We start from the raw sequence: 56370 nt of genomic DNA, 5'->3' as shown, positions 1-56370 counted from the left end.
CGCCTCCGGCAGCCTCGGTGCGCAGGTCGCCGATGGGCGTCTGGATATCGGTTTGAGCCGGCTGCTGCCGCAAAACGACGAGGTGCAAGCCTTGTCGCTGGGTGAGGAGCAACTGGTGGCGGCCGTGTCCAGCGACAGCCCGCTGGCCTGTCAGGCGCAGGTCAGCCTGGCGCAGTTGGGCGCCTATCCGTTGATCCTGTTTCCGGCTGATTATGGTTCGGGGCTGAACCAGTCCATCGAGCAGCTGTACCGCCGACACGGCGTACCCTTGCGCGCGGGGCCGACCGGTCGACAGATCACCTCGATCATCGCACTGGTGGCGGCCGGGCAAGGCGTGGCGCTGGTGCCGGCGTGCACCCGTAGCCTGATGAACAAAGGCGTCACGTACCGGCCCTTGGTGGAAGTAGATGCGTGCGCGCAGTTGTTAGTGCTGACCCCGGCGCAAAGGCGCAGTGTGCTGGTTGACGCTTTTCTCGCCGTTATTGGCGACGCACTACACACTCGCTAACGTATTCGCAAAACCTCGCAATACCTCTTCCGGGCAGCGTTCCTGCGCAGTCATACACTCCATTTACCGTCTACCGAAACACCGGTCATCGACCGTCGGTAGGTAGAGTGTTGATAATTTAATTTCAGTAGTTATAGTCTCCACCAACACACACCACAAGGAGGTGATGTGGATAGCCGATATCTGATTGGTCATATCGTCGCGGACGGCTGGTACCTGGCCCGCATCAGGGGCAGCCACCACCATTTCAAGCACCCGACAAAACCGGGGCTGGTGACGATTCCCCATCCCAAGAAGGACCTGTTGGACAAGACCGCCAAGAGCATTCTGAAACAGGCTCTGCTGAGTTAACCGTCCGTGGAGGACAACGAACATGCTGTACCCCATCGCAATTTCAACCGGCGACGAAAACCATGCCTGGGGCGTGGAAGTCCCGGATATTCCTGGCTGCTACTCGGCGGGTGACGACCTGGATGACGCCATGGCCATGGCCCGTGAGGCCATCGAAGGGCACTTCGAGATTCTCGCGGAAGACGGCGCGCCGATTCCCAGCGCGCAGAAAGTCACCGTGCATGCAGCCAACCCACAGTACGCCGGCTGCACGTGGGCGGTAGTCGACATCGATGTGACCAAATACCTGGGCAAGGCGCAGAAACTCAACATCACTTTGCCGGGCTATCTGCTCAATCGTATTGATGAATATGTGCTGCACCATCCCGAGGAAAAAAGCCGCTCGGGTTTCCTCGCGTCGGCAGCGCTGAAGGTGCTGCAAAAAGAGCATTGATCATCTCGAATTCAACCGCAAGAAACGAAGTTTTCAGTGGTGCGGGCTGCCGTAGAGTGCAACAACACCCGCCCATCCAGGAGCCCGCTCATGCCCTACGAATACACACTCATGCCCTCCCCGGTCGGTGTGCTCACCCTGGTGGCGCGCAATGGCAAGCTTGGCGCCATTCTGTGGGAAACCGAACGGGCCAACCGTGTGCGCCTGGGTGAGTTGATCGAGAGCAACCACAGCCCGGTGCTGCTGGAAACCGAACGCCAGTTGCGCGAGTACTTCGACGGCACGCGCAAACAGTTCGAACTGGAACTGGACTTCGCCGGCACCGACTTCCAGAAGCGGGTCTGGCAGGCACTCCTCACCATCCCCTTTGGCGAAACCCGCAGTTACAGCCAGATCGCCCACCAGATCGACAACCCCAAAGCCGTGCGGGCGGTGGGCGCGGCGAACGGGCGTAACCCCATCTCGATCATTGCGCCGTGCCATCGCGTGATTGGCGCGTCGGGCGGTCTGACCGGGTTTGCCGGCGGGCTGGCAGCCAAGCAGTATTTGCTGGCGCTGGAAGGCCCGGACCAGGCCGAATTGAGGTTTTAGAAAACGAGCCAATTGTAAAAAGAAATTTCAGCACGCCGCTGCGGTCCATCATTTCATCACCCACCCATTTAGGAAAACGGTCATGAAATTCTCCGCAATCTCGCAATCCCTGTCGCGCTGGGCAGGCAGCCCCCGCACCTTCTACGCAGCGGTGGCGTTGATCCTGGCGTGGAGCCTGAGCGGGCCGTATTTCCACTACAACGACACCTGGCAACTGATCATCAACACTTCGACCACCATCATCACCTTCCTGATGGTGTTCCTGATCCAGAACACGCAAAACCGCGACAACGACATTCTGCATATCAAGATCGATGAGCTGCTGCGCGTCTCCAAGGATGCGCAGAATGCCGTGTTGAGCCTCGACGGCCTGGACCGCAAAGAACTGGAAAAACTGCGTCAGGAATATCGCAGCATCGGTAAAACCGGCACCGTCAGCCTCAACAGCAGCTGCGGCGCGGCGGCCGACGATGCGGCGCAGATCAAGACGGACCTGAATCAGGCATAAAAAAACGGCGGTTGGAGATAATCCAACCGCCGTTTTATCGATCAAGTAACGGACTCAACCGTCGCCTTGATGGCCTTTACCGTAGGTCGATGCCAAGGCACGGGCTTTTTGCAGACGCTCTTCCAGCTTGGGCAGCGTCTCATCCACCAGCGCTTTTATTTCCGGCACATCCGACGCGGCGCCTTCCTGTTTGAACAGGGCGATGGCGTCTTCGTTTTCCTTGACCTGCTGCGCGGTGTAGGCGGCGTCGAACGAGTCGCCGTCCTTGAGTTCGGGCATCAGGGTTTCGGCCTTGTCGACGATCTTCTCGCGCGGCGCCACAGGCAGGTCAAGCTTCTTGGCGATGGCTGCCAGGTGCTGGTTAGCCAGGGTGCGCTCGTTGATCACCTCGATGGTGTAGTCCTTGATTTCCTGGGACGAGGTCTTGGCGTGGGCCATGCGACTGGTTTCGATATCGGCCATGCCTTTGGCCGAGGCCTGCTCGATGAATTCAGCCGGCGACTGGGCGAAAGCATTGCTGGCGCCGAGGCCCAGCAGCATCGCGAAACTGGCGGTGCGTAACCGGATAGCCATGCGGCTCATGATGGGTTCCTCCAGGACAAAAATAAATGCGGGGACTACACCCCGCCCTGAATTCGAATTTCATGGGCGGCAAAGGTTTAGAAAAAACTCGCCAGTGCGACGAACGGTCGTCGATGAAGCCACGACGAAGCTACTTCAAAAGACCCTGCACCTGCCCTATCAACCACTGCAAACCCGAATCCCCACCCCGCCGCGCATGCCAGGCCAGCTCGAAGGCAAACGAGGGGATATGGAAAGGCGGCGGCAGAGCCAGCAGATGTGTAGGGTCGATCGCCAACAGGCCCCGGGACGACACCGTCAGAATCAGGTCGGTGCCCTGGATCAACTGCGGTGCCACGCCCCAGTGCGGCAGGCTGATTGCAACGTGCCTGCGCTCGCGGATCGCGGTCAGCGCCCGCTCGATTTCCGGGGTTCCGCTGCCGCGCATTTCCAGCAGTACATGTGGCCGCGACAAGTACGTGGGCAGGTCCAGCAAGCCGCTGTCCGGCAGGCTGCTGCGGTCCACCAGGCAGGTGTAGTGTTCTTCGAATAATGGTGTAGTCCGCAGTTCGGCCGGCATGTCAGGGAAGACTCCGGCCGCCAGGTCGAGGTCGCCATTAAGTACGCCATCTACCATGCCTTCGCGGCTGGCCTGGATGATCTGCAGGTCGATGCCGGGTGCCTCACGGCGCAACGTGCGCACCAGATCCGGCAGGAATATTGCCGCGCTGTAGTCCGACATCGCCACGCGAAACCTGCGTTTGGCCGAGGCCGGGTCGAACTGATTCGGCGCCAGCAGCGCCTGCACCTGGGCCAGCGCCTCAGCCAATGGCGCCGCCAGCTCCAGGGCGCGGGCGGTCGGCACCAGCGAGCCGCCCTGGCGCACCAGCAGCGGGTCACCCAGCAAATCCCTTAAACGCGCCAGCGCATGGCTGACCGCCGGCTGGCTAAGGTGCAAACGCTCGGCCGCGCGGGTGACATGTTGCTCGCTGAGCAAAGCGTCGAGGATCACCAGCAGGTTGAGGTCGATGCGGCGCAGATCATTCATCAGCTGCATGCTCGGCATAAGAACTTGGAATTTAAATTTGCGCGACGAATAGCCTAGAGTCCAGCAAAACCTCTGGGAGATTCAAAATGACGACGTTGCATTGGGCAGGACTGTTGGCGTTGGCCGTGTTCGCTGGCGCGGTGGTGCCGTTTCAAAGTGCAATCAATGCCAACCTCGGGCGCGGGCTCGGCCACCCGTTATGGGCCACATTGGCGTCGCTGCTGGTGAGCATCATCGTGCTGCTGCCGGTGATCATCGCGCTTCGTTTGCCGCTGCCGAGTCTGGCCTTTATCAGCAAGGCGCCGTTGTGGATGTGGGCCGGTGGCGCATTCGGTGTGTGTTTTATTTCCCTGGCGTTGATGCTGCTGCCCAAGCTGGGCGCGTCGGGGTTTATTGCCCTGGCCATGGCCGGGCAGATTCTGGCTTCGCTTTTGCTCGACCACTTTGGGCTGTTCGGTCTGGCGCAGCGCCAACTGACAACGCCCCGGGTGCTGGGGGCGTTGTTGTTGATCGGCGGCGTGGCGTTGATTCAGTTCAGCGCCACGCCGACCCGGGCACTGGCTACCGCAGGCTGATCAGCCCTTGTCCAGCGTGCGTAACTTTTGCGGAAGGCCCCACAGCAGCAGCGCGGCAGCCAATAGCGCGCACACGCCAATCACATACAGCGCCGGGGTGGTGCTGCCGGTCAGGTCCTTGATCCGCCCCACCATCACCGGGCTGACAATGCCGCCAAACTGGCCGAGGGTATTGATCACTGCAATCCCGCCTGCCGCGCCAGCACCGGCGCCGGCCAATAGCTTGGGTGGCAAGGTCCAGAAGGTCGGGATCGAGGCGATGATGCCCGCGCCCAACATGCCCAGCGCGATAATCAGGAAAGTGGTGTGGTCGGCAAAAATCCCGGCGCTGAAGAAGCCCACCGCACCCAGCACCACCAGGCCGCAGACAAACTTGCGACGCTCGCCGGTGGCATCCGACAGACGCCCGATCACGACCATGCTGATCGCGCCGCACACATAAGGAATTGCCGTGAGCAAACCAATCATCACCGGGCTTTGGGTGCCAGCGCTGCGGATCAGTTGCGGCGCCCAGAAGTTGAGGCCGTAGGACGCCACCTGGATCAGGAAATAGATAAACCCGAGCATCAAAAAGCCAGGAATACGAATCGCCGACAGCAGCGAGCCACCGTGCTGGTTCGGCTCATGCTTGGCGATACGGCTGGACAGCAAGGCCTTTTCCGCCGCCGTCAGCCAATGGGCGTCTTCAATGCGGTCCTTGAGCAAGGTCAGCACCAGGAAACCCAGGCCGATGCACGGCAAGCCGCCGAGCAGAAACAGCCAGTGCCAGCCGCGCATCTGCAGCACGCCGTCTAGATGCTCCAACACCAGGCCGGAGAACGGTGCGCCAACCAGACCGGCGAAGGCCGACGCCAAAAACAGCATCGAGGTGATGCGCCCACGGAAGTGCTGCGGGAACCACAGCGTCAGGTAATACAGCACGCCCGGCGCGAAACCCGCCTCCATCGCGCCGATGATGAAGCGCAGGCCATAGAACTGCCATTCGGCGGTGACAAACACCATGGCCGCCGTGGCCAGGCCCCACGACATCATGATCCGCGCGATCCAGCGCCGCGCGCCGACCTTGTAGAGCATCATGTTGCTTGGCACTTCGAAAATCACATAGCCCACCACAAACAAGCCGGCGCCCAGGCCGTAGGCGGTATCGCTCAGGCTCAGGTCGGCTTGCAGCTGAAACTTGGCAAAGCTGATGTTGATGCGGTCAAAAAACGCGAACAGGTAGCACACCATGATCAGCGGCATCAGGCGCCAGGCGACCTTGCTGACCAGGGCTTTTTCGGCATCGATTTCAGCGGCCGGGCGCGCGCCGGCCTCTAACGTATTAGTGCTCATGGGTTTCTCTCCAGCGGGCTGCTCACAGGCGCCCGATTGTTTTTGTTGTCTGGTGCGGCGTTACAGCGTGGCGATGTACGCCGGTGGCGGATGCAGATCGCAGTTGCGCCCGGCCTTGGCCACCTGGCCGGGCAGTTCGTGCCCGAGCAGGTCGGGCAAGCGACGGGACATTTTCAGCAGGTGCGGCAGGTCGATCCCGGTGGGAATCCCGACCTCTTCACACAGGTTGACCAGATCTTCGGTGCAGATATTGCCCGACGCCCCCGGCGCAAACGGGCAACCGCCGAGGCCACCGAGCGCCGCATCAAAGCGACGGGCACCGGCTTCATAGGCGGCCAGCACATTGCACAACCCCAGGCCGCGGGTGTTGTGAAAATGCAGGGTCAGGTCGCTCGCAGGCACACGCTGCAACACACGCTTGACCAGGCGTTCCACCTGGCGCGGGTTGGCCATGCCGGTGGTGTCGGCCAGGCTGATGCCCGGGATGCCCAACTCCAGATAAGCGTCGACAATTTGCAGCACGCGGTCTTCATCGATCTTGCCTTCGAACGGGCAACCAAAGGTGGTGGCGATGCTCGCATTGAGGCGCACCGGGTGCTCGCTGGCATAGCTCACGATGTCGCCGAATGCCGCCAGCGATGCCTCGCAGCGCATGCGCATATTCGCCAGGTTGTGGGTCTGGCTGGCCGACATCACCAGGTTCAGTTCATCCGCTCCAGACTCGATGGCGCGCTGGGCGCCCCTGAGGTTGGGGATCAGCGCCACATAGATCACCCCGGGTTTGCGCTGGATGCCCTGGAACACCTGCTCGCCATCACGCAACGCGGGGATGGCTTTGGGCGACACGAATGAACCAGCTTCGATGCGCGAAAAACCCGCCAGGGACAGCTGGTTAATCAGCGCGATCTTGTCGGCGGTCTCGACCCAGGTCGGTTCGATTTGCAGGCCATCGCGCGGGGACACTTCCTGCACGATCAGCGGGTCTGAATAGTCAGTAATCATTGCACCACTCCCGAGGTTTTCAGGCGTTGGATATCGGCAACCGTCAGGCCCAGGCTGCCAAGGATGTCATCCGTATGCTGGCCCAGTGTGGGACCTTGCCAGTTCACAGCGCCGGGGGTTTCCGACAGCTTGGGCACGATGCCAGGCATCTTCACCGACACACCGCCCGGCAGCTCGGCGTTGAGCAACATCTCGCGCGCTTGGTAATGCGGGTCGCTGACGATATCGGCCACCGAGTAGATGCGCCCGGCCGGCACTTCGGCGGCTTCGAGAGCGCTGAGTACCTGGTCGATGGGCAGGCTGCTGGTCCAGTGGGTGATCGCCGCATCCAGCAGACCACTCTTCGCCGCGCGGCCATCGTTGTGGGCAAACTCGGGCGCTTCGGCCAGGTCGCCGCGGCCGATGGTGGTCATCAGGCGCTTGTAGATCGGGTCGCTGTTGCCGGCAATCACCACATAGGCGCCATCGGCGGTCAGGTAGGTATTGGACGGTGCGATACCCGGCAAGGCGCCGCCGCTGCGTTCACGCACATGGCCGAGCATGTCGTATTCGGGCACCAGGCTTTCCATCAGGTTGAACACGCTTTCGGCCAGGGACACGTCGACAATCTGCCCGTCGCCCTGCCCGGTCTTGACCCGCAGCAATGACATCAGCGCGCCGATCACGCCGTGCAACGACGCCAGGGAATCACCGAGACTCACACCGACCCGCGCCGGCGGCGAGTCCGGGTTGCCGGTGGTGTAGCGGATGCCGCCCATGGCCTCGCCGATGGCACCGAAGCCTGGGCGGTCGCGGTAGGGGCCGGTCTGGCCGTAGCCGGAAATACGCACCAGGGTCAGCTTGGGGTTGAGGGCGTGCAGCACGTCCCAGCCCAGGCCGAGTTTTTCCAGGCCGCCGGGGCGCAGGTTTTCGATCAAAACGTCGGCGTCGCCGAGCAGCTGTTTGATCAGGCTCAGGCCCTCGGCGGACTTGAGGTCCAGGGCCAGGGATTTCTTGTTACGCGATTGCAGGTACCACCACAACGACGTGCCTTCGTGCAGCTTTCGCCATTTGCGAAGTGGATCGCCCTGCCCCATGGCCTCGATCTTGATCACCTCGGCGCCGAACTCGCCCATCAGCCGCGCGGCAAACGGCGCGGCGATCAGCGTGCCGATCTCGATCACCTTGATACCGCTCAGGGGAGCCGTCATGGGGTGTACCTCTTATTCTTGGAATGTGGACCAAGGCTAGAGGACAGCGGCAGGAGAAATCCAACCGTCAGTTGGCAAGGCGCGTTCGCGATACGCGAACGCTCAGATAATCAAACAATAACCGGCTCACCGGCGACAGCTGCGCCTCATCGCGTACCACCAGGATCAGGCTGCGGTCCGACCACGCATCCGTCAACGGCACGGCGTGCAAGCCCAAGGCACGGCCAAACAGTTCATAAGCCTTATGCGGCAGGATGCCGATGCCCATATTGGCCTGGACCATGCGGCACATCGCATCAAAGCCCGGCACATGGATGCGCAGGCGCAGCATCTTGCCGGCCTCACGCGCGGCGGCGTGGGTGCGCATATTGATCGAGCTGGCGGCGTGCAGGCCGACGTAATCGCTGTCCAGGGTTTCGCTGAAGGCCAGGGATTCACGCGTCGCCAACGGGTGATCCGCCGGCATCAGCACCACCAGCTTGTCATGGCGATAGGTCACGCTGGGCAGGCCTTTGGTGTCGGTGTCGCTGGAGCAGATGCCCAGGTCGGCCACCCCGTCCAATACGCCTTGCACCACGCCAAAGCTGGGGCGTTCCTCCAGGTCGGTTTTCACTTGCGGATGGAGCTCGGAAAAATCCCGCAGGTCTTCCGGAAGAAACTGAATGATCGCCGAGAGGTTGGCCAGCATCCGCACATAACCGCGCACGCCGTGGCTGTGTTCGCCCAGCTCCAGGCCCATTTTCTCGACGTTGAACAGCATCTGCCGCGCATGGTGCAGCAGGGTTTCACCGGCCGCCGTCAGCTGCATGCCCTTGGCTCGGCGCACGAACAGGCTCACGCCCAGCACCTGCTCCAACTCCATCAAACGCTTGCTGGCCGCCGACACGGCGATGGCTTCGCGGGCGGCGGCGCGGGTCAGGGTGCCTTCCTCAAACACCGCCACGAACAATTGCAAGGTGATCAGATCCAGGCGCCGCACCAGACTCTTGTGCAACATCAGCGGCGCTCGCTGGCCAGGCGATTGATTTCGGCCTGCTCCACCACCGGCTGCGGCGCGCCGTGGCTCACCGCCTGCAACATCGCCCGGCCGACGGTTTCGGTGCTCACCACCCAGCTCGGTTTTACCCGCCGCAAAAACGACAGCAATGGCCCCAGCACGGAATAGAAGGCCTGGTACAACGGCGTCTTCGAACGCACCCCGTGCAACGGCTGGATCACCCCCGGCCGAAACAGATACACCGCCTTGAACGGCAGGCGCAGCAAGGCATTCTCGGTCTTGCCCTTGACCCGCGCCCACATCGACTTGCCCGCCTCGGAGCTGTCGGTGCCAGCACCGGACACATAGATAAACGTCATCTGCGGATTGAGCCGCGCCAAGGTGCTGGCGGCCACAAGGGTGAGGTCATAAGTGAGGTGGGTGTACTTGGTCTCATTCATACCCGCCGACGAAACGCCAAGGCAGAAGAAACACGCATCAAAGCCTTGCAGCAGGTTTTCCAACGGCTGGAAATCCAGCATGTCGCCGTGCAACACCTGGTGCAGCTTGCCGTGTTCCTGGGTCAACGGCGTGCGGCCGACGGCGACCACTTCCTGCACGTCAGCGGCCAGCAGGCACTCACGTAGAACACCCTGGCCGACCATGCCGGTGGCACCGAATAACAGAACTCTCATGGGGTGGGTTCCTTGGTTACAAACGATAAGCGGCAGGTTAGAGACAAACACATTATCAGCTTGTAGCTTACCGCTGAAAAAGGATAAGCCCGCCCTTGAAAAATACCACCACCCTCACCCTCACCCTCGCCTGTTGCGCAGCCTTCCTCGCCCAGGTCGGTATCAGCAGCTACTTGCCGGCCGTCCCGGCTATCGCCCAGGCATTGCCCGCCGCTGAAGATCACGTCGCGCTGGCGCTGGCGGTTTATCTGGTGGGCATGGCGCTGCCGATGTTGCTGTGGGGCAGCCTCGGCGAACGGCTGGGTAGAAAGCCGGTGTTGCTGGCGGCCCTCGCGCTTTATGCGTTGGCGAGTGCAGCGATTCCGTCGGCGTTCAATGTGGAATCGTTTCTCGCGTTGCGGCTGACCCAGGGCCTGGGCGCGGGTGGCGTTTCGGTGATGGCGCGAGTATTGGTGCGCGATAGTTTCAGTGGCGCGTTGTTGGCCAAGGGCCTGTCGTGGTTGGGCATGACCTTTGTGATCGCCCTGGGTATCGGCCAGTTTGCCGGTTCGATGGTGCAACTGGCGTTTGGCTGGGAGGCGATCTTCTATACGCTTGCCATCGGCGCAGTCGCGTTGATGCTGGTATTGCAACGGGTGACGTTTCCTGCCTTGGTGAAGAGCGATTCTTCGCTTGCGGCCCGGCGCATTTACGCCACGATTCTGCGCCACCCGCCCTTCCTGCACGCAGCATTGGCCGGCGGGTTGGGCTATGGGGTGATCATTGCGTTTAACACCTGTGCGCCATTGATACTGCAGGGGCGTTTCGAATGGAGTGCGACGCAGTATGGCTGGTTGGGGTGGCCGATCAGCGCGGCGTATATGGCGGGGGCGTTGATGGTCAACCGGTTCGTTGCGCGCATGGGCCGCTTGACGATGATGAGTTGGGGCGTGGCCCTGGTGTTGCTCGGCAGCGCCGTGATGCTGCTGGGCAGTGTGCTTGCCAGTGGGCTCGCGGTGCTGCTGTGGCTGCCGTATTGCCTGGCAGTGTTGGGGCAGTCGATGAGTTACCCGATCAGTTTGTCCCTGGCCAATGATGAGTCACCGGTCAGCGGTTCCTACGCCATGGCTTTGAGCGGGTTTATGCATCAACTGATGGCGGCCGTCATTGGCGGTGTGGCAAGCCTGCTGGTAAGCCAGCAGGCCTGGCCATTGGCGCTGTTGTGTGTGGCATTGGCAGGCGGCGCGTTCGTGTGCGTCGCCCTGTGCAGGACGAATCAAAACGCGCTGCGAAAAATCTCCTCAATCTGACGCTGATCCGCGCGCCGTGGATTGGTCAGCCCACACGCGTCCTTCAGCGCGTTGGTCGCCAGCAGCGGAATATCCTGCAATTTGGCGCCCAACTCGCGCAGGCCGGCGGGGATTTCCACGTCGTGGGCCAGGGTACGGATCGCAGCAATGGCGGCCTGGGCGCCCTCTTCTTCGGTGATGCCCTTGATGTCGGCGCCCATTGCGCGGCCCACGTCGGTCAGGCGCTTGGCGCTTACGCTGGCGTTGAAGCTTTGCACGTGGGGCAGCAATACGGCGTTGCACACGCCGTGGGGCAGGTCATACAGGCCGCCCAACTGGTGGGCCATGGCGTGCACGAAACCCAGGGACGCGTTGTTGAAGGCCATGCCGGCGAGGAATTGTGCATACGCCATGTTTTCCCGTGCGGCCTTGTCGCTGCCGTCGCGCACGGCCAGGCGCAGGTTGGCGCTGATAAGCTCGATGGCCTTGATCGCACAAGCGTCGGTGATCGGCGTGGCGGCGGTGGACACGTAGGCTTCGATGGCGTGGGTCAGCGCGTCCATACCGGTGGCGGCGGTGAGGCCCTTGGGCATGCCGACCATCAGCGCCGGGTCGTTGACCGACAGCAACGGCGTGACGTTGCGGTCGACGATGGCCATTTTCACGTGGCGGGTTTCGTCGGTGATGATGCAAAAGCGCGTCATCTCGCTGGCGGTGCCGGCGGTGGTGTTGATCGCCACCAACGGCAGTTGCGGCTTGGCCGATTGGTCGACGCCTTCGTAATCGCCGATATGCCCGCCGTTGGTGGCGCACAGGGCGATGCCCTTGGCGCAGTCATGGGGCGAGCCGCCGCCCAGGGACACGACAAAATCGCAGGCGCTCGCTTGCAGCAGCGCCAGGCCTTTCTCGACGTTGTCCACATTCGGGTTCGGCTTGGCGCCGTCGTAGATCACCGAGTCGATGTCCTGCATCGCCAGCTTCTCGGCGATCATGCTGGCCACGCCCGCCTTGGCCAGGCCGGCGTCGGTGACGATCAGCGCCTTGCGAAAGCCGTAGTTGCGGATGGCAATCATGGCTTCGTCGAGGCAGTCGGTGCCCATGATGTTGACGGCGGGAATGAAGAAGGTGCTGCTCATGGCGAATCCTCGGATGACGTGTATGCCTACAGCATCGACCTCACCTGCCTGCGGCATCTTGACCAGGATCAACGCCGGCTCGTGATAAAGTCACCGTCCAGCCGATTTCGAGTAGCTCGCCGCAATGAAGGATTTCCACGATATTGACGCCCACCTTGAAGACTGGAGCGCCCTGCGCAGCAGCACGGCCTTCAGTGGGATTCTGATCGGCAATGGCGCAAGCCGTACGATTTGGGAAGACTTTGCCTACGACTCTCTGTTCGAAAACGCACGCACCGTCGAAGAAAAGCCCCTCAGCCCATCCGAACTCAGCGTGTTCGATGCCCTGCAAACCCGCAGTTTCGAGCAGGCCCTGGGCGCGTTGAAAACCACCAGCCGGGTCAACAAGGCCCTGGCCGTCAGCTCAGCCGCGCCGCGTAACCGCTACTACGCGATCAAGGAAGCGCTGATCAACACCATCCACGCCGTGCACATTCCGTGGCGCCTGGTGCAGCCGTCGACGCTGGCGACGATCAACACCGAGCTGAAACACTACGCGACGGTGTTCACCAGCAACTACGACCTGCTCAACTACTGGGCGATCCTGCACGCGCCGGGCATCGACGACCTGTTCAACAGCGCCGACTCAAGCTTCGACCTGCGCCACACACGCACCGACGCCACGCGCATCCTCTACCTGCACGGCGGCCTGCACCTGGTGCGTAACCTCGACGGCACCGCGCGCAAACTGCCGACCACCGAGAGCACCTTGCTCAGCAGCTTTGCGATCAACAACACGATCAAGACCCTGGACGATGTGCCGCTGTTTGTCAGCGAAGGCAAGGTGGAAGAGAAGCTCAAGACCATCCGCAGCTCGGATTACCTGTCGTTTTGCTACGAGCAGTTGCTGACGCACGAAGGCGCGCTGTGCCTGTTTGGTCACGACCTGGGGCCGCAGGATAAACACCTGGTCGACGCGCTGCGCCAGGCCAGGCTGACCACGCTGGCGATTTCGGTGTCGGGGCGCAGCGATGGGTTTATCCGCCAGCAGAAGCGCCGGTATTCGGAGTTGTTTGATGGCGCTGGTGTAGAACTCAAGTTCTTCGCGGCGCGTACACATCCGTTGGGCAATGCTGCGCTGTCGGTGCCGGTCGAACGCTGATCGCCTGAACAATGGAGATCAACTGTGGGAGGGGGCTTGCCCCCGATAGCGGTATGTCAGTCACAACTTTATTGACTGACCCACTGCCATCGGGAGCAAGCCCCCTCCCACATTTGTAATGTGTTGACGCTTAAATAGAGACAAATAGCAATAATTCTCGATATCATTCGCGACTTTTCCAAGCCGTGCTTCGTCAAGAAGGATATCCATGTCTCGTCCCAAGCCCGACCCGTTGTCGGCCGATGCCTTTCGCGGGTTTTATGCAGATATTCTGTATTTCCTGCGCAAACGCACGGACAACGCCAGCGACGCGGCGGACATGACCCAGGATGTCTTTACCCAATGGCTGGACTACCGCGACCGCGCCAAGGTCGAGCAGCCACGGGCGTTTCTGTTTCAGATGGCGCGCAACTTGTTGCGCGATCACTGGCGTAAACAGAAGGTGCGGCACACCGTCCACTCCGATCAGGCCGACAGGGACGCCGAAGCGGTCACCGACGAGCAAAACGAACCCATGGCCGCCGCGCAGCGTTTGCAACGCCTGGAACAGTTGAAAGAAGTCCTCGCCGAACTCTCGCCGCGCCGACGAGAAGCCCTTATGCTGCACCGCTTCGAAGGCCTGAGCCAGGCGCAGATCGCCGAGCGCATGGGCATTTCGACCAGCATGGTGGAAAAGCACATCGCCTTGGCCCTGCTGCATTGCAAGCGACGCCTTCAAAACGACCCCGGCACGGAGCAGCCAGAATGAACCGCCTGAGCGACATCGACGTCCTGGATATCGAGGAGAGCGACTCCATCGATGCCCAGGCCGCCAGCTGGTTTGCACGTAACCGTAACGACGCGGGGCGTGCCGACCGCAAAGCCTTTGCCGCCTGGCAGGCAACGCCGGCGCATGCCCGCGCCTATGCCGAATTCGAACAGCTGTGGGCTGACCTCGCCCAGTTGCAGCAACTGAACAAACCCGTGGCGCTGCCCACGCGCAAACCGTCGGTGTGGCGCCCTGCCCTGGCCGTGGCCGCTGCCGTGCTGTGTGCCGTGCTGACCACACAGATTGGTGCGCCCCGCGAGTTGTTTCACACCCAGGTGGCGGCCCACGCCAAGGGCATGCGCACCCTCGACCTGCCCGATGGCAGCACCCTGTTTGTAAATGCCAACACCCGCGTGCGCGTGGACTTCACCGCCCACCAGCGCATCGTGCATCTGGACAAGGGCCAGGTGTATATCGAGGTCGCCGCCGACAAGGAACGCCCACTGTTCGTGCAGGCCGGAGAAGCCAATGTGCGGGTAGTCGGCACCGGCTTCGACGTGCGCCGCAGCCAGCAGCAACTGGTGGTCAGCGTTGCCCATGGCCAAGTGGCTTTCGAGCCGGATGCAAAAAGCACCGTCAGCTTGCTCGGCGCCCGGCAACGCGCCAGCTACAACTACGCCAAGGGCACATTGCAGCAGCAAACCCTCAGCGCCGAAGAAGTGGCCGACTGGCGCAGCGGGCACTTGTCGTTTCGCAACCGCGAGCTGGCCAGCCTGATCGACGAACTGAGCCTGTACCGGCCGCAGGCACCGTTGCAGGTGAATAACAGCGTGGCGCACCTGAAGGTCTCGGGCAATCTGGATGTAAATGACCCCGACGCCCTGCTCAACGCCTTGCCCGCCCTGCTGCCGGTGAAAACCGTGGCCTCGGCCGATGGCATCGTGCGCATCGAACCGAGCAAATAGCCCCCGAAAAACCGCACTTGAGAATATTTTTCATTCGCAGGTGTGGATTTTTTTGCCTGCACCGTCTTCCTCCGGTCTGCGTTTGATACGCACGCCTTTTTGGCCACTTGGCCACACCGGGGGATTTCATGTTTCGCGCGCCTTGCCACGCTTCGCACCTGTTGCTTCGACCGACCATTATCGCCGCCTGCATGGCGTTCAGCCTCACGGCCCAAGCCGAGTCGATCAAGCTGCAACTGCCCGCCCAATCGCTGGCCACGTCCCTGAGCCAGGTGGCGCAACAGGCGAAAATCCAGCTGCTGTTCGATGAAGAGTTGCTCAAGAACGTGCAGGCGCCGGCACTCAATGGCGAGTTCACCCCGGAAGTGGCGATTCGCAGCCTGCTGAAAAACAGCCAGTTCAGCCTGATCAAAGTTGGCAGCACTTACGTGGTAAGGCCCGAAGAGGCCAAGACCACCAACAGTGGTGCGATCCAGCTGGATGCCTTGAGCGTGATCGGCACCGGCAATCAGGTCGATTCCAGCACGGTCGGTCGCTCTACCATGAGCCAGGCCGATATCGACCGCTATCAGCCGAATAACATCCCCACGCTGCTACAGAACTTGCCGGGTGTTTTCATGGGCGGTTCGCCCAAGCCGGGTGGCCAGACCATCAACATTCGCGGGATGGGCGAGGCCGAAGACGTGCCGATGTCGGTGGATGGCGCCACCAAAAGTGGCTTTGAGCGCTACCAGCAAGGCACCGTATTTATCGAGCCCGAACTGATCAAGAGCGTCGAAGTGGAAAAAGGCCCCTACTCGCCCTTCACCGGCAACGGCGGCTTCGGCGGCTCGGTCATCATGGAGACCAAAGACGCCCCGGATATGCTGGAAGAAGGACGCAACGCCGGGGCGATGCTCAAGTATGGCTACGCCAGCAACGACCATGAGCAGGTCTACAGCTCGGCCGTGTATGGCCGCACCGACGATGGCCGCTTCGATGCTCTCGCCTACCTGACCCAGCGCGATGGCGGCGACATGAAGCTGGCCGGCACCCCGCCCGATCCGCGCAATGAGTACCCGATCAACCCCAAGCGCTTGCCCAACAGCGCACAGAATGTGGACGGCAAGCTGTTCAAGCTCAACGCTCACTTCACGGACGAACACAGTGCAGGCTTGTCCTACTCGCGCTCCAACAGCCAACGCTGGACCCCGTTCTCCGCCAAGAGCTACCCCACTCCGCCACTGCAATCGGCCATCGACCGCTATGGCTATGAAGGGGCGTTGAAGCGTTTCCTGGCCAACCGCGAGACCATTGACACGACCTATTCGGGCAAATACGAATACCAGCCACTGGACAACCCGCTGGTGGACATGAAGCTCAGCTATTCGGTGTCCCATACCGACCAGACCGATGAGCGCAACGCCGACGCATCGTTCTCGCTGGCCACGGGTGGGCGCAAGATGGACACCGCCTACGGCGACAAGATTCTTGAACTGCGCAACATCAGCCTGTTCAACACCGGCCCACTGGAACACGCCGTGACCACCGGCGTACAAATTCGCAAACACAAGCGCGAAACCGAAAGCTGGATGCCCGGCGCCACCTACAACACCGCCAAATACAACTACGGGCACTTCCAGCCCTACTTCATGCCCCATGGCAAAGTCGACTCCAATGCGTTCTACCTACAGGATGCCGTGACCATCGGCGACGTCACCATCACGCCGTCCCTGCGCTATGACCACGTGCGCAACCGGGGAGAAGCCAACGATGCACCCTACTACAGCAACCCGGACCCAAGCTTTGGCCATGATTACAGCGACCGCACCTACACCGGTTGGTCGCCACGCCTGGCAGCCTACTGGAACGTCACCCCCGATGTGGCGATGTTCGCCAGCTGGAACAAGACCTGGCGCGCACCGGTAATCGACGAGCAGTACGAAGTCCAGGGCGTCGGCAGTCGCACCTCTACCAGCCTCAACCTCGACCCAGAGCGCATCACCGCCATCACCGCCGGCAACATCACCAACTTCTCCAACCTCATCGGCCATGGCGACAACCTGCAACTGCGTACGACCCTATTCCACAATCGTATCGAAGACGAGATTTTCAAAGCCACTGGCCTCGGCTGTGAGCGGCAGAACACCGCAGTGGGCAGCATCGACACGGTCTGCACCAGCGCCGACATGGCCGCCAAGACCAACTACCGCAACGTCGGCGGCATGACCATCAAGGGCTTTGAGCTTGAAGCCTACTACGACTCGACCTACGTGTTCGGCTCGGTGAGCTACTCCTACGCAAGCGGTAAACGCGACAACCCCTACACCAACCCGTGGGCCACCGACATCCACGTGTGGGCACGGGATATTCCGCCGGCCAAATGGGTGTTGATGATGGGCAACAAAATCCCGGCCTGGAACGCCCAATTCGGCTGGACGGCGCAGTTCGTACGCAAGACCGACCGCCTGCCCAGCGATAAATACTCCCGCAGCCTGAACAGCACGGTAGGCGACAGCTTCTACGACCAGTACGAGAACACGTCCTACGGCAGCATGGGCCTGTTCGCCAACTGGAAGCCGCAGCAAGTCGGCCTCAAGGGCACCGAGTTCAACTTCACCGTCGATAACCTGCTCAACAACAACTACCGTCCTGCACTCAGCGGCGACCGCGCCTACAGCGAAGGGCGCAATGCCAAATTCAGCGTCACGCGGTTCTTCTGAAAAACTGTACGGATAAATCCGCACCCAGCTGTAGGCCCGCATTCGACGGGGGTTGTGGCTAGATGGGCTTCCCTTGAAGCCCTCTGGATGTCGGATCCCTCCCATGAGCTCGCGCGAAAACACCGGCATGGCCCTCGGCCTGCTGGGCGTCATTATCTTCAGCCTGACCCTGCCCTTCACCCGCATCGTGGTGCAGGAGATCCACCCGTTGCTCAACGGCCTGGGCCGCGCCTTGTTTGCGGCAGTCCCGGCGGCAGCACTGTTGCTGTGGCGCCGCGAGCGCTGGCCGACCTGGCGCCAGATACGCGGCTTGTGCCTGGTGATTGCCGGCGTGATTCTGGGCTTCCCGGTGCTGTCGGCCTGGGCCATGCAAACCTTGCCGGCGTCCCATGGTGCACTGGTTAACGGCCTGCAGCCGCTGTGCGTGGCGCTGTATGCGGCGTGGCTGTCCCATGAGCGACCGTCCAAAGCCTTCTGGGCCTGCGCGGCGCTGGGCAGTGCATTGGTGTTGGGTTACGCGTTGATCACCGGCGCCGGCAGTATTCAAGCCGGGGATTTGCTGATGTTCGGGGCAATCGCCCTGGGCGGCCTGGGGTATGCCGAAGGCGGCCGACTGGCCAAGGAAATGGGCGGCTGGCAAGTGATCTGCTGGGCGCTGGTGCTGTCCACGCCAGTGCTGATCGGCCCGGTGTGGTACCTGGCGGCGCAGCATCAAGGGGCAATATCCATGCGCACCTGGTGGGCGTTTGGGTATGTGTCGCTGTTCTCGCAGTTCCTGGGGTTCTTCGCCTGGTACGCCGGGTTGGCCATGGGCGGCATTGCACGGGTCAGCCAGATTCAGCTGTTGCAGATATTCTTCACCATCGCGTTTTCGGCATTGTTCTTTGGGGAACATATCGAACCGATTACGTGGCTGTTTGCCTGTGGGGTGATTGTGACGGTGATGCTGGGGCGCAAGACCTCCGTGCAACCTGCGCCGACGCCAAAGGCTAGTGTGGTCTAAATGTGGGAGGGGGCAAGCCCCCTCCCACATTGGAACCGTGTTCAGCTTAAGTAACCATCCGCACGCAACAGCGTTTCCAGGCAGTGATCGGTGATCTGGTAGAACGCCTTCAACGCCTGGATCTTCTCCAGCAACTGCGCATTGTCCACCGGCTCGGCACGCTTGACCGCAAGGATCATCTTGTTCTTGTTGGTGTGGTCCAACGAGATGAACTCGAACACCTTGGTCTCGTAGCCGCAGGCTTCGAGGTACAGCGCGCGCAGGCTGTCGGTGACCATCTCCGCCTGCTGGCCCAGGTGCAGGCCGTATTGCAGCATCGGCTTGAGCAGCGCCGGGCTCTGGATCTGCAGGCGAATCTGTTTATGACAGCACGGCGAGCACATGATGATCGACGCGCCGGAACGGATACCGGTGTGGATCGCGTAATCGGTGGCAATGTCGCAGGCATGCAGGGCGATCATCACGTCCAGATCGCTGGGCGCCACACTGCGCACGTCCCCGCACTTGAACACCAGCCCCGGGTGCTCCAGGCGGGCGGCGGCGCTGTTGCACAGGGTCACCATGTCTTCGCGCAGTTCCACGCCGGTCACTTCGCCCTCGGCCTTGAGGGTGTTGCGCAGGTAGTCGTGGATGGCAAACGTGAGGTAGCCCTTGCCCGAGCCGAAGTCGGCGACGCGCACCGGCTGGTCCAGTTTCAACGGTGAGGAGGTCAGCGCATGGCTGAAGACTTCGATGAACTTGTTGATCTGCTTCCACTTGCGTGACATCGACGGGATCAGCGCCTGCCTGGCGTCAGTCACGCCCAGGTCGGCGAGGAACGGCCGGCTCAGGTCGAGGAAGCGATTTTTCTCACGGTTATGCTCGGCAGTCGGCGCTTCACGCAATTGCTGCGGCTTGCTTTTGAACAGCGAACTTTTGTTCTTCTTGCTGTATTCCAGCTGGGCTTCGTCGGTCAGCGACAGCAGGTGCGCGTTCTTGAACGACGCCGGCAGCAGCGCGGCAATCGCCGCTACGCCGTCGGCCACGGGCAGGTTCTTGGTGATGTCGCGGGTCTTGTAGCGGTAGACGAAGGACAGGCAGGCCTGCTCCTTGACCGTCACCGGCTTGATGATCAGCCGTTGCAGCTCGGCTTCTTCACCGACGTACTTGGCCAGCACCAGCTTGATAAACGCTTCCTGCGCGAGGCTTGCGCTCAGCAGTTCGATGAACTGGGCGTGATGATCGGGTTGAGCGGTGACAGACATGAACAAAAACGCCTCGGGCAGTGAATGCCGGACATTTTAGGGGGGATAGCCCGCCGGGGCACGGAGTTATTTGACCAATGGTCAATTCGCCAGGCCACTGTAGATCCAAATGTGGGAGGGGGCTTGCCCCTCCCACATTTTTTGCTCAGTGTTGACTGGGCTATTCGAGTACGACCAGTCGGTTCGGCAGCTCATTACGCGTCTGCGTCACCGGCACATGCACCTTGAGCAACTCGCCACAGGCTTCGATGCAGGCAATAAACCCGGCCAGGGTCTGGCCCTGTTTCACCTGCTGGGTGAACCGCTTGACGATCACATCCCAGCTGCTGTCATCCAGGCGTTTGGAAATGCCGTCATCCACCAGGATTTCCACATACCGCTCGGCCTCGCAGACAAAAATCAGCACGCCGGTGCTGCCCAGCGTGTGGTGCAGGTTCTGCTCCAGAAACTGCCGACGCGCCAGGTTCGACGCGCGCCAATGGCGGACGGACCGGGGGATCAAACGGGTAGTGACCTTGGGCAAGCGAAACACCAGGCACAACACAATGAAGGTCGCCCACTGCGCCAACAGCAAGGTGTACATGGTCAGGTAGCCCGACAAGTAATGCACCACACCGGGCACCACCAACGCGATCAGGCTGGCCCACAGCAGTGGGATGTAGGCGTAATCATCCGCGCGGGCGGCCAGTACCGTCACCAGTTCGGCGTCGGTCTGCTGCTCCACGCGGGCAATCGCCTCGGCGACCTGGCGTTGTTCGTGTTCACTCAGTAGTGCCATGGTTGTAGATGCTCTTTTCTCGTTATTGTGATTACCAACCGCCAGAGGCCCCGCCGCCGCCAAAACCGCCGCCGCCGCGTCCACTGCTGCTGAGGATCGCCAGCAAGATCGCGCCTACCGGCAGCCCCAGGCGATTGCACAACCACAGCACACCGATAAACAGGATAAACAGGCCGATGGAAAGCCCGGGATTATCCTTGGCGAAGTTGGCGTCCGCCACATGCGCCGGCACGGCCAACGGCTCGCCGCCCACCACTTGAATCATCGCCGCCACACCATCACTGATGCCCTGGCTGAAATTGCCGGCCTTGAACTTTGGCGCTATTACCTGGTTGATGATCACCCAGGATTGCGCATCGGTGAGCACACCTTCCAGGCCATAGCCCACTTCGATGCGCAATTTGCGCTCGTCACGGGCGACGATCAACAGCGCGCCGTTGTCCTTGCCCTTCTGGCCGATGCCCCACTGGCGGCCCAATTGGTAACCAAAGTCTTCAATGGGCACGCCCTGCAGGTCGGGCACCGTGACCACCACAATCTGGTCGCCACGGGCCTGCTCCAGCGCCTGCAACTGCTGGGTGATCTGCTCGCGCGTTGCCGGGTCGATCATCTGGGCGCTGTCCACCACCCGCCCGGTCAGCGCCGGGAAGCTCAGCGCCGCCTGGGCCACGCCCACGCAGGCCAGCAACCACAGCGCCAAACCTATCCGTAATAAACGCATCGACACCTCAGGAAAGTCTTATTTGAACTTCACTTGCGGCGCTTTATCGGCATCGGCACTGGTGGCCTCAAACGTCTGGCGGATCGGCAAGTCGCTGTACATCACGCTGTGCCACAGGCGGCCGGGGAAGGTGCGGATCTCGGTGTTGTAGGCCTGCACTGCCTGGATGAAATCGCGACGGGCCACGGCGATACGGTTTTCCGTGCCTTCAAGTTGCGATTGCAGGGCGAGGAAGTTCTGGTTGGCCTTGAGGTCCGGATAGCGTTCGGACACCACCATCAAGCGGCTGAGGGCACCGCTCAAACCATCCTGGGCTTGCTGGAACTGCTTGAGTTTTTCCGGATTGTCGAGGGTGCTGGCATCCACCTGGATCGAGGTGGCCTTGGCCCGCGCTTCGATCACGGCGGTGAGGGTGTCCTGTTCATGGGCAGCGTAACCCTTGACCACTTCCACCAGGTTGGGGATCAGGTCGGCGCGGCGTTGGTACTGGTTCTGCACCTGGCCCCAGGCGGCCTTGGCCTGCTCGTCCAGGGTCGGAATGTTGTTGATGCCGCAACCGCTCAGCACCGTGCCGATCAATAGCAAAACCGCGGTTTTCAAGCCCCAGCGGTAACCTTGTGCTGCTTGCATGGTGTTTCTCCTGCCCAATCTTGATGGAATGTTACGACTAACCCTATACACCGCGCGCTTGGGGCATAATCCGCCACCACTGGAATGCATTGAGCCAATCAGCTACAAAGATGCCCAGCGCGAAAAAGAGTTCAGAGTGTGCTGCATTTATCTGAACAACACCCGAACAACAATAGACGCTCCCCACATTTTGGCCGACAGCGTTCCCTTGATGCTGTGCAGTGAGCCGAAAAAGGATATTCATGAAAAAGCTGTGTTTGCTCGGCCTTGTTGCCACTCTGGCCAGTTACCCCGTGTGGGCAGAAACAAAGCCTGCTGCGCTTAAAGACAAGGACGCCTTCGTCAGCGACCTGCTCAAGCAGATGACCCTGGATGAAAAGATCGGCCAGTTGCGCCTGATCAGCATCGGCCCCGAAATGCCCCGCGAGATGATCCGCAAGGAAATCGCCGCCGGCCGCATCGGCGGCACGTTCAACTCCATCACCCGCCCGGAAAACCGCCCCATGCAGGACGCGGCCATGCGCAGCCGCTTGAAGATCCCGATGTTCTTCGCCTACGACGTGATCCACGGCCACCGCACGATCTTCCCGATCAGCCTGGCCCTGGCCTCCAGCTGGGACATGGACGCCATCGGCCGCTCCGGGCGCATCGCCGCCCAGGAAGCCGCCGCCGACAGCCTCGACATCACCTTTGCGCCGATGGTCGATATCTCCCGCGACCCGCGCTGGGGCCGCACCTCCGAAGGCTTCGGCGAAGACACCTACCTGGTCTCGCGCATTGCCGAAGTGATGGTCAAGGCCTTCCAGGGCACCAGCCCCGCCAACGCCGACAGCATCATGGCCAGCGTCAAGCACTTCGCCCTGTATGGCGCGGTGGAAGGCGGGCGCGACTACAACGTCGTCGACATGAGCCCGGTCAAGATGTACCAGGACTATCTGCCGCCCTATCACGCGGCGATCAAGGCCGGCTCCGGCGGCGTGATGGTGGCGCTGAACTCGATCAACGGCGTGCCCGCCACCGCCAACACCTGGCTGATGAACGACCTGCTGCGCAAGGACTGGGGCTTCAAGGGCCTGGCCGTGAGCGACCACGGCGCGATCTTCGAGCTGATCAAGCACGGCGTAGCCAAGGACGGGCGTGAAGCCGCCAAGCTGGCAATCAAGGCCGGCATCGACATGAGCATGAACGACTCGCTGTACGACAAGGAATTGCCGGGGCTGCTCAAGTCCGGCGAAATCGAGCAAAGCGATATCGACAATGCCGTGCGCGAAGTGCTCGGCGCCAAGTACGACATGGGCCTGTTCAAAGACCCGTACCTGCGCATCGGCAAGGCCGAGGATGACCCGGCCGACACCTACGCCGACAGCCGCCTGCACCGCGCCGACGCGCGTGACATCGCCCGCCGCAGCCTGGTGTTGCTGAAAAACCACAACGACACCCTGCCGCTGAAAAAATCCGCGACCATCGCCCTGGTCGGCCCGCTGGCCAAGGCCCCCATCGACATGATGGGCAGCTGGGCCGCGGCCGGTAGGCCGGCGCAATCGGTGACTCTGCTCGACGGGATGAACGCCGTGATCGGCGAAAAAGGCAAGATCATCTACGCCCGTGGCGCCAACATCACCAACGACAAGGCGGTGGTCGACTACCTCAACTTCCTCAACTTCGATGCCCCGGAAGTGGTGGATGACACCCGCTCGCCACAGGTGCTGATCGACGAAGCCGTCAAGGCCGCCAAGGATGCCGATATCGTGGTCGCCGCCGTGGGTGAGTCCCGTGGCATGTCCCACGAATCCTCGAGCCGCACCGACCTCAACATCCCGCAAAGCCAGCGCGACCTGATCAAGGCCCTCAAAGCCACCGGCAAGCCGCTGGTGCTGGTGTTGATGAACGGCCGCCCGCTGTCGATCCTGGACGAGAAGCAACAGGCTGACGCGATCCTGGAAACCTGGTTCGCCGGCACCGAAGGCGGCAACGCCATCGCCGACGTGCTGTTCGGTGACTACAACCCGTCGGGCAAGCTGCCGATCACCTTCCCACGCTCCGTGGGGCAGATTCCCACTTACTACAACCACCTGACCATCGGCCGGCCGTTCACGCCGGGCAAGCCGGGCAACTACACCTCGCAGTATTTCGATGACACCACCGGGCCGCTGTTCCCGTTTGGTTATGGCCTGAGCTACACCACGTTCAGCCTGTCGAACATGGCGCTGTCGTCCACCACCTTGAACAAGACCGGCAAGCTCGACGCCAGCGTCACCCTGCGCAACACCGGCAAGGTCGATGGCGAAACCGTGGTGCAGTTGTACATCCAGGACGTCGCCGGCTCGATGATCCGCCCGATCAAGGAGCTGAAGAACTTCCAGAAGGTCATGCTCAAGGCTGGCGAAACACGCACGCTGCACTTCACCATCACCGAGGAAGACTTGAAGTTCTACAACACCCAGCTCAAGTTCGCGGCGGAACCGGGTGAGTTCAATGTGCAGATCGGGTTGGATTCCCAGGATGTGCAGCAGCAGACGTTTGAGCTGCTCTAACACCTGACGGGTTAAAAATGTGGGAGGGGGCTTGCCCCCGATTGCGGTGTGTCAGTCAGCAAATTTGTTACTGACCCACTGCCATCGGGGGCAAGTCGAATCGTCGCACCGCCCCTCCCACATTTGCCCCTCAGTGATCTGATTAACCGCGCCGGTCCAGCAGATTCACCACCAACCGATCAATCCACCCCCACACCCGCTGCTTCACCCGCCGCCACAACGGCCGGGCCTTCCACGCTTCCAGGCTGACTGCCTGGCTCTTCACAAAATCGCGCTCGAAGCTACCCGCCACCGCTTGCGTCAACTCAGGGTCCAACGCTTCCAGGTTGGCTTCCAGGTTGAAGCGCAGGTTCCAGTGGTCGAAGTTGCACGAGCCGATGCTCACCCAATCGTCCACCAGCACCATCTTCAGGTGCAAAAAGCACGGCTGGTATTCGAAGATCTGCACGCCAGCCCGCAGCAAACGCGGGTAATAACGATGCCCGGCGTAGCGCACGGACGGGTGATCGGTGCGCGGGCCCGTGAGCAGCAACCGCACATCCACGCCGCGCCCCGCCGCCCGGCGCAACGCTCGGCGCACGCTCCAGGTGGGCAGGAAGTACGGCGTGGCCAGCCAGATGCGCGACTTGCTGCTGTTTAAAGCGCGGATCAGCGACTGCAAAATATCGCGGTGCTGGCGGGCATCGGCATAGGCCACACGCCCCAGCCCAGGCCCGGTCGCCGGCACCTTGGGCAGGCGCGGCAAGCCGAAATGGGTGGCCGGCTTCCACGCCCGGCGCGCCGCGTTGGCGTGCCACTGGCGGTCGAACAAGGCCTGCCAGTCCTGCACCAGTGGGCCGCTGATCTGCACCATCACTTCGTGCCAGTCGGCGGTGTCTTGCCCCGGCGTCCAGAATTCATCGGTAACGCCGGTGCCACCGACCACGGCGATTTCCTGGTCGATCAGCAATAACTTGCGATGGTCGCGGTAAAGGTTGCGCATCCACCGGCGCCAACTCAGGCGATTGTAGAAACGCAGCTCCACTCCCGCGTCGGTCAGGCGCTTGCGCAGCCCCAGGGTAAAGGCCAGGCTGCCGTAGTCATCGAACAGGCAACGCACCCGCAGGCCGCGTTCGGCCGCCAGCACCAGTGCTTGCACCATGGCTTCGGCGCAGGCGCCGGCTTCCACCAGGTACAGTTCGAGATCGACTTGCCGCTCGGCGCGGGCAATGCCCACCAGCATCTGCGGGAAAAATTGCGGGCCGTCGATCAACAACTCGAAACGGTTGGCGCTGCGCCACGGGAACACTGCGCCGCTCATGTCAGCGCGCCGTAAAGATCAGTACCGCACCCACCGGCACCGACAGACTGATCGACTTGAGCCCGGCCGCCTTGCGCAATGCGGCCACGCCCGGGGCCAGGTCGAAATCCTCGGCATGCAACACCACCGGTTCCAGGGTCACCACCTGGAAACGCCGGTCATCCAGGCGTGTGGCCAGGAGTTCGGCGCTGTAGGTCTGGGTCTTGCCGTGCAAGGTCACGCTCATGGGCAAGCGCAATTCCAGTTGCGCACCGGGGGCCAGGTCGTTGATGGGTTGCAGGTTGATCTGCGCGCTGATCAGCGCTTCGGGGAAGGTCTTGATCTGAAACAGCTCATTGCGCATGCGCTCATCGCGCAGCGGGATGCCACTGTTGACCGACTCCAGCTCCACTTCCACCGTGGCCGCGCCTTTGCTGTCGACCTTGCCGTGCAGCACCAGGAAGCGCTGGACTTCGGCGATTTCGGTGTTCTTGGTGGTGACGAAGGACAGGCGCGAGGACTCGTTGTCCAGGTACCAGTCGGCGTGGGCGGGTATGGCGGCGGCCAGCAACGTGAAGGCGAGAGGTTTGACGTTGAACATAGAGACTCATGGGGCAAAAAACCTGCACGAACCTTAACACGCAATTCCAGTGTGGGAGGGGCGGTGCGACGGTTCGACCTGCCCCCGATGGCGGTGGGTCAGTGGCAGATGTGCTGGCTGGCCCAGCGCCATCGGGGGCAAGCCCCCTCCCACATTTGGTTGGTGGTGGGTCAGGGGGTCAGGGGGTCAGGCGGCAGCCTTGTCGTTCGCCCAGCCACCTTGCACTGTGCGTGCGCCCCAACCCGCTCGCCGTTACCTCACTGCGTTCGGGGTTATCGGTAAACGCGCTAGTGGGCACGTACTGCTTCACATACCCCCGGCAATACTCCGCCGGGTTGTTCGCCACGTAGCGGCACGAGCAGTATTCCTTGGCGGTGTACGCCGCGATGATGTCGGGGAAGGCTTGCAGGTTGACGCGTTCGTGCCAGACCCAACCCAGCAGCGCGAGCAAGAGCAGCAGAAACAGGCTGGTAAACGGCCGGCGACGGATCATGGTTGCACCGCCGCGAGCACGCGCTTGAGCAGTTCGTTATGGCGATAGCTGCCGTCGCGGTCGTCGCCGTAGCGCACGATCACCAGGTGCTCGCTGGGCAGCACGTACAGAGCCTGGCCCCAGTGGCCGAGGGCGGCGAAGGTGTCGGCGGGGGCGTCGGGCCAGGGGCGCGGGCTGCCCTGGTTGAGCCACCAATGCCCGCCGGGTACCGCTTCATCCTGACCGGCTTGGTATTTTTCGAACGGCTGGCGATTGAAATCGACCCAGGCTTTGGGCAGCAACTGTTCATCGCCCCAGCGCCCGTCCCGTGCCATCAGCAGGCCGACGCGCGCCAGGTCGCGTGCGGTCAGGTAGGCGTAGGACGAGGCAACAAAAGTTTCGTCGGCGTCGGTTTCCCAGGCCGCATTGCGAATGCCCAGCGGCTTGAACAGCGCATCCCACGGGTAACTCATATAGGCCTTGTGGCCGAGCATGCCTTTAAGCGCGGCGGACAAAATATTGCTGTCGCCGCTGGAATAACGGAAGGACTGGCCCGGTGCGCCGGCCGCCTCGGTGTTGGCGGCAAACTCGGCCATGTCGGCGTGGCCACGGGTGTAGAGCATCGCCACCACCGAGGATTTCAGCGGCGCGTATTCGTAGTCTTCCTGCCAGTCCAGGCCCGAGGCCCAGTGCAACAGGTCGGCCATGGTCACCGTGGGGTGCTGCTTCATCGGCGGGTAGAAGCGCGCCACCGGGTCGTTCAATTTGAAGCGATTGTCACCGTAGGCCACGCCGAGCACGGTGGCCATCAGGCTTTTGCTGATCGACCAGGTCAGGTGCGGCGTACTGGCGGTGGTGGGCGCGGCGTAACGCTCATAGATGATTTCCCCGTCGCGGATCACCAGCAGCGCATCAGTGCGGATGCCCTGGCGGGTGGTGTCGTCACGCGGGGGGAAGGCGTAAGTGTCCAGGGCTTCGGCGGCCAGGCCGGCGAGTGGCGTGGCCTTCGCCCAGTCCTTGTCTGGCCAGCTTTCGGCGCGGGCGGTAACGGTGGCTAACAGCAGGGCAATACACAACAGGCCTCTGACCATGGACGCAGACTCAAGGGGGCATTCAAGCCCGCGAGCCTAGCCGAGGGTGATGACAGATTTGCTACAGAGGGGCTGTCATCCAACCGTCACCGTAACTTCATGGAGATGACACCGGGCCTACATAGCCTGAGTTTGGACAAACAAGTCGACCGGCCGGTAAGTGGCCGGCACTCGGAGATTCGCCATGACTCAGATCGCCCGCATCAGCGACACCGGCAATGAACGCCGTCTGCAAGCCGAACGCCTGGTTGGCGCCAAGGCTTTGCAGGAAGCCCAGGCCCTGCGGTTCAACGTGTTCAGCGGCGAGTTCAACGCCAAGCTGAAAGGCGCGGAGCTGGGTCTGGACATGGATGACTATGATGTTCACTGCAGCCACATTGGCGTGCGCGACCTGAACAGCGGTCGATTGGTGGCCACCACCCGTTTGCTCGACCACCAGGCAGCCAGCACCCTGGGCCGGTTCTACAGCGAAGAAGAATTCAGCCTGCACGGCCTGCTGCACCTGCAGGGCCCAATCCTGGAAATCGGCCGCACCTGCGTCGACCCGGCCTACCGCAACGGCGGCACCATCGCCGTGCTCTGGGGCGAATTGGCCGAAGTGCTCAACCAGGGCGGCTACAGCTACTTGATGGGCTGCGCGAGCATCCCGATGCACGACGGCGGCATCCAGGCCCACGCGATCATGCAGCGCCTGCGCGAACGCTACCTGTGCAATGAACACCTGCGCGCCGAACCGAAAAAGCCGCTGCCGGCGCTGGACCTGCCGTCCAACGTGATCGCCGAAATGCCGCCGCTGCTCAAGGCCTATATGCGCCTGGGCGCGAAGATCTGCGGCGAGCCGTGCTGGGATGAAGATTTCCAGGTGGCCGACGTGTTCATCCTGCTCAAGCGCGATGAGTTGTGCCCGCGTTACGCCCGCCACTTCAAGGCTGCAATGTGATGAGCCGCCTGCGCGTGTACGGGCGCATTGCCCGCGTGCTGGTGGTGGTGGCGCTGGGGTTGAGCATGGCCAGTGTATTTGGGTTGTTTGAGCGCCTGGGGGTTGCCAACTCGATGGTGCGTCGCCAGCGCTGGTCGCGCTTTTTTATGGCGCGGCTGACCAACGCCCTGCCCTTTCGCGTGACGGTGCACGGTGAGCTGCCGACGCAGCCGATGCTGTGGGTCAGCAATCACGTGTCCTGGACCGATATTCCATTGCTCGGCGCGGTGGCGCCGATGTCCTTCTTGTCCAAGGCCGAAGTGCGTACCTGGCCGGTGGCCGGCTGGTTGGCGGCCAAGGCCGGCAGTTTGTTTATCCGCCGTGGCTCGGGCGACAGCCAGCTGATCCGCAAACAGATGACCCGCCATCTGGAGCAACAGCACCCGCTGCTGATGTTCCCCGAAGGCACCACCACCGACGGGCGCAGCCTGCGCACCTTCCACGGGCGCTTGCTGGCCAGTGCAATCGATGCGGATGTGGCGCTGCAACCGGTGGCGATCCGTTACCTGCGCGATGGCCAGGTGGACCCGCTGGCGCCGTTTATTGGCGATGATGATTTGCTCTCGCACCTGATGCGCCTGTTCGGCAATGACCAGGGCGATGTGGAAATCCACGTGCTCAAGCCGATTGCCTGCGCCGGGCAGGAGCGTGCGGCACTGGCGTATCAGGCGCAGCAGGCGGTGCAGAAGGCGTTGTTTGGGCCGTTGCCGGAGACCGAGCAAGTGGCAGCTCGACCAGCATTCGCCGCCTGATTGAAGTAAACACAGTTCCAATGTGGGAGGGGGCTTGCCGCTCCCACATTTAGATCTCAGTATTCAGTTGGGCTTGTGCAAATTTCTGCAATTGGGGATAGAACAGCCGGAAGTCTTCACTCAGTGGTTCGTATAACGTGCGCAACTCCTGCATCGCAAACCCCAACTCCTCCGGCTGCGTCAGCCGCCGCGAAATCCCCCGCAGCACCTGCCCCATCACCTCGAACTCACGGTACGAGCCCAGCCAGTCGTCCGCTGCCATCCATGGCGCAATCTGCGCCAGCCGCCCCGGCAACTGCGGCTCTGCGGCGAGCACGCGGTACACCTGCGAGGTGAAGTGCTCCAGCGGCTGGTCGGCATACAACGCCCAATCCCGCGCCAGGCAGTGATCGAAAAACACATCGAGGACGATCCCGGCATAACGCCTGCGGGTAAGGCTGAAACGCGACAACGCCTCCCCTACCAGCGGGTGGCTGTCGGTAAAGCGGTCAATCGAGCGATGCAACTGAATAGCCGCTTCGATTTGCGGGCTGAACTGGCCCTGCAGGCGGCCTTTGACGAAGTCGCCATAGAGGCTGCCCAGCAGTTGCGCAGGAAGTTGGCCGCCCAAGTGTAGATGTGCGAGATAATTCATGGCGCGCAGTCTAGCACTGACGCCAACGTATCGTTATAACCCGATATACCGATTTAGCCTGACCTCAGAGCGAAATCATATTGGTATATCGGGATACAACGATTTAAGGTTCGCCTCATCGCGATATAACGCTTTACGACACCGAGCACCTGCCATGTCCATCGACCTCGACGAAATAATAAAAGCCCTGGCGCACCCAGTACGACGAGACATCCTCACCTGGCTGAAAGACCCGAAAGTGCAATTCCCCGAGCAACTGCACAACCACGAATACGGCATCTGCGCCGGGCAGATCGACCAGCGCTGCGGCTTGTCCCAGTCGACCGTGTCGGCCCACCTGGCCACCTTGCAGCGGGCGGGTTTGATCAGCAGCCAGAAGGCCGGGCAGTGGCACTTTTTCAAACGCAACGAGGACACCATCCAGGCCTTCCTCGCGGCGCTCACCACCGAACTCAGCGCAGACGACAACGCCGCGCTGTAACAAGGAAACGATAATGCCCCTCTCGCTACTCATCCTGGCCCTGAGCGCCTTCGCCATCGGCACCACCGAGTTCGTCATCATGGGCCTGTTGCCCGATGTGGCGGCGGACCTCGGCGTGTCGATCCCCGGCGCCGGTTGGCTGGTCACCGGCTACGCCCTGGGCGTGGCCATCGGCGCGCCGTTCATGGCACTGGCCACTGCCAAGCTGCCACGCAAGGCCGCCCTGGTGGCGTTGATGGGCATCTTTATTGTCGGCAACCTGCTCTGCGCCCTGGCCAGTGACTACAACGTGCTGATGTTTGCCCGCGTGGTCACCGCGCTGTGCCACGGCGCGTTCTTCGGGATTGGTTCGGTGGTCGCCGCCAACCTGGTGCCGGCCAACAAGCGTGCTTCGGCCGTGGCCTTGATGTTCACCGGCTTGACCCTGGCCAACGTGCTGGGCGTGCCGTTGGGCACCGCGCTGGGCCAGGAAGCCGGCTGGCGCTCGACCTTCTGGGCGGTGACGGTAATCGGTGTGGTGGCGTTGATCGGTCTGATCCGCTTCCTGCCGGCCAAGCGTGACGAAGAAAAACTCGACATGCGCGCCGAGTTGGCCGCCCTCAAAGGCGCCGGCATCTGGCTGTCGCTGAGCATGACCGCGCTGTTCGCCGCGTCGATGTTCACCCTCTTCACTTATGTAGCGCCGCTGCTCGGCGATGTCACCGGCGTATCGCCCAAAGGCGTGACCTGGACCCTGCTGCTGATCGGCCTGGGCCTTACCGTGGGCAACATCATCGGCGGCAAGCTGGCGGATAAACGCCTGGCGGCCACCTTGATTGGCGTGTTCATCAGCATGGCGGTGGTGTCCACCGCGCTGACCTGGACCAGCGTCGCGGTGATCCCGACTGAAATCACCCTGTTCCTCTGGGCCACCGCCTCGTTTGCCGCCGTACCGGCGTTGCAGATCAATGTGGTGACCTTCGGCAAGGCTGCGCCAAACCTGGTGTCCACCTTGAACATCGGCGCCTTCAACATCGGCAACGCCCTCGGCGCCTGGGTCGGCGGCAGCGTGATCGCCCACGGCTTCGGCCTGACCAGCGTGCCCCTGGCCGCGGCGGCCCTGGCGATCCTGGCGCTGGTGGTGACCTTGATTACTTTCCGTCAGAGCGGCGATGCCGACCTGGCCCCTGCGACCAACTGATCAACTTCAACGAGCAAGGTGTTTTCCCATGACGACTATTTTCGATCCAATCAAACTGGGCGACCTGGAACTGTCGAACCGCATCATCATGGCGCCGCTGACCCGCTGCCGTGCCGACGCCGGTCGCGTACCCAACGCGCTGATGGCTGAATATTACGTACAACGCGCGTCCGCCGGGCTGATCCTCAGCGAAGCCACCTCGGTAACGCCACTGGGCGTGGGCTACCCGGACACCCCGGGCATCTGGTCCAACGATCAGGTGCGCGGCTGGGCCAACGTGACCAAGGCGATCCACGGCGCGGGCGGCAAGATCTTCCTGCAACTGTGGCATGTGGGCCGCATCTCCCATGAGTCGTACCTGAACGGCGAAACCCCGGTGGCACCGAGCGCCATCCAGCCCAAAGGCCACGTCAGCCTGGTGCGCCCGCTGGCCGACTACCCAACCCCGCGCGCGCTGGAAACCGCTGAAATCGCCGACATCGTCGACGCTTACCGCACCGGCGCCGAGAACGCCAAGGCTGCAGGCTTCGACGGCGTGGAAATCCACGGCGCCAACGGCTACCTGCTCGACCAGTTCCTGCAAAGCAGCACCAACCAGCGCACCGACAACTACGGCGGCTCCCTGGAAAACCGTGCGCGCCTGCTGCTGGAAGTGACCGACGCGGCCATCGAAGTCTGGGGCGCCGGCCGTGTGGGTGTGCATCTGGCACCGCGCGCCGATTCCCACGACATGGGCGACGACAACCTGGCAGAAACCTTCACCTACGTCGCCAGCGAACTGGGCAAGCGTGGTATCGCGTTTATCTGCTCGCGTGAAAAGGAAGGCGCGGACAGCCTCGGCCCGCAACTGAAAAAAGCTTTCGGCGGCGCGTACATCGCCAACGAACGCTTTACCAAGGACAGCGCCAATGCCTGGCTGGCTGAAGGCAAGGCTGATGCCGTGGCCTGGGGCGTACCGTTCATTGCCAACCCGGACCTGCCGGCCCGCCTGAAGGCCGACGCGCCGCTGAATGACCCGCGCCCGGACACCTTCTATAGCAAGGGCCCGGTCGGCTACATCGACTACCCGACACTGGCGATCTGATCGCCTGAAACACCAAACCAAATGTGGGAGGGGGCTAGTCGAATCGTCGCACCGCCCCTCCCACATTTTTGACTTATGTAGCCCTGGGAAACATTGCTTCACAGAACCGAAACAAAATCGCTACAAAATACTTAGGCGGCTACCTATCAACCGCCCGCCAGCGCGTATATAAAGTCACCCCACCAATCAGGCAGAAGGACGATTGACTGTCCTTGAGCTTTACTGTTGACACAACTAGTGGCAATTACGCATTTTGTCTCAATTGCGCAGGCTAGGGCTCAGGCGCAGCATGTCCAGCCCTGCATCTACCCAGCGTTCGGCTTCCTGGTGTAATTGAAAGCTGTCGGGCACCAGTAACCACTGGCCGATCAAGCCATGGATAAAGGCGTGGATGCACACCGCTCCACGTGCAGTGTCGAGATTTTCCGGAAGCTGCCCGCGATGGACCGCGTTACGCAATGTCAGCCCAATGCGCAGGTTGCACTCCAGGGTATGGGTCTGGCGCTGGCGGCGCATGTCACACATTTCATCGGTGAACTCGCACTTATGAAACAAAATCTCGTTGATGCGCCGGGTCTTCGGATCCAGGGCCACCTGATGGTAAAGACGAATGAGCAATTTGCGCATGCAGCCCAGCGGGTCAAGCTCATCTTCGCTTTCGCTGGCGCGCGCCAACTCGTCCAGGGGCTCATGCAGCGTGTCGAGCAGCGCCTGCAGCAAGTCGGACTTATTGCTGAAATGCCAGTAGATGGCACCACGCGTCACGCCGGCCAGCGCGGCGATATCCGCCAGCGTGGTGCGCGCAACACCGCGCTCATAAAAGGCCTGTTCAGCCGCATCGAGAATCTGGCTGCGCGTCTCCTGAGCTTCCTCTTTGGTACGACGAACCATGGCAGTAAAACCTCAATCAGGACACTTGGGACTATCGTTAACGCAACGTTAATAGACGCTGACGATCATCTGAATAATTGTGGGACGACACCGTCATGGGTGCCGAACGTAATGGAATCGAGGCTTTGGGCGTTGCTTTGTCAACATTCCGCGAAGCCTGTCAAGAGTTTACAAACAACCATGAACGTAAGTATATTGCGTAGCAAGCTACTTATCCACTCACAGCTTGTTTTTTACCCTTCCACCCTTCTTGTGCGCACCCTGCGCGCCTGACCCGAGGATCTTCATGCAACTTAAGCCAGCTGTTACCGCTCTGGTCACTGCCGTCGCCCTGGCATCGCTGCTCAGCGGATGTAAAAAGGAAGAAGCGGCTCCGCCCGCTCAACCCCCTCAGGTCGGCGTGGTCACCATTCAACCGCAAGCCTTTACCCTGACCTCCGAGCTGCCAGGCCGCACCACCGCCTACCGCATCGCGGAAGTTCGCCCGCAGGTCAACGGCATCATCCTCAAGCGCCTGTTCAAGGAAGGCGCGGACGTGAAGGAAGGCCAGCAGCTCTACCAGATCGATCCGTCGGTCTATGAGGCCACCCTCAAAAGCGCACAAGCGAGCCTGACCCAGACCAAGTCCATTTCCGATCGCTACAAGCAGTTGGTCGATGAGCAGGCCGTCAGCCGTCAGGAATACGACACCGCTGTCGCCAATCGCATGACCGCCGAAGCAAACGTTCAAACCGCTCAGATCAATGTGCGCTACACCAAGGTGTATGCGCCGATCTCCGGGCGTATCGGCCGTTCTGCCGTCACCGAAGGCGCACTGGTCAGCAATGGCCAGACCGACGCCATGGCGGTGATCCAGCAACTGGACCCGATCTACGTCGACGTCACGCAGTCTTCCGCTGAAATGCTGAAACTGCGCCGCGACCTGGAAAGCGGCCAGCTGGAAAAAGCCGGCGCCAACGCAGCCAAGGTCAAGCTGACCCTGGAAGACGGTAGCGACTATGGCCAGGAAGGTAAGCTGGAATTTTCTGAAGTTTCAGTCGACCAGACCACCGGTTCCGTGACCCTGCGCGCCGTGTTCCCCAACCCTGACCACACCCTGCTGCCGGGCATGTTCGTGCACGCCCAGCTGCAAGCCGGTGTGAACAGCAAGGCCATCCTCGCGCCACAGCAAGGCGTGACCCGTGACCTCAAGGGCATCCCGACCGCGCTGATCGTCAACGCTGATAACAAAGTCGAGCAACGCACGCTGGTGGCCAACCGCACCGCCGGCGCCTACTGGCTGGTGGAAAAAGGCTTGAATGCTGGCGACCGTGTCATCACCGAAGGCTTGCAGTACGTCAAGCCGGGCGCTGAGGTCAAGGTCAAGGAAGCTGACAACGCCAAGCCAGCCGGTTCCGCTCCTGCTCCTGCTGCCGCGCCTGGCCAGGGGGAGTAACCCATGTCGAAATTTTTTATCGACCGTCCCATTTTCGCCTGGGTAATTGCCCTGGTGATCATGCTGGTCGGGGCACTGTCGATCCTGAAGTTGCCCATCAACCAATACCCGGCCATCGCGCCAACCGCCATCGACATCCAGGTGACCTACCCAGGCGCGTCCGCACAAACCGTGCAGGACACCGTGGTGCAGGTAATCGAGCAACAGCTCAACGGTATCGACAACCTGCGTTATGTCGCCTCGGACAGTAACTCCGACGGCAGCATGACCATTACCGCGACGTTCAACCAGGGTACCAACCCGGACATCGCCCAGGTTCAGGTACAGAACAAGCTGAACCTGGCGACCCCACTGCTGCCGCAAGAAGTGCAGCAGCAGGGTATCCGCGTGACCAAGTCGGTGAAGAACTTCCTGATGGTGATCGGTCTGGTGTCGGAAGACGGCAGCATGACCAAGGACGACCTCTCCAACTACATCGTGTCCAACATCCAGGACCCGATCTCGCGGACTGCGGGCGTCGGTGACTTCCAGGTGTTCGGTTCGCAGTACGCCATGCGGATCTGGCTCGACCCGGCCAAGCTGAACAACTTCCAGCTGACCCCGGTAGATGTGAGCACCGCCATCTCGGCGCAGAACGTCCAGGTGGCCACCGGTCAATTGGGCGGCCTGCCTGCCCTGCCCGGCAACCAGCTGAACGCGACGATCATCGGCAAGACCCGTCTGCAAACCGCTGAGCAGTTCGGCAACATCCTGATGAAGGTCAATGCCGACGGTTCCCAGGTGCGCCTGCATGACGTCGCACGTATCGAACTGGGCGGCCAGAACTACAGCATCAGTGCACAGTTCAACGGCAAGCCGGCTTCCGGTATGGCGATCAAGCTCGCGTCGGGCGCCAACGCCCTGGATACCGCCAAGGCCATCCGCGCCACCGTGGCCTCGCTGGAACCGTTCTTCCCGCCTGGCATGAAGGCAGTGGTCCCGTATGACACCACGCCGGTAGTGACCGAATCGATCTCCGGTGTAGTACACACCCTGGTCGAAGCGATCGTGCTGGTGTTCCTGGTGATGTTCCTGTTCCTGCAGAACTTCCGCGCCACCATCATCACCACCATGACGGTTCCGGTGGTATTGCTGGGTACCTTCGGGATCCTCGCGGCGTTCGGTTTTACCATCAACACCCTGACCATGTTCGGCATGATCCTGGCCATCGGCTTGCTGGTGGATGACGCCATCGTCGTGGTGGAAAACGTCGAGCGGGTCATGGCCGAGGAACACCTGTCGCCCAAAGAGGCGACGGTCAAGTCCATGGGCCAGATCCAGGGTGCCCTGGTGGGTATTGCCCTGGTGCTGTCGGCGGTTCTGCTGCCAATGGCATTCTTCGGCGGTTCCACCGGTGTGATCTACAAACAGTTCTCCATCACCATCGTTTCGGCCATGGCGTTGTCGGTACTGGTTGCTCTGATCTTCACTCCCGCCTTGTGCGCCACCATGCTCAAGCCGATTGACCCTGAAAAGCATGGCCAACCCAAGCGTGGCTTCTTTGGCTGGTTCAACCGCACCTTCGACCGTGGCGTACTGAGCTACGAGCGTGGCGTGGGCAACATGATCAAGCACAAGATCCCGGCGTTCCTGGTGTACGCACTGATCCTCGTCGGCATGATCTGGTTGTTCATGCGCATCCCCGCCGCGTTCCTGCCGGATGAAGACCAGGGCGTAATCTTTGCCCAGGTGCAGACCCCAGTGGGTTCCTCCGCCGAGCGCACGCAAAAAGTCATCGACGACATGCGCGCCTACCTGCTCAATGACAAGGAAGGCGAACCAGGCGAAGGCAAAGGCGTGAAATCGGTGTTTACCGTGAACGGCTTCAACTTCGCCGGTCGTGGCCAAAGCTCGGGCCTGGCGTTCGTGATGCTCAAGTCGTGGGATGAGCGTGACGCGTCGAACTCGGTATTCGAGATCGCCAAGCGCGCCCAGGGTTACTTCATGCAGACGTTCCAGGACGCCATGGTGTTTGCCATCGTGCCGCCATCTGTTCTGGAGTTGGGTAACGCCACCGGTTTTGACGTGTTCCTGCAAGACCAGGGCGGTGTTGGCCATGAGAAGTTGATGGCGGCGCGCAACCAGTTCCTGGGCATGGCGGCCCAGAGCAAGATCCTGGCCGGTGTGCGCCCCAACGGCGTGAACGACGAGCCGCAGTACGAGCTCACCGTGGACGACGAAAAGGCCAGCGCCCAAGGCATCACGCTGTCGAACATCAACCAGACCCTGGCAATCGCCCTGGGTGGCAGTTATGTCAACGACTTCATCGACCGTGGTCGCGTGAAGAAGGTGTATGTGCAAGGTGAAGCCGCCAGCCGCATGTCGCCGGAAGACCTGAACAAATGGTACGTGCGCAGCGACTCCGGGAAGATGGTGCCGTTGTCGGCCATCGCCTCGGGCAAGTGGATCTACGGTTCGCCGAAGCTCTCGCGTTACAACGGTGTGGCGGCGATGGAAATCCTCGGCACCCCGGCACCGGGCTACAGCACCGGTGACGCCATGGCCGAAGTCGAACGTATCGCCAAGCAACTGCCGGCGGGTGTGGGCTATGCCTGGACGGGCCTGTCGTATGAAGAACGCTTGTCCGGCTCCCAGGCGCCTGCGTTGTACGCCCTGTCGCTGCTCGTCGTATTCCTGTGCCTCGCGGCACTGTACGAAAGCTGGTCGATCCCGATCGCGGTGATTCTCGTCGTGCCGCTGGGGGTGGTGGGTGCATTGATCGCCACCAGCATGCGCGGCTTGTCCAACGACGTGTTCTTCCAGGTGGGCCTGTTGGTGACGGTGGGGCTGGCGGCGAAAAACGCCATCCTGATCGTGGAGTTCGCCAAAGAGTTGCATGAACAAGGCAAAGGCATTGTCGAGGCGGCTATCGAAGCCTCCCGCATGCGTCTGCGCCCGATCATCATGACCTCCATGGCGTTCATCCTCGGCGTATTGCCGTTGGCGATCTCCTCGGGCGCCGGTTCAGGCAGCCAGCACGCAATCGGTACTGGCGTGATTGGCGGTATGATCACGGCCACTGTGTTGGCGATCTTCTGGGTACCGTTGTTCTTCGCAACCGTGTCCGCCATCGGCGACCGCAAACCGAAAGAAACCAAGCAAACTCCTAAAGAGGCTGGCCAATGAGCAAGTCGCTACTTTCCTTAGCCGTCACTGCCTTTGTGCTCAGTGGCTGCTCGCTGATCCCCGACTACCAGCGCCCTGAAGCGCCGGTAGCGGCCCAGTTCCCGCAGGGGCCGGCGTACTCGTCGGCCCAGGCGCCGGGCCAGGCCGCTGCCGAGCAGGGCTGGAAGCAGTTTTTCCATGACCCGGCCCTGCAACAGCTGATCCAGACCGCGCTGGTGAACAACCGTGACCTGCGTGTCGCGGCCCTGAACATCGACGCGTTTGCCGCGCAGTACCGCATCCAGCGTGCCGACCTGTTTCCGGCCGTGTCGGCCAATGGCAGCGGCAGCCGCCAGCGTGTGCCGGCCCGTGCCTCGCAGACCGGCGAAGCAAACATCACCAGCCAGTACTCGGCCACCCTCGGGATCAGCTCCTATGAGCTGGACCTGTTTGGTCGCGTGCGCAGCCTGAGTGAAGAAGCGCTGCAGAAGTACTTCGCCACTGAAGAAGCACGGCGCAGCACCCAGATCAGCCTGGTGGCCAGTGTGGCCAACGCCTACCTGACCTGGCAGGCCGACAAGGAGCTGCTCAAGCTCACCCAGGACACCCTGGGCGCATTCGAGCAGAGCTTCAAGTTGACCTCGCGCAGCAACGAAGTCGGCGTGGCCTCGGCCCTCGACCTCAGCCAGGCACGCACCTCGGTGGAAAACGCCCGGGTTCAACTGGCGCGTTATACCCGCCAGGTGGCCCAGGACGAAAACAACCTGACCCTGCTGCTGGGCACTGGCCTGCCGGCGAATATCGCCAGCAAACCACTGTCGGATGACCTGCTCAGCGAAGTGCCGGCCGGATTGCCGTCCGACCTGCTGCAACGTCGCCCCGACATCGTGCAGGCCGAGTACAACCTCAAGGCAGCCAACGCCAATATCGGCGCAGCCCGTGCAGCGTTCTTCCCGAGCATCAGCTTGACGGCCAACGCCGGCACCCTGAGCCCGGATCTTGGCGGCCTGTTCAAAGGCGGCTCGGGCACCTGGTCGTTCGCGCCGCAGATCAACATCCCGATCTTCAACGCCGGTAGCCTGCGCGCGAGCCTGGACTACTCGAAGATCCAGAAAGAGATCAACGTGGCCACCTACGAGAAGGCCATCCAGACCGGCTTCCAGGAAGTTTCCGACGGCCTCGCCGCGCGTGAGACCTACAAGCAGCAGCTGGATGCCCAGCGCGGGTTCGTCGCGGCCAACCAGGATTACTACCGCCTGGCCGAGCGTCGCTACCGCATTGGTGTGGACAGCAACCTGACCTTCCTCGACGCCCAGCGCCAGCTGTTCAGTGCCCAGCAATCGCTGATCACCGACCGCCTGGCGCAGCTCAACAGCGAGGTCAACCTGTACAAGGCCCTCGGCGGCGGCTGGAACGAGCAGACCGCCAAGAACGAGCCGTTGAAAGAAGAAGCACCGGCATTGAAGTTGTTCTGATACGGCTGTAAAGAGTCTTGTCGTTGTAGATAAACCGCTTCCCTCACCGGAAGCGGTTTTTTTTGCCTGTTTCAATGCCCCCCAACTTACGTTCGATCATCGCCCACAACCCGCCCTCCCCCACTTTCACCGCGCCCGCACCGCCCGGCACCATGGCCGCCACCTGCATAACCCCAATAACAACAGGTCCAACACCATGAGCACGTTCCGCCCGCGCCAGCTATTGCTGGCAACCGCTGTCGCCAGTCTTGCCCTGCCCGTCGTCGCCGAAGAGCATGGCTTTCTCGAAGACGCCAGCGCCAACCTCAACCTGCGCAACTTCTTCTTCAACCGCAATTACACCAACCCCACCAAAACTCAGGGCGGCGCGCAGGAGTGGACGCAGAGTTTCATCCTCGACGCCAAGTCCGGGTTTACCCAGGGCACGGTCGGTTTCGGTGTGGATGTGCTGGGGCTGTATTCCTTGAAGCTCGATGGCGGGCGCGGCACTGGTGGCACCCAGCTGTTGCCGCTGGACCACGATGGCCGCCCGGCGGATGAATTCGGGCGCCTCGGTGTGGCGTTCAAGGCGCGGATTTCGAAGACTGAACTGAAAGTAGGCGAATGGATGCCGGTGCTGCCGATCCTGCGCTCGGACGATGGCCGCTCTCTGCCGCAAACCCTGCGCGGTGGGCAAGTCACCTCCAGGGAGATCGACGGCCTGACCCTCTATGGCGGCCAGTTCCGCGCCAACAGCCCACGGGACGACAGCAGCATGACCGACCTGTCGATGACCGGGAAAGCCGCGTTCACCTCGGACCGCTTCAACTTCCAGGGCGGCGAATACGCGTTCAATGACAAACGCACCCAGATCGGCCTGTGGAACGCCCAACTTAAGGACATCTACCGCCAGCAGTTCGTCAACGTCATCCACAGCCAGCCCATCGGCGACTGGACCCTGGGCGCCAACCTCGGCTTCTTCTATGGCAAGGACGACGGCAGCGCTCGCGCAGGCGACCTCGACAACAAGACCTGGTCCGGCCTGTTCTCCGCCAAATACGGCGGCAATACCTTCTACGTCGGCCTGCAAAAACTCACCGGCAACAACGCCTGGATGCGCGTCAATGGCACCAGCGGCGGCACCCTGGCCAACGACAGCTACAACTCCAGCTACGACAACGCCGAGGAAAAATCCTGGCAGGTGCGCCACGACTACAACTTCGTCGCCCTCGGCATCCCGGGCCTGACCCTGATGAACCGCTATATCAGCGGCAGCAATGTGCACACCGGCACCATCACCGACGGCAAGGAATGGGGCCGCGAAAGCGAATTGGGCTACACCGTGCAAAGCGGCAGCCTGAAAAACCTTACGGTGCGCTGGCGCAACTCCAGCATGCGCCGCGACTACAGCAACAATGAGTTTGACGAAAACCGGTTGATCGTCAGCTACCCGATAAGTCTGCTGTAAACCGGCGTCAAACTTGCTGTATGGTGCGCGCCTGCCGCTGCTGATCCCCTCAGCAGCGGCCTTTATTCGAGCCCGCGTACCCCATGAAGTCCTTCGCTGCCGCACTCGCTGTACTTGCCCTGGCCATGAGCCTGAGCGGCTGCATCGGCGCACCCATCGCCCTCACGCCGCAGACCGAACAGCGCCTGCAAACCCAGGCGCCGATCCGCTTCCTGCTGACCTTCGATGACGGTCCCAGCGCCTCGGGCTACAACAACCCGAGCCGTTCGGTGGTGGCGGACCTGGCCAACAACCCGGTGCTGTCGGGGATCAAGGCGGTGTTCTTCCTGCAGACCGAAGCGGGCCGCTCCGGCGGCAGCGCGCGCGGGCGCAAGACCATGGAGCGCGAGTTCGCCGGCGGGCATATCCTGGCCTTCCACACCGCCACGGGGTTTCACACCAACCATCGCTGGCTCAGTGACGCCGAACTGGAACGCACCCTCGCCCAGGGCGCGGCCGACATCGCCTCGATCACCGGCAGCCCGCCGCTGCTGGTACGCCCGCCGTTCTGGAACTACGACCGCCGCACCTTCGCCGCCTACCAACGCCATGGCATGCAGGTGCTGCTTACCGACTTGAGCGCCAATGACGGCAAGATCTGGGGCTTCAACGCCAGCCCACGTCGACGCGCCAACCTGTATCGGCAACTGTCGGTGGTGCGCGAGCATATCGCCTTGGGTGAGCTGCCGACGGTGGACGGGGTGATTCCGGTGGTGGTGACCTTCCATGACATCAACCGCTATACCGCGCGGCATATGCAGGAATATCTGCAGATCCTGATGGACAGCGCGCGGGTCAACGGCATGAAGACGGCCGCCGAGCCTTTCTATACCGACACGGCCCAGCTTCAGCGTGCAGCACTGGCGCGTACGGTCAAGGATGTGAGCGAGCCGGTGCACCTGCCCGGCGTGTGGAACTGGGTGTGGGACGCCGATTCCCACTGACACACCGATATCAATGTGGGAGGGGGCTTGCCCCCGATAGCGATGTATCAGCTACAGATGTGTTGACTGACACTATGCTATCGGGGGCAAGTCGAATCGTCGCACCGCCCCTCCCACATTTTGACTGCATTCCAGCTCAGGCTTCGCGCGACTCGACACCCAACTCATCCCACACCGACTCGGCCAGGTGGAACGTCGCATTCGCCGCCGGGATCCCGCAGTAGATCGCGCTCTGCATCAGCACTTCCTTGATCTCGGCGCGGGTTACGCCATTGCTGGCGGCGGCGCGCAGGTGCAGCTTGAGTTCTTCGCTGCGGTTCATGCCGATGAGCATGGCGATGGTGATCAGGCTGCGGGTATGCCGAGGCAGGCCGGGGCGGGTCCAGATATCACCCCAGGCGTGGCGGGTGATCATTTCCTGGAACTCGCTGTTGAACTCGGTCAGGGCATTGAGGCTGCGGTCGACATGGGCATCGCCCAGCACTTCGCGGCGCACTTGCAGGCCGTCGGCGTAACGTTGTTTTTCGTCCACAAAAGACTCCTCAGCGGGCCTGCAAAAATTCAATCACCCGGTCACTGAACGCAGCGCCGGCCTGTACGTTGGACAGGTGCGCCGCATAGAACTCGGCGTACTCGGCGCCCTGCACATGGTTCTGGATAAAGTGGCTGCCGGCTGGTGGGGTTACGGCGTCTTCGGTGCCGGCGATCACCAGCGTCGGCACTTTGATCGAGGCCAATTGATGCCGGAAATCCGCATCACGCACCGCCGCGCAATTGGCCGCATACCCTTGGGGCGAGGTGGCCGCGAGCATGTCGGTAATCTGCTGGGCCTGGTGCGGGTTGGCGGCGGCGAAGTCGGCGGTGAACCAGCGCGCAATCGAGGCATCACGCAACGCCACCATCGCCGCCGCGCCGTCACGCAGGACCATCTCGATCCGCGGGTCCCACACCTCGGGCGTGCCGATCCTGGCGGCGGTGTTGCACACCACCAGGCGCTGCAGGCGCTCACCGGCGTTGATCCCCAGCCACTGGCCGATCAGGCCGCCCATGGACAGCCCGCAGAAATGCGCACGCCGGATATCCAGCGCATCCAGCAGCGCGATCACGTCACGGCCCAGTTGCTCGATGCTGTAGGGGCCCGGGGTGACCAGGGATTTGCCATGGCCACGGGTGTCGAAGCGCAACACGCGAAAATGCTCGGTGAAGGCCGCGATCTGGATGTCCCACATATGCAGGTCGGTGCCCAGCGAGTTGGACAACACCAGTACCGGTGCATCGGCGGGGCCATCCAGTTGGTAATGCAGTTCGCCATCGGCGAGTTGTACAAATGCCACAAAGGCCTCCTTAGGCAGTCAATGCAAAGTGTTCGGTGACGGCGCGGGTAACCCAGGTGTGCGCCTGACCCAGGTAGTGGGCTGGGTCGAGCAGGCGGTCCAGCTCAGCGGCGGATAACTCGGCGCTGACCTGCGGCTCGTCCGCCAACACCGCGCGCAAATGGCGCTGCTCGGCGACCGCGCGCTTGCAGCATTGCTCCAGCAAGTGGTGCGCGGTTTCGCGGCCCAGGCGTTGGGCCAGCACGATACTCACGGCTTCGGCCAGCACCAGACCCTGGGTGAGGTCGAGGTTATGCGCCATGCGCCCAGGGTCGACTTCCAACCCTTCGCTGACCAGCAGCGCCTGTTTCAACGCGCCGGATACCATTCGACAGATTTCCGGCAAGGTTTCCCACTCGGCGTGCCACAAGCCCAGGCTGCGTTCGTGCTCCTGGGGCATGGCGCTGAACATCGTCGCCACCAGCCCCGGCACCCGAGTGGCCGCGCTGATCAATACGGCGGCGCCGACCGGGTTGCGTTTGTGCGGCATGGTCGAGGAGCCGCCCTTGCCCGGCGCCGACGGTTCGAACACTTCCGCCGCTTCGGTCTGCATCAGTAGGCTGATATCCCGACCGAGCTTGCCGAGGCTGCCGGCGATCAGGCCGAGCACGCTGGCGAACTCCACCAGCCGGTCACGCTGGGTGTGCCAGGGTTGCTCGGGCACGCTCAGTTGCAGCTCGGCGGCCAGCGCTTCGGCCACCGGCATCGCCTGCTCACCGAGCGCCGCCAAGGTGCCGGAGGCGCCGCCGAACTGCAGCACCAGCAGGCGCGGTTTCAGCTCGGCCAGGCGTTGTCGGCTGCGTGTCACCGCGCCCAGCCAACCGGCGATTTTCATCCCCAGGGTCACCGGCGTTGCGTGCTGCAACCAGGTGCGCCCGGCCAAGGGCACGCCCGCATAACGTTGCGCCTGGGCGGCGAGTATTGCGCCCAAGTGCGCCAGGTCGGTTTCGATCAATTCCAGCGCACGCCGTATTTGCAGCACCAGGCCGGTGTCCATCACGTCCTGGCTGGTGGCGCCCAAGTGCACGAAGCGCTCGGCTTCGGCATCTTCACCGGCAATCAACTTGCCCAGTGCCTTGACCAGCGGAATCGCCGAATTCCCCGCCGTCGCAATCGCCATGCCGAGGGCATCCACGTCGTACAGCGACGCCAGACAGGCCTGGGCAATCGGCGCCACGGCGGACTGGGGAATCACGCCGACCCGGGCCTGCGCCCGCGCCAGCCCGGCTTCGAAATCCAGCATGCCCTGCAGGCGCCCCTGGTCGCAGAACACCTCGGCCATGCTGTCAGCGGTGAAGTAAGCGTCGAACAGTTGATTGCTCGTGCGCAGTGTCATAACCCATCCCTTACAGATCGTGATGCAAGTACGCCGCCTGTTTCGGCAGGCGCAAGCTGAACAGGAAGGCCACCGCCATCATCGCGGTAACGTACCAGTAGAAGGTGTTTTCCATGCCGATGGATTTCAGGCTCAGCGCGACTACTTCCGCCGACCCGCCAAACACCGCGTTCGCCACCGCATAGGCCAGGCCCACGCCCAGTGCACGCACCTGCGGCGGGAACATCTCCGCTTTGACCAGGCCGCTGATGGAGGTGTAGAAGCTGACGATCGCCAGCGCCAGGGTAATCAGCACAAAGGCCAGGAACGGGCTGCTGACGGTTTTCAGGGTCAGCAGGATCGGCACCGTGAACAGCGTGCCCAGGCCGGCGAACCACAGCATCGAGTTACGTCGGCCGATCTTGTCCGCCAGCATGCCGAACAGCGGCTGCATGCACATGTACAGGAACAGCGCGCCGGTCATGATGTAGCTCGACGTCTTGGCGTGCATGCCCACGGTGTTTACCAGGTATTTCTGCATGTAGGTGGTGAAGGTGTAGAAAATCAGCGAACCGCCGGCGGTGTAGCCGAGCACGGTGATAAACGCGGCTTTGTGGTCGCGAAACAGCGCGGCGATGCTGCCGGCGTCTTTGTCTTCGCGCATTTCCTTGCTGGAGGTTTCCTTGAGGGTGCGACGCAGCAACAGCGAGATCACCGCCGCAATCGCGCCGATCACGAATGGAATCCGCCAGCCCCAGGCGCGCAATTCTTCTTCAGTGAGGATTTGTTGCAGGATCACCACCACCAGCACCGCCAGCAGCTGCCCGCCGATCAGCGTCACGTACTGGAACGAGGCGAAGAAACCGCGCTGGCCCTTGAGCGCCACTTCACTCATGTAGGTGGCCGTGGTGCCGTACTCGCCGCCCACCGACAGGCCCTGGAACAGGCGCGCCACCAGCAGCAGGATCGGCGCCCAGACGCCAATGTCGTTGTAGGTCGGCAGAAAGGCGATGACCAGTGAGCCGGCGCACATCATCAGCACCGAAATCATCATCGAGTTCTTGCGCCCGTGCTTGTCGGCCACCCGCCCGAACAGCCAGCCGCCAATCGGCCGCATCAGGAAGCCGGCGGCGAATACGCCCGCGGTGTTGACCAGTTGCACGGTGGGGTTGTCCGACGGGAAAAACGCCGGGGCGAAGTAGATGGCGCAGAAGGCGTAGACGTAGAAGTCGAACCATTCGACGAGGTTGCCGGAGGAGGCGCCGACGATCGCAAAAATCCTTTTGCTGCGTTCTTCTCCGGTGTAGTGGCTCGTTGTTGTTGTCATGGTTTTTTCACTCAGTGGGAACGGTTATAGCCTAGACATACTTTGCAACAACCATGTTCCGCAACAAGACATTTGGATAAGGGTTGGCTGTAGGGCCTCATCGGGGGCAAGTCGAATCGTCGCACCGCCCCTCCCACATTTTGACCGCGCCGCCTATCAAGTGTGGGAGGGGGCTTGCCCCCGATGAGGCCCTACAGCCCCACTCAATAATCAAAAAACACCGTTTCCCTATCTGTCCCCTGCAAAATCACATTCCACTGATACACCCCCGCCCCATCCCGCTCGGCAATCAAGGTGCTGCGCCGCTGGGCCGGCACACACGCCAGCAGCGGGTCATCCCCGTTCAGTGCCTCGCCGTCAAAATAAATCCGCGTCAGCAAGTGCTTCACCAACCCCCGGGCAAACACCAGCACCACCAGGTGCGGCGCCTGGGTCGTGCCCTTAAGCCCCGGCACACTGCCCGGCTTGATGGTGGTAAAGCGAAAACGCCCTTCGGCATCCACCGGCACCCGGCCAAAACCTTCAAAGTTGGGGTCGACAGCCTTGTCCTGTTCGTCCTCAGGGTGGTCGTACTTGCCGGCGGCATTCGCCTGCCAGACTTCCAGCATGGCGTCGTTGACGACATCGCCATTGCCATCCACCACTTGCCCGCTGATGGCCACGCGCTCGCCGAGGGTGGCGGCGGTGGTCAGGTCTTCGCGGTTCAGCCAGGTCAGGCCGATGTGGTAATACGGCCCGACGGTGTGGGACGTGGTCGCGTTGAGTGTCATCTCATTTCTCCATCGGCGTGGCGTCGCGGCCGCGCAGGACGATGTCCCAGCGGTAGCCGAGGGCATAGGAAGGAATGGTTTTTTCCAGGTCGAAGCTGGCAATCAGGCGCTGCTTGGCCGAAGTGTCCGGCACGCAGTTGTAGATCGGGTCGTACTCCAGCAGCGGGTCGCCGGGGAAATACATCTGCGTGACCAGGCGCGTGAGCACGCTGGGGCCGAACAGCGAAAAGTGGATATGCGCCGGGCGCCACGCGTTGTGGTGGTTGCCCCACGGGTAGGCGCCGGGCTTGATGGTCTGGAACTGGTACCAGCCATCGGCGTCGGTGACGGTGCGCCCGGTGCCGGTGAAGTTCGGGTCCAGCGGTGCGTCATGCAGGTCGCGCTTGTGGTTGTAGCGACCGGCGGCGTTGGCCTGCCAGATCTCCACCAGAATGCCCGGCACCGGCAGACCGTTTTCATCCAGCACACGACCATGAATGATGATGCGTTCGCCTTGCGGCTCGCCTTCATGCTGGGCAGTGAGGTCGTTGTCCTTCTCATTGACGCGCTCGGCGCCGATGGTCGGGCCGGTGATTTCCGACAGGGAATGGGGCAGAAACACCAACGGCTGGGACGGCGAACGCAGGTTCGTCGACTGGTAGGCCGGGTGCAGGTAATCAGGTTGAGTGCCCGCTTGCGGGCGCCGGTAACCGGGCTTGTCACTCATGGAGCAGTCCTCTCTTATTAGATGCGTTCAATCGCCAGGGCCAGGCCTTGGCCGACGCCCACACACATGGTCGCCAGGCCTTTACGGCCGCCGGTTTTTTCCAACTGATGCAGCGCGGTCAATACCAGCCGTGCGCCGCTCATGCCCAAAGGATGGCCGAGGGCGATGGCGCCGCCGTTGGGGTTGACCTGGGGCGCGTCGTCCGCGATGCCCAGTTCACGCAGCACCGCGAGGCCTTGGCTGGCAAAGGCTTCATTGAGTTCGATCACGTCAAAATCGGTGACGGCCAGGCCCAGGCGCTCCACCAGTTTGCGCACCGCCGGCACCGGGCCGATGCCCATCACACGCGGTGCGACACCGGCGCTGGCCATGCCCAGGACTCGGGCGCGGGCGGTCAGGCCATGTTTTTTCACGGCGTCGGCAGACGCAAGAATCAATGCGGCCGCGCCGTCGTTGACGCCCGAGGCATTGCCGGCAGTGACGGTCTTGTCCGGGCCATTGACCGGCTTGAGTTTGGCCAGGGCTTCCAGGCTGGTGTCGCGTGGGTGCTCGTCGTGCTCGACCAGGGTTTCGCCTTTTTTATGCGCGACGCGCACCGGCACGATTTCCTCGGCAAAGTACCCGGCGGCCTGCGCGGCGGCGGTACGTTGCTGGCTGCGCAGGGCGAAAGCATCCTGGTCGGCGCGCGATACCTTGTAGTCGTCGGCGACGTTGTCGGCGGTCTGCGGCATCGCATCCACACCGTACTGGGCTTTCATCAACGGGTTGATAAAGCGCCAGCCGATGGTGGTGTCTTCCAACTTCATGTTGCGCGAAAACGCCGCGTCGGCCTTGCCCATCACGAACGGCGCGCGGGACATCGACTCGACGCCGCCGGCAATCGCCAGCTCCATTTCACCGCTGGCGATGGCGCGAAACGCGGTGCCGATGGCGTCCATGCCCGAGGCGCACAGGCGGTTGAGGGTCACGCCGGGAATGCTCTCCGGCAGGCCCGCCAGCAGCAGGGCCATGCGCGCGACGTTGCGGTTGTCTTCACCGGCCTGGTTGGCGCAGCCGAGGAATACCTCGTCCACTGCGCTCCAATCCACCGACGGGTTGCGCTCCATCAGTGCCTTGATCGGCAGCGCGGCCAGGTCATCGGCGCGCACTGTGGCCAGGCCACCGCCGAAACGGCCGATGGGGGTGCGGATGGCATCACAGATAAATACGTCGCGCATCAGGCTTCTCCCGGCGCTTGGCCGTGGGCCGCGGCGGTGCGGGCTTCGAGGTCGCGCAAGGCGGTCAGCTCGATGTCGGTCGGCTCGGCGGTGATGGCGACTTGATCGGCAAAACGTATGGCCCAGCCGGTAGCCGCGACTACTTGCTCGCGGGTGACGCCAGGGTGCAGCGCGGTAACCACAAATTCATGGGTGCCCTCTTCCGGCTCCATCGTGCACAAGTCGGTAATGATTCCGACAGGCCCGGCACCCGGCAGGCCCAGGCGTTTGCGCGAGTCGCCGCCTTCGCCGTGGCCGACGGAGGTGATGAAGTCCAGCTTGTCGACAAACGAGCGCGACGACTGCTTGAGGATGATCAACACGCTCTTGGCCGAACCGGCAATTTCCGGCGCGCCACCGGCACCCGGCAGTCGCACTTTGGGCTGGTGGTAATCACCGACCACGGTGGTGTTGATATTGCCGAAGCGGTCGACCTGGGCGGCGCCGAGAAAGCCGACGTCAATGCGCCCGCCCTGCAGCCAGTAGCGAAAAATCTCACCGGTCGGTACGACGGTGTCGGCAGTTTCCGCCAGCTCGCCATCGCCGATGGACAGCGGCAGTACCGAGGGTTTGGCGCCAATCGGGCCGGACTCGTAGATCAGCACCACATCCGGCGACGAGGTCAGGCGCGCCAGGTTGGCCGCCTTCGACGGCAGGCCGATGCCGACGAAGCATACCGAGCCGTTCTTGAGGCGACGCGCGGCGGCGACGGTCATCATTTCATTGGTCGAGTAAGCCATTACTTGGCCTCCTGCGCGATGGCCAGTTTGGCCTGGAATTCATTGAAGTCGGCAGTGCCGTGGATGTATTCGTCGATCCAGGCGGTAAAGGTCCCACGGTCGCGGGCGATTGGGTCCCACGCCTGGTAGAAACGGTTATCACGCTCGTTGTAGCCATGGGCGTAGGACGGGTGCGCGCCGCCAGGTACGTGGCACACCGCAGTCAGGGCCCAGGTCGGCAACACGCAGCTGTTCATTGGCGCATTGAGGTCATCGACAATTTCTTCGACGGTGACGATGCAACGCTTGGCCGCCAGCGCCGCTTCCTTCTGCACACCGAGGATGCCCCAGAGCAACACGTTGCCCTTGCGGTCGGCCTTTTGTGCGTGGATCACGGTGATGTCCGGGCGCACCGACGGCACCGCCGCCAGCACTTCGCCGGTGAACGGGCAGGTGACGGTCTTGATCAGCGGGTTGACCTTGGGCAGGTCGGAACCGGCGTAGGCACGCAGCACCGCGAACGGCAGGCCGGACGCACCGGCGACGTAGGCATTGGCCAGGTCGGCGTGGCTGTGCTCTTCAATCTCCAGCGGTTGCGGCCATTGTTTCTCTACCGCGTCACGCAGACGATGCAGGGAGCCCACGCCGGGGTTGCCACCCCAGGAGAAAATCAACTTGCGGGCGCAGCCGGCGCCGATCAACTGGTCGTAGATCAGGTCAGGCGTCATACGCACCAGCGTCAGGTCTTTCTTGCCCTGACGAATGATTTCATGACCCGCGGCCGTAGGGATCAGGTGGGTGAAGCCTTCCAGTGCGACGGTATCGCCGTCGTTCACGAATCGCTTCACCGCGTCACGCAGCGCAAGAATTTCAGCCATGGGGTTGGGCTCCCGGTGTGGATCGAAAAAGGCGCTGAGGTGGCGCCGAAGTGCTTGAAGATTAAGCCGGGGAAATGGGCCAAACAATCCGATAATCGACTCAGCGTTCGATTATCGAACGGATTGTTATCTAGCTAACCTTCATGTGAACTCGGTTGAATGTGGGAGGGGGCTTGCCCCCGATGGCGGTGGATCAGTCAAAGATGTGCTGACTGACACACCGCCATCGGGGGCAAGTCCCCTCCCACATTTTTTAAACCGTGCCCGCTCTCAGGTCGCATCCGCATGGCTGACCATGCCCTTGATCACCACCGCCGCCGTGGCCAGCGCCGCCGGAATCACCAGCGCCGTCAGCACCTGCTCGAAATTCCAGCCCAGGCCCAGCAAGGTAGCGCCCATCCAGGCACCGAGGATCGCACCAAAGCGGCCGATGCCGAGCATCCATGACACGCCGGTGGCGCGGCCCTGGGTCGGGTAGAAGCGTGCCGCCAGGGATGGCATCGCCGACTGCGCGCCGTTCACGCACATGCCGGCAATCAGCACCAGCGTCGCCAACACGGTGATATTGCCCAGGCTCTGCCCCACCGCGTAGGCAAACACCCCGGCCAGCAGGTAGAAAGTGCCGATGACCTTGTGGGGATTGAACCGGTCCATCGCCCACCCCACACCAACAGCGCTCAACACGCCACCAAACTGGAACAACGCGCCGATAAACGCCGCCTGCTCCATGCTCGCGCCGCTGTCACGCATCAGCGTCGGCAACCAGCTGGTCAGCAGGTAAACAATCACCAGGCCCATGAAGTAGGTGAGCCACAGCAGCAAGGTGCCGGCGCTGTAGGTGCCGGAGAAGATCACCGCAAACACGTTGCGCGCCTTGACGGTTTTTTGCTCCGGCACGCTGAAGGCGGTGGCCTGGGCGACAATCGTCGGCTCGATGGGTGCAAGGGTTTTGCGCACCTTGTCGGTCCCACGGTTGCGCACCACCAGGTAGCGCGCCGACTCCGGCAGCCACAGCATCAGTACCACCACCAGGATCAACGGCAGGATGCCGCCGATCATCAACAGTGCATGCCAGCCGAACGCCGGGATCAACTTGGCCGAGATAAACCCACCGCCGGCCATGCCCAGGTTGAAACCACAGAACATGCTGGTCACCAGCAACGACTTGTGACGTTCAGGCGTGTATTCGGAAAGCAACGTGGTGGCGTTCGGCATGCCGGCGCCCAGGCCGAGCCCGGTGAGGAAGCGCAGCACCAGCAACTGGTCGACATTGCTGCTGTAGGCCGAGGCCAGGCTGAAGGCGCCAAACACCAGCACCGCGCCGACCAGCACCACCTTGCGCCCGAAACGGTCGGCCAGCGGCCCGGAACCCAAGGCACCGAACACCATGCCGATCAACGCGGCGCTCATCACCGGGCCGAGGCTGGCGCGGTCGATGCCCCAATCCTGGGACAGCGCCGGTGCGATAAAACCCATGGCGGCGGTGTCGAGGCCATCGAGGAACACAATCAGGAAACACAGGATCACCACGCGCCACTGGTAGCGGGACAGTGGCTGGGCGTTGATAAAGGACTGGACGTCCAGGGTGGTACCGACAGAAGGCTGATTCATTATTTTTATTCCACACCGATGGCGGGCTGACGGCCTGAGGTCGTCGTTATTATTGGGCGGCGGCCCCTGAAGGAGCGCTGCCGCACATTAATAAGCCAGGGGGAACAGCGTCAATTGATCAACCGGGGATCTGTGCGGTCACCGAACAGCTTAGGCAAACAGCTGTGCGCTCAACTCGCGGCTGGCGCTGAGCATGCTGGGCAGGAAGCGCTGCTCCAGCTCGCTGCGGCTGACCCGCGCCGCGTGGGTGCTGACGTTGAGCGCGGCCAGCACCTGACCGGACGCGTCGTACACCGGCACGGCGATGGAGCGCAGGCCCTGTTCCAGTTCCTGATCGACGATGCACCAGCCCTGCTGCCGTACTTGTTGCAGGCATTCGAACAGGGCCTCGGGGGTGGTCAGCGTGCGGCTGGTCTTGGTTTGCAGGTCAGCATGGTCGAGGTAATCCTGCAACGAGGCATCGTCCAGTGCCGCGAGCAGGATGCGGCCCATGGAGGTGCAATAGGCCGGCAAGCGCCCGCCTACCGACAAATCCACTGAAATCAGGCGCTGGGTGGTGGCCGAGCGGGCGATATAGAGGATGTCGTCGCCTTCGAGGGTGGCCATGTTGCAGGCTTCGTGGAGCTGCTCGCTCATGCGATCCAGATAAGGTTGGGCCGACACGGCCAGGGGTGTGGATGACAAGTAGGCATGACCCAAGGTCAAGACCTTGGGCAACAACGAATACGTGCGCCCGTCCGTGGTGGCGTAGCCCAACTTGATCAAGGTGTGCAGGCAACGGCGCACGGCAGCGCGGGGGATTTCGGTGCGGTGGCTGATCTGCGCAATGGTGAGGTGGCGCTTGCGCTCCTGGAACGCCTGCACCACGGCCAGGCCACGTGCCAGGGACGTCATGAAGTCCGGATCACCGGTAAACGCCTGGATGCGCTTGGCCGGTGAAGCAACGATCGGCGGCGCCACTGACGCGAAAGAGTTGCGCAATTGATCGTTCATGTGGGGATCCTTTCTCTTATTGTCGACCGCGTGGGAGGTTTGGCCGCTATTACAAGCCGCGTCGGCCAGGCTGCACAAGGCAGGCCTGAGAACATTGGGCGATTATCGGACGGTCATGCGATTATCGCAAACCGCTGGCGCCTATGGGCCGCGGGAATGTCCTTCGATGGGCATCGCCTGCAAAGTTACAAAGGTGTTTTATAACGGCTAAAGTTTCGTGGAACTTATGGCGCCAAAATTTCCACAAACACGGACATGCTTGTGTAACAAAACCCACACACAACATTGACGCTTTTTAACTTTATGCTGATAGTCTTATCCAAATGTGTCGCTATAATGCACCCTATGCCCAGGCTTGCCCGCCTCACTCGCCGGACCGAAGCTCAACCGGTGATCGCCGTGCATAATCGAACGCTACTGCCCGCCTCGACTACGTGCACTAAAACGTGACTACTTGAACCTGTTTCAATGAAAGGGTTCAGGTCGATACAGCCGAGGGCGGCCTTCCGGTATATCTCAGCAGACTAATAACACTCAACTCAATTAGGTAACAATGTGACGAAAGATGAACTGCGCGCGGAACTTGAGCGCCAGGAGCAACGTTACAAGGACGTTTACGGCGGGGAAGTCACCACCTACGCCGCCCAGCCTGAACCTGAACGCAAACCATGGCGCAAGCGTGCCAGCCTGCTCGACCAGGCATTTGCCCAGGAAATCCAAAAGATTGAACAGGAACTCAAGACCGAAGAGCCATAAGCCATTCGGTTTCAGGTCCCAGGTCTTGCCGTGTTCACCGGTGCATTGCCGGTGAAAGGCCCCCCCGCATCAGCGCCCAGTGGTCAGTCTCCTACTGCAGCCAACGAATTTTCATACAAATGTTTCAGACATGACGTTTTGATGACGAAACTGCGGCTTTTCGGCGGTGTGCTTTATAAATCAAAGACTTGCCAAAGCCCCTAAAACCGTGGGATGAGCGCCTTTGGCCCGGTTTTTTTCAATGAAGATTGTGACCGATGAGCAGCTAGTGCATCGATTACCGAGGTTTTCTGGCATAATCGCGCCCCCTTACGACCGGGTCAGAAAACCTTCATGATCGATTTATTCAGCGGACTGGATGCCTGGGTTCTAGTGAGCCTATTGCTCGCCCTCGCCTTTGTCCTCGCCTTCGAGTTCATCAATGGCTTTCATGACACCGCTAACGCGGTGGCCACAGTCATCTATACCAAAGCCATGCCGCCGCACCTGGCCGTGTTCTTCTCCGGGGTGTTCAACTTCCTCGGCGTGTTGCTCGGTGGTGTCGGTGTCGCCTACGCCATCGTGCACTTGCTGCCGGTGGAGTTGCTGATCAATGTGAACACCGGCCATGGTTTGGCAATGGTCTTCTCCTTGTTGGCGGCGGCGATCACCTGGAACCTGGGCACCTGGTACTTCGGTATCCCTGCCTCCAGCTCCCACACCCTGATCGGCTCGATCCTCGGTGTCGGCCTGGCCAACGCCTTGATCAACGACATCCCCCTGGCTGACGGTGTGAACTGGCAGAAGGCTGTGGATATCGGCGCGTCGCTGGTGTTCTCGCCGATGGCCGGTTTCCTGGTCGCGGCCCTGGTGCTGATCGGCCTGAAATGGTGGCGTCCGCTGTCGAAGATGCACAAGACCCCGGACCAGCGCCGCAAGCTTGACGACAAGAAGCACCCGCCGTTCTGGAACCGCCTGGTGCTGGTGATTTCCGCCATGGCCGTGAGTTTCGTGCACGGCTCCAATGACGGCCAGAAAGGTATCGGCCTGATCATGCTGGTGCTGATCGGCATCGTGCCGGCGCAATTCGTACTCGACTTGGGCAGCACCACTTACCAGATCGAACGTACCCGCGATGCGACCGTGCATTTGAGCCAGTTCTACCAGCGCAATAACGCCACGCTCGGTGAGTTCCTGGCCCTGGGCAAAAGCGTGAAGGACGACCTGCCAGGCAAGTTCCAGTGCAACCCACAGCAGACCGAGCCGACCATCAACGCGCTGGTCGACACCCTCAAGGGTGTGTCCGACTATCACTCGCTGACTTCTGACCAGCGTATTGAAGTGCGTCGCTATTTGCTCTGCCTGGATGACACCGCGAAGAAAGTCGGCAAGTTGCCTGGCCTGGATGCGCGTGAAAAGTCCGACCTCGACAAGTTGCGCAAAGACTTGACCGCTACCACCGAGTACGCACCGTTCTGGGTGATCCTCGCGGTTGCACTGGCCCTGGGCCTGGGCACCATGGTGGGTTGGAAGCGTGTGGTACTGACCATCGGCGAGAAGATCGGCAAGCAGGGTATGACTTACGCCCAGGGCATGTCGGCGCAGATCACTACCGCTACCATGATTGGTTTTGCGAATATCTTTGCCTTGCCGGTTTCGACCACCCACGTGCTGTCCTCGGGTGTGGCCGGGACCATGGTTGCCAACAAGAGCGGCCTGCAGGGGGGCACGGTCAAGACCATTCTGATGGCTTGGGTGTTGACCTTGCCGGCGACTGTGGCCTTGTCGGCTGGGTTGTTCTGGCTGGCGTCCAAGGCGTTGGGTAGCTGATAGGCTGCGGATGAAAAAGAAGGCGCGATCCTGTTGGGGGTCGCGCCTTTTTTTTGGGCTGTTGGAATGAGTACATATCCGTTTCTGCGGTAACGGCTGATATGGGTTCCGCCCTTACGGCGGGTCACTTTTGGAAAAGAGCCCCAAAAGTAACCAAAAGGGCTCTTGCCCCAACACTCGGCACCTCGCCTAGGCTCGGTGTGCCCGAACGAAGGCTTGAATCCGTGGGCCGCCGCAATGGGCCATCCTTGGCCCAGTGCGGCTAACCCGGCGTCCTGCCGGGTTACCC

54 protein-coding genes (1 of these 54 only partly in view) are annotated in these 56370 nt (G+C 61.9%); 25 read left to right on the top strand and 29 right to left on the bottom strand.

Features of this window, described 5'->3' with window-relative positions:
- From AC0IYH_RS21145 to AC0IYH_RS21125, 5 genes are all read left to right on the top strand, one after another.
- Positions 1-508: the 3' portion of a LysR family transcriptional regulator gene (locus AC0IYH_RS21145; protein WP_122772889.1), read on the top strand. 386 nt of this gene lie to the left of the window's left edge; 508 of the gene's 894 nt are visible here — the last part of the coding sequence; its start codon lies beyond the left edge, outside the window; it ends in the stop codon at positions 506-508.
- 168 nt (positions 509-676) lie between these two features.
- Positions 677-859: a type II toxin-antitoxin system HicA family toxin gene (locus AC0IYH_RS21140; RefSeq protein ID WP_012722731.1), complete on the top strand. Its 183-nt coding sequence runs from the start codon at positions 677-679 to the stop codon at positions 857-859.
- 22 nt (positions 860-881) lie between these two features.
- The gene (locus tag AC0IYH_RS21135) at positions 882-1292 is read left to right on the top strand and encodes a type II toxin-antitoxin system HicB family antitoxin (protein WP_116628257.1); all 411 of its coding nucleotides are present in this window, start codon (positions 882-884) and stop codon (positions 1290-1292) included.
- A 90-nt stretch (positions 1293-1382) separates the two neighbouring features.
- Entirely contained in the window at positions 1383-1883 is a 501-nt protein-coding gene (locus AC0IYH_RS21130) for a methylated-DNA--[protein]-cysteine S-methyltransferase (protein ID WP_471836039.1), read from the top strand.
- A gap of 82 nt (positions 1884-1965) precedes the next feature.
- Positions 1966-2391, top strand: a complete 426-nt coding sequence (locus tag AC0IYH_RS21125; RefSeq protein WP_116628259.1) for a low affinity iron permease family protein — start codon at positions 1966-1968, stop codon at positions 2389-2391.
- Positions 2392-2445: 54 nt separating this feature from the next.
- Here AC0IYH_RS21125 and AC0IYH_RS21120 read toward each other — a convergent pair whose 3' ends face one another.
- Together AC0IYH_RS21120 and AC0IYH_RS21115 are read right to left on the bottom strand one after the other, a co-directional pair.
- On the bottom strand, positions 2446-2973 hold the full coding sequence (locus AC0IYH_RS21120; protein ID WP_016975135.1) for a DUF4142 domain-containing protein: 528 nt from the start codon (positions 2971-2973) through the stop codon (positions 2446-2448).
- A gap of 130 nt (positions 2974-3103) precedes the next feature.
- A complete protein-coding gene (locus AC0IYH_RS21115; protein WP_471836037.1) occupies positions 3104-4009 on the bottom strand; it encodes a LysR family transcriptional regulator in 906 nt (301 codons plus the stop codon).
- Between the two features lie 77 nt (positions 4010-4086).
- Between AC0IYH_RS21115 and AC0IYH_RS21110 the strand changes: the two genes are divergently transcribed.
- Positions 4087-4575 (top strand): DMT family transporter, encoded by a 489-nt coding sequence (locus tag AC0IYH_RS21110; protein WP_116628261.1) that lies wholly within the window; start codon positions 4087-4089, stop codon positions 4573-4575.
- On the opposite strand, the gene AC0IYH_RS21105 is transcribed toward AC0IYH_RS21110, so the two are convergent.
- From AC0IYH_RS21105 to AC0IYH_RS21085, 5 genes are all read right to left on the bottom strand, one after another.
- On the bottom strand, positions 4576-5907 hold the full coding sequence (locus tag AC0IYH_RS21105) for an MFS transporter (protein WP_122772884.1): 1332 nt from the start codon (positions 5905-5907) through the stop codon (positions 4576-4578). It abuts the gene before it with no gap.
- A gap of 60 nt (positions 5908-5967) precedes the next feature.
- On the bottom strand, positions 5968-6909 hold the full coding sequence (locus tag AC0IYH_RS21100) for a hydroxymethylglutaryl-CoA lyase (protein WP_471836034.1): 942 nt from the start codon (positions 6907-6909) through the stop codon (positions 5968-5970).
- Positions 6906-8099 (bottom strand): CaiB/BaiF CoA transferase family protein, encoded by a 1194-nt coding sequence (locus AC0IYH_RS21095; protein ID WP_471836032.1) that lies wholly within the window; start codon positions 8097-8099, stop codon positions 6906-6908. Before AC0IYH_RS21095 ends, AC0IYH_RS21100 begins: the two co-directional genes overlap by 4 nt.
- A gap of 67 nt (positions 8100-8166) precedes the next feature.
- Positions 8167-9096, bottom strand: coding sequence for a LysR family transcriptional regulator (locus AC0IYH_RS21090; protein WP_471836030.1), 930 nt, complete (start codon positions 9094-9096; stop codon positions 8167-8169).
- Positions 9096-9770 (bottom strand): NAD(P)H-binding protein, encoded by a 675-nt coding sequence (locus AC0IYH_RS21085; RefSeq protein ID WP_122772880.1) that lies wholly within the window; start codon positions 9768-9770, stop codon positions 9096-9098. Before AC0IYH_RS21085 ends, AC0IYH_RS21090 begins: the two co-directional genes overlap by 1 nt.
- A 95-nt stretch (positions 9771-9865) precedes the next feature.
- Here AC0IYH_RS21085 and AC0IYH_RS21080 point away from each other — a divergent pair, with 95 nt between their 5' ends.
- The gene (locus AC0IYH_RS21080; RefSeq protein WP_471836028.1) at positions 9866-11059 is read left to right on the top strand and encodes an MFS transporter; all 1194 of its coding nucleotides are present in this window, start codon (positions 9866-9868) and stop codon (positions 11057-11059) included.
- On the opposite strand, the gene yiaY is transcribed toward AC0IYH_RS21080, so the two are convergent.
- Complete coding sequence (yiaY, locus tag AC0IYH_RS21075) at positions 11026-12174, bottom strand: L-threonine dehydrogenase (RefSeq protein WP_471836026.1); 1149 nt, start codon at positions 12172-12174, stop codon at positions 11026-11028. The genes AC0IYH_RS21080 and yiaY overlap by 34 nt on opposite strands.
- A 124-nt stretch (positions 12175-12298) precedes the next feature.
- Between yiaY and AC0IYH_RS21070 the strand changes: the two genes are divergently transcribed.
- The 5 genes from AC0IYH_RS21070 (at position 12299) to AC0IYH_RS21050 (ending at position 18733) form a co-directional block, all read left to right on the top strand.
- Entirely contained in the window at positions 12299-13315 is a 1017-nt protein-coding gene (locus AC0IYH_RS21070; protein ID WP_122772877.1) for a DUF4917 family protein, read from the top strand.
- Between the two features lie 208 nt (positions 13316-13523).
- Positions 13524-14063 (top strand): sigma-70 family RNA polymerase sigma factor, encoded by a 540-nt coding sequence (locus AC0IYH_RS21065; protein ID WP_122772876.1) that lies wholly within the window; start codon positions 13524-13526, stop codon positions 14061-14063.
- Positions 14060-15028: a FecR family protein gene (locus AC0IYH_RS21060; protein ID WP_471836024.1), complete on the top strand. Its 969-nt coding sequence runs from the start codon at positions 14060-14062 to the stop codon at positions 15026-15028. The genes AC0IYH_RS21065 and AC0IYH_RS21060 overlap by 4 nt, the downstream gene beginning before the upstream one ends.
- 128 nt (positions 15029-15156) lie before the next feature.
- A complete protein-coding gene (locus tag AC0IYH_RS21055; protein ID WP_471836022.1) occupies positions 15157-17730 on the top strand; it encodes a TonB-dependent receptor in 2574 nt (857 codons plus the stop codon).
- A 103-nt stretch (positions 17731-17833) separates the two neighbouring features.
- Positions 17834-18733 carry a DMT family transporter gene (locus tag AC0IYH_RS21050; protein WP_471836020.1) on the top strand — a complete coding sequence of 300 codons (900 nt, stop codon included), beginning with the start codon at positions 17834-17836 and terminating at the stop codon, positions 18731-18733.
- Positions 18734-18774: 41 nt separating this feature from the next.
- Here the strand turns inward: AC0IYH_RS21050 and AC0IYH_RS21045 are convergent, their stop codons facing one another.
- The 4 genes from AC0IYH_RS21045 to AC0IYH_RS21030 all read right to left on the bottom strand — a co-directional run bounded on the left by AC0IYH_RS21045 (position 18775) and on the right by AC0IYH_RS21030 (position 22106).
- On the bottom strand, positions 18775-19977 hold the full coding sequence (locus AC0IYH_RS21045) for a class I SAM-dependent methyltransferase (protein ID WP_471836018.1): 1203 nt from the start codon (positions 19975-19977) through the stop codon (positions 18775-18777).
- A 160-nt stretch (positions 19978-20137) separates the two neighbouring features.
- On the bottom strand, positions 20138-20755 hold the full coding sequence (locus AC0IYH_RS21040; RefSeq protein WP_116628275.1) for a TPM domain-containing protein: 618 nt from the start codon (positions 20753-20755) through the stop codon (positions 20138-20140).
- A gap of 31 nt (positions 20756-20786) precedes the next feature.
- Positions 20787-21476: a TPM domain-containing protein gene (locus tag AC0IYH_RS21035; protein WP_471836016.1), complete on the bottom strand. Its 690-nt coding sequence runs from the start codon at positions 21474-21476 to the stop codon at positions 20787-20789.
- Positions 21477-21494: 18 nt separating this feature from the next.
- Positions 21495-22106 (bottom strand): LemA family protein, encoded by a 612-nt coding sequence (locus AC0IYH_RS21030; protein ID WP_116628277.1) that lies wholly within the window; start codon positions 22104-22106, stop codon positions 21495-21497.
- A gap of 242 nt (positions 22107-22348) precedes the next feature.
- On the opposite strand from AC0IYH_RS21030, the gene bglX reads away from it, so the two are divergent.
- Entirely contained in the window at positions 22349-24640 is a 2292-nt protein-coding gene (bglX, locus tag AC0IYH_RS21025) for a beta-glucosidase BglX (protein ID WP_116628278.1), read from the top strand.
- 142 nt (positions 24641-24782) lie between these two features.
- On the opposite strand, the gene AC0IYH_RS21020 is transcribed toward bglX, so the two are convergent.
- From AC0IYH_RS21020 to AC0IYH_RS21005, 4 genes are all read right to left on the bottom strand, one after another.
- Complete coding sequence (locus AC0IYH_RS21020; protein ID WP_471836014.1) at positions 24783-25940, bottom strand: phospholipase D-like domain-containing protein; 1158 nt, start codon at positions 25938-25940, stop codon at positions 24783-24785.
- A gap of 1 nt (position 25941) precedes the next feature.
- Entirely contained in the window at positions 25942-26520 is a 579-nt protein-coding gene (locus tag AC0IYH_RS21015) for a YceI family protein (protein ID WP_471836012.1), read from the bottom strand.
- Between the two features lie 178 nt (positions 26521-26698).
- On the bottom strand, positions 26699-27013 hold the full coding sequence (locus tag AC0IYH_RS21010) for an amidase (protein WP_122772872.1): 315 nt from the start codon (positions 27011-27013) through the stop codon (positions 26699-26701).
- The gene (locus AC0IYH_RS21005; RefSeq protein ID WP_471836010.1) at positions 27010-28083 is read right to left on the bottom strand and encodes a serine hydrolase domain-containing protein; all 1074 of its coding nucleotides are present in this window, start codon (positions 28081-28083) and stop codon (positions 27010-27012) included. Before AC0IYH_RS21005 ends, AC0IYH_RS21010 begins: the two co-directional genes overlap by 4 nt.
- A gap of 184 nt (positions 28084-28267) precedes the next feature.
- Here AC0IYH_RS21005 and olsB point away from each other — a divergent pair, with 184 nt between their 5' ends.
- Entirely contained in the window at positions 28268-29023 is a 756-nt protein-coding gene (gene olsB / locus AC0IYH_RS21000) for an L-ornithine N(alpha)-acyltransferase (RefSeq protein ID WP_034118547.1), read from the top strand.
- Positions 29023-29814 (top strand): lysophospholipid acyltransferase family protein, encoded by a 792-nt coding sequence (locus AC0IYH_RS20995; protein WP_116628283.1) that lies wholly within the window; start codon positions 29023-29025, stop codon positions 29812-29814. The genes olsB and AC0IYH_RS20995 overlap by 1 nt, the downstream gene beginning before the upstream one ends.
- A gap of 49 nt (positions 29815-29863) precedes the next feature.
- Here AC0IYH_RS20995 and AC0IYH_RS20990 read toward each other — a convergent pair whose 3' ends face one another.
- Entirely contained in the window at positions 29864-30448 is a 585-nt protein-coding gene (locus AC0IYH_RS20990; RefSeq protein ID WP_122772870.1) for an ACP phosphodiesterase, read from the bottom strand.
- Positions 30449-30602: 154 nt separating this feature from the next.
- Between AC0IYH_RS20990 and AC0IYH_RS20985 the strand changes: the two genes are divergently transcribed.
- Genes AC0IYH_RS20985 through AC0IYH_RS20975 form a run of 3 tightly spaced genes read left to right on the top strand, consistent with a single transcriptional unit; the run spans position 30603 to position 33193 of the window.
- On the top strand, positions 30603-30929 hold the full coding sequence (locus AC0IYH_RS20985; RefSeq protein ID WP_010212305.1) for an ArsR/SmtB family transcription factor: 327 nt from the start codon (positions 30603-30605) through the stop codon (positions 30927-30929).
- 13 nt (positions 30930-30942) lie between these two features.
- Positions 30943-32109 (top strand): MFS transporter, encoded by a 1167-nt coding sequence (locus AC0IYH_RS20980; RefSeq protein ID WP_116628285.1) that lies wholly within the window; start codon positions 30943-30945, stop codon positions 32107-32109.
- A 28-nt stretch (positions 32110-32137) separates the two neighbouring features.
- Entirely contained in the window at positions 32138-33193 is a 1056-nt protein-coding gene (locus AC0IYH_RS20975; protein ID WP_116628286.1) for an alkene reductase, read from the top strand.
- A gap of 258 nt (positions 33194-33451) precedes the next feature.
- Here the strand turns inward: AC0IYH_RS20975 and AC0IYH_RS20970 are convergent, their stop codons facing one another.
- Entirely contained in the window at positions 33452-34084 is a 633-nt protein-coding gene (locus AC0IYH_RS20970; protein ID WP_116628287.1) for a TetR family transcriptional regulator, read from the bottom strand.
- Between the two features lie 286 nt (positions 34085-34370).
- On the opposite strand from AC0IYH_RS20970, the gene AC0IYH_RS20965 reads away from it, so the two are divergent.
- The 5 genes from AC0IYH_RS20965 to AC0IYH_RS20945 all read left to right on the top strand — a co-directional run bounded on the left by AC0IYH_RS20965 (position 34371) and on the right by AC0IYH_RS20945 (position 42568).
- On the top strand, positions 34371-35519 hold the full coding sequence (locus AC0IYH_RS20965) for an efflux RND transporter periplasmic adaptor subunit (RefSeq protein ID WP_116628288.1): 1149 nt from the start codon (positions 34371-34373) through the stop codon (positions 35517-35519).
- Positions 35520-35522: 3 nt separating this feature from the next.
- Complete coding sequence (locus AC0IYH_RS20960; RefSeq protein WP_122772869.1) at positions 35523-38684, top strand: efflux RND transporter permease subunit; 3162 nt, start codon at positions 35523-35525, stop codon at positions 38682-38684.
- The gene (gene adeC, locus AC0IYH_RS20955; protein WP_122772868.1) at positions 38681-40138 is read left to right on the top strand and encodes an AdeC/AdeK/OprM family multidrug efflux complex outer membrane factor; all 1458 of its coding nucleotides are present in this window, start codon (positions 38681-38683) and stop codon (positions 40136-40138) included. The genes AC0IYH_RS20960 and adeC overlap by 4 nt, the downstream gene beginning before the upstream one ends.
- Positions 40139-40334: 196 nt before the next feature.
- Entirely contained in the window at positions 40335-41585 is a 1251-nt protein-coding gene (locus tag AC0IYH_RS20950) for an OprD family porin (protein WP_116628291.1), read from the top strand.
- 83 nt (positions 41586-41668) lie between these two features.
- Positions 41669-42568, top strand: a complete 900-nt coding sequence (locus AC0IYH_RS20945) for a polysaccharide deacetylase family protein (protein ID WP_116628292.1) — start codon at positions 41669-41671, stop codon at positions 42566-42568.
- Between the two features lie 136 nt (positions 42569-42704).
- On the opposite strand, the gene pcaC is transcribed toward AC0IYH_RS20945, so the two are convergent.
- From pcaC to pcaR, 11 genes are all read right to left on the bottom strand, one after another.
- Positions 42705-43100, bottom strand: coding sequence for a 4-carboxymuconolactone decarboxylase (gene pcaC, locus AC0IYH_RS20940; RefSeq protein ID WP_116628293.1), 396 nt, complete (start codon positions 43098-43100; stop codon positions 42705-42707).
- Between the two features lie 10 nt (positions 43101-43110).
- The gene (gene pcaD, locus AC0IYH_RS20935; RefSeq protein WP_122772867.1) at positions 43111-43902 is read right to left on the bottom strand and encodes a 3-oxoadipate enol-lactonase; all 792 of its coding nucleotides are present in this window, start codon (positions 43900-43902) and stop codon (positions 43111-43113) included.
- Between the two features lie 10 nt (positions 43903-43912).
- Positions 43913-45277, bottom strand: a complete 1365-nt coding sequence (locus AC0IYH_RS20930; RefSeq protein ID WP_471836004.1) for a 3-carboxy-cis,cis-muconate cycloisomerase — start codon at positions 45275-45277, stop codon at positions 43913-43915.
- Between the two features lie 10 nt (positions 45278-45287).
- Positions 45288-46583 carry an MFS family transporter gene (locus tag AC0IYH_RS20925; RefSeq protein ID WP_116628296.1) on the bottom strand — a complete coding sequence of 432 codons (1296 nt, stop codon included), beginning with the start codon at positions 46581-46583 and terminating at the stop codon, positions 45288-45290.
- Positions 46584-46786: 203 nt separating this feature from the next.
- The gene (gene pcaG, locus AC0IYH_RS20920; RefSeq protein WP_122772865.1) at positions 46787-47353 is read right to left on the bottom strand and encodes a protocatechuate 3,4-dioxygenase subunit alpha; all 567 of its coding nucleotides are present in this window, start codon (positions 47351-47353) and stop codon (positions 46787-46789) included.
- Position 47354: 1 nt separating this feature from the next.
- Positions 47355-48059 (bottom strand): protocatechuate 3,4-dioxygenase subunit beta, encoded by a 705-nt coding sequence (gene pcaH, locus AC0IYH_RS20915; protein WP_016975086.1) that lies wholly within the window; start codon positions 48057-48059, stop codon positions 47355-47357.
- A 17-nt stretch (positions 48060-48076) separates the two neighbouring features.
- A complete protein-coding gene (gene pcaF, locus AC0IYH_RS20910) occupies positions 48077-49279 on the bottom strand; it encodes a 3-oxoadipyl-CoA thiolase (protein WP_471836102.1) in 1203 nt (400 codons plus the stop codon).
- Positions 49276-50055, bottom strand: a complete 780-nt coding sequence (locus AC0IYH_RS20905; RefSeq protein WP_116628299.1) for a CoA-transferase subunit beta — start codon at positions 50053-50055, stop codon at positions 49276-49278. Before AC0IYH_RS20905 ends, pcaF begins: the two co-directional genes overlap by 4 nt.
- Positions 50055-50912 carry a CoA transferase subunit A gene (locus AC0IYH_RS20900; RefSeq protein ID WP_116628300.1) on the bottom strand — a complete coding sequence of 286 codons (858 nt, stop codon included), beginning with the start codon at positions 50910-50912 and terminating at the stop codon, positions 50055-50057. Before AC0IYH_RS20900 ends, AC0IYH_RS20905 begins: the two co-directional genes overlap by 1 nt.
- A 270-nt stretch (positions 50913-51182) precedes the next feature.
- The gene (gene pcaK / locus AC0IYH_RS20895) at positions 51183-52523 is read right to left on the bottom strand and encodes a 4-hydroxybenzoate transporter PcaK (RefSeq protein WP_471836002.1); all 1341 of its coding nucleotides are present in this window, start codon (positions 52521-52523) and stop codon (positions 51183-51185) included.
- A 150-nt stretch (positions 52524-52673) separates the two neighbouring features.
- Positions 52674-53516, bottom strand: a complete 843-nt coding sequence (pcaR, locus tag AC0IYH_RS20890) for a pca regulon transcriptional regulator PcaR (protein ID WP_101267406.1) — start codon at positions 53514-53516, stop codon at positions 52674-52676.
- 555 nt (positions 53517-54071) lie between these two features.
- On the opposite strand from pcaR, the gene AC0IYH_RS20885 reads away from it, so the two are divergent.
- Together AC0IYH_RS20885 and AC0IYH_RS20880 are read left to right on the top strand one after the other, a co-directional pair.
- Positions 54072-54272, top strand: coding sequence for a hypothetical protein (locus AC0IYH_RS20885; protein ID WP_003189295.1), 201 nt, complete (start codon positions 54072-54074; stop codon positions 54270-54272).
- Positions 54273-54605: 333 nt separating this feature from the next.
- Positions 54606-56081, top strand: a complete 1476-nt coding sequence (locus tag AC0IYH_RS20880; RefSeq protein WP_116628302.1) for an inorganic phosphate transporter — start codon at positions 54606-54608, stop codon at positions 56079-56081.
- Positions 56082-56370: the final 289 nt, after the last annotated feature.

It is taken from the genome of Pseudomonas sp. AC463 (genome assembly GCF_979253585.1).
Note: the sequence above shows the minus strand (reverse complement) of the source record. Positions and strands in the feature narration are given on the sequence as shown.

Excerpts from the sequence above, each read along its gene's own strand:
- AC0IYH_RS21095 (WP_471836032.1), bottom strand. The coding sequence starts at position 8,099 with ATGACGGCTCCCCTGAGCGGTATCAAGGTGATCGAGATCGGCACGCTG.
- AC0IYH_RS20960 (WP_122772869.1), top strand. The coding sequence starts at position 35,523 with ATGTCGAAATTTTTTATCGACCGTCCCATTTTCGCCTGGGTAATTGCC.
- AC0IYH_RS21015 (WP_471836012.1), bottom strand. The coding sequence starts at position 26,520 with ATGTTCAACGTCAAACCTCTCGCCTTCACGTTGCTGGCCGCCGCCATA.
- AC0IYH_RS21110 (WP_116628261.1), top strand. The coding sequence starts at position 4,087 with ATGACGACGTTGCATTGGGCAGGACTGTTGGCGTTGGCCGTGTTCGCT.
- olsB (WP_034118547.1), top strand. The coding sequence starts at position 28,268 with ATGACTCAGATCGCCCGCATCAGCGACACCGGCAATGAACGCCGTCTG.
- AC0IYH_RS21010 (WP_122772872.1), bottom strand. The coding sequence starts at position 27,013 with ATGATCCGTCGCCGGCCGTTTACCAGCCTGTTTCTGCTGCTCTTGCTC.
- AC0IYH_RS20930 (WP_471836004.1), bottom strand. The coding sequence starts at position 45,277 with ATGACACTGCGCACGAGCAATCAACTGTTCGACGCTTACTTCACCGCT.
- AC0IYH_RS20975 (WP_116628286.1), top strand. The coding sequence starts at position 32,138 with ATGACGACTATTTTCGATCCAATCAAACTGGGCGACCTGGAACTGTCG.
- AC0IYH_RS20990 (WP_122772870.1), bottom strand. The coding sequence starts at position 30,448 with ATGAATTATCTCGCACATCTACACTTGGGCGGCCAACTTCCTGCGCAA.
- bglX (WP_116628278.1), top strand. The coding sequence starts at position 22,349 with ATGAAAAAGCTGTGTTTGCTCGGCCTTGTTGCCACTCTGGCCAGTTAC.
- pcaR (WP_101267406.1), bottom strand. The coding sequence starts at position 53,516 with ATGAACGATCAATTGCGCAACTCTTTCGCGTCAGTGGCGCCGCCGATC.
- AC0IYH_RS21115 (WP_471836037.1), bottom strand. The coding sequence starts at position 4,009 with ATGCAGCTGATGAATGATCTGCGCCGCATCGACCTCAACCTGCTGGTG.
- AC0IYH_RS20950 (WP_116628291.1), top strand. The coding sequence starts at position 40,335 with ATGAGCACGTTCCGCCCGCGCCAGCTATTGCTGGCAACCGCTGTCGCC.
- AC0IYH_RS21125 (WP_116628259.1), top strand. The coding sequence starts at position 1,966 with ATGAAATTCTCCGCAATCTCGCAATCCCTGTCGCGCTGGGCAGGCAGC.
- AC0IYH_RS21040 (WP_116628275.1), bottom strand. The coding sequence starts at position 20,755 with ATGGCACTACTGAGTGAACACGAACAACGCCAGGTCGCCGAGGCGATT.
- AC0IYH_RS21065 (WP_122772876.1), top strand. The coding sequence starts at position 13,524 with ATGTCTCGTCCCAAGCCCGACCCGTTGTCGGCCGATGCCTTTCGCGGG.
- AC0IYH_RS21100 (WP_471836034.1), bottom strand. The coding sequence starts at position 6,909 with ATGATTACTGACTATTCAGACCCGCTGATCGTGCAGGAAGTGTCCCCG.
- AC0IYH_RS20900 (WP_116628300.1), bottom strand. The coding sequence starts at position 50,912 with ATGGCTGAAATTCTTGCGCTGCGTGACGCGGTGAAGCGATTCGTGAAC.
- AC0IYH_RS21105 (WP_122772884.1), bottom strand. The coding sequence starts at position 5,907 with ATGAGCACTAATACGTTAGAGGCCGGCGCGCGCCCGGCCGCTGAAATC.
- AC0IYH_RS21130 (WP_471836039.1), top strand. The coding sequence starts at position 1,383 with ATGCCCTACGAATACACACTCATGCCCTCCCCGGTCGGTGTGCTCACC.
- AC0IYH_RS21135 (WP_116628257.1), top strand. The coding sequence starts at position 882 with ATGCTGTACCCCATCGCAATTTCAACCGGCGACGAAAACCATGCCTGG.
- AC0IYH_RS21020 (WP_471836014.1), bottom strand. The coding sequence starts at position 25,940 with ATGAGCGGCGCAGTGTTCCCGTGGCGCAGCGCCAACCGTTTCGAGTTG.
- AC0IYH_RS21035 (WP_471836016.1), bottom strand. The coding sequence starts at position 21,476 with ATGCGTTTATTACGGATAGGTTTGGCGCTGTGGTTGCTGGCCTGCGTG.
- pcaH (WP_016975086.1), bottom strand. The coding sequence starts at position 48,059 with ATGAGTGACAAGCCCGGTTACCGGCGCCCGCAAGCGGGCACTCAACCT.
- yiaY (WP_471836026.1), bottom strand. The coding sequence starts at position 12,174 with ATGAGCAGCACCTTCTTCATTCCCGCCGTCAACATCATGGGCACCGAC.
- AC0IYH_RS21090 (WP_471836030.1), bottom strand. The coding sequence starts at position 9,096 with ATGTTGCACAAGAGTCTGGTGCGGCGCCTGGATCTGATCACCTTGCAA.
- AC0IYH_RS20925 (WP_116628296.1), bottom strand. The coding sequence starts at position 46,583 with ATGACAACAACAACGAGCCACTACACCGGAGAAGAACGCAGCAAAAGG.
- AC0IYH_RS21055 (WP_471836022.1), top strand. The coding sequence starts at position 15,157 with ATGTTTCGCGCGCCTTGCCACGCTTCGCACCTGTTGCTTCGACCGACC.
- AC0IYH_RS21070 (WP_122772877.1), top strand. The coding sequence starts at position 12,299 with ATGAAGGATTTCCACGATATTGACGCCCACCTTGAAGACTGGAGCGCC.
- AC0IYH_RS20970 (WP_116628287.1), bottom strand. The coding sequence starts at position 34,084 with ATGGTTCGTCGTACCAAAGAGGAAGCTCAGGAGACGCGCAGCCAGATT.
- AC0IYH_RS20985 (WP_010212305.1), top strand. The coding sequence starts at position 30,603 with ATGTCCATCGACCTCGACGAAATAATAAAAGCCCTGGCGCACCCAGTA.
- pcaK (WP_471836002.1), bottom strand. The coding sequence starts at position 52,523 with ATGAATCAGCCTTCTGTCGGTACCACCCTGGACGTCCAGTCCTTTATC.
- AC0IYH_RS21050 (WP_471836020.1), top strand. The coding sequence starts at position 17,834 with ATGAGCTCGCGCGAAAACACCGGCATGGCCCTCGGCCTGCTGGGCGTC.
- AC0IYH_RS20980 (WP_116628285.1), top strand. The coding sequence starts at position 30,943 with ATGCCCCTCTCGCTACTCATCCTGGCCCTGAGCGCCTTCGCCATCGGC.
- AC0IYH_RS21060 (WP_471836024.1), top strand. The coding sequence starts at position 14,060 with ATGAACCGCCTGAGCGACATCGACGTCCTGGATATCGAGGAGAGCGAC.
- AC0IYH_RS20880 (WP_116628302.1), top strand. The coding sequence starts at position 54,606 with ATGATCGATTTATTCAGCGGACTGGATGCCTGGGTTCTAGTGAGCCTA.
- AC0IYH_RS21085 (WP_122772880.1), bottom strand. The coding sequence starts at position 9,770 with ATGAGAGTTCTGTTATTCGGTGCCACCGGCATGGTCGGCCAGGGTGTT.
- AC0IYH_RS21045 (WP_471836018.1), bottom strand. The coding sequence starts at position 19,977 with ATGTCTGTCACCGCTCAACCCGATCATCACGCCCAGTTCATCGAACTG.
- pcaG (WP_122772865.1), bottom strand. The coding sequence starts at position 47,353 with ATGACACTCAACGCGACCACGTCCCACACCGTCGGGCCGTATTACCAC.
- AC0IYH_RS21120 (WP_016975135.1), bottom strand. The coding sequence starts at position 2,973 with ATGAGCCGCATGGCTATCCGGTTACGCACCGCCAGTTTCGCGATGCTG.
- AC0IYH_RS20995 (WP_116628283.1), top strand. The coding sequence starts at position 29,023 with ATGAGCCGCCTGCGCGTGTACGGGCGCATTGCCCGCGTGCTGGTGGTG.
- adeC (WP_122772868.1), top strand. The coding sequence starts at position 38,681 with ATGAGCAAGTCGCTACTTTCCTTAGCCGTCACTGCCTTTGTGCTCAGT.
- AC0IYH_RS21005 (WP_471836010.1), bottom strand. The coding sequence starts at position 28,083 with ATGGTCAGAGGCCTGTTGTGTATTGCCCTGCTGTTAGCCACCGTTACC.
- AC0IYH_RS20945 (WP_116628292.1), top strand. The coding sequence starts at position 41,669 with ATGAAGTCCTTCGCTGCCGCACTCGCTGTACTTGCCCTGGCCATGAGC.
- AC0IYH_RS20965 (WP_116628288.1), top strand. The coding sequence starts at position 34,371 with ATGCAACTTAAGCCAGCTGTTACCGCTCTGGTCACTGCCGTCGCCCTG.
- AC0IYH_RS21030 (WP_116628277.1), bottom strand. The coding sequence starts at position 22,106 with ATGCAAGCAGCACAAGGTTACCGCTGGGGCTTGAAAACCGCGGTTTTG.
- AC0IYH_RS20905 (WP_116628299.1), bottom strand. The coding sequence starts at position 50,055 with ATGGCTTACTCGACCAATGAAATGATGACCGTCGCCGCCGCGCGTCGC.